Origin of the sequence: Succinivibrio dextrinosolvens DSM 3072 (genome assembly GCF_900167015.1) — a bacterium.
Taxonomy (GTDB): Bacteria; Pseudomonadota; Gammaproteobacteria; order Enterobacterales; family Succinivibrionaceae; genus Succinivibrio; species Succinivibrio dextrinosolvens.
The window spans coordinates 1-57,671 of sequence record NZ_FUXX01000007.1 but is presented as its reverse complement, the minus strand read 5'-3'; the positions used below and the strand labels follow the sequence as shown (position 1 = coordinate 57,671).

At 37.6% G+C, this 57,671-nt stretch carries 55 protein-coding genes (1 of these 55 running past the window's edge); 21 read left to right on the top strand and 34 right to left on the bottom strand.

Going from position 1 to position 57,671, the window contains the following annotated elements; genetic code table 11:
- Both uvrA and B5D46_RS03355 read left to right on the top strand, forming a co-directional pair.
- Positions 1 to 2,759: the 3' portion of an excinuclease ABC subunit UvrA gene (uvrA, locus tag B5D46_RS03360; RefSeq protein ID WP_078928223.1), read on the top strand. It extends 85 nt beyond the left edge of the window; 2,759 of the gene's 2,844 nt are visible here — the last part of the coding sequence; its start codon lies beyond the left edge, outside the window; it ends in the stop codon at positions 2,757 to 2,759.
- Between the two features lie 8 nt (positions 2,760 to 2,767).
- Positions 2,768 to 3,148 (top strand): DUF2750 domain-containing protein, encoded by a 381-nt coding sequence (locus B5D46_RS03355; RefSeq protein WP_078928222.1) that lies wholly within the window; start codon positions 2,768 to 2,770, stop codon positions 3,146 to 3,148.
- Positions 3,149 to 3,183: 35 nt separating this feature from the next.
- Here B5D46_RS03355 and yjgA read toward each other — a convergent pair whose 3' ends face one another.
- From yjgA to B5D46_RS03325, 6 genes are read right to left on the bottom strand one after another with little or no spacing between them, the layout of a single operon-like run.
- Positions 3,184 to 3,747: a ribosome biogenesis factor YjgA gene (gene yjgA / locus B5D46_RS03350; RefSeq protein ID WP_031490884.1), complete on the bottom strand. Its 564-nt coding sequence runs from the start codon at positions 3,745 to 3,747 to the stop codon at positions 3,184 to 3,186.
- A 3-nt stretch (positions 3,748 to 3,750) separates the two neighbouring features.
- A complete protein-coding gene (locus B5D46_RS03345) occupies positions 3,751 to 3,999 on the bottom strand; it encodes an STAS domain-containing protein (RefSeq protein WP_031490883.1) in 249 nt (82 codons plus the stop codon).
- Between the two features lie 23 nt (positions 4,000 to 4,022).
- On the bottom strand, positions 4,023 to 4,634 hold the full coding sequence (locus B5D46_RS03340; RefSeq protein ID WP_078928221.1) for an MlaC/ttg2D family ABC transporter substrate-binding protein: 612 nt from the start codon (positions 4,632 to 4,634) through the stop codon (positions 4,023 to 4,025).
- A gap of 12 nt (positions 4,635 to 4,646) precedes the next feature.
- Positions 4,647 to 5,174 carry an outer membrane lipid asymmetry maintenance protein MlaD gene (mlaD, locus tag B5D46_RS03335; protein WP_031490881.1) on the bottom strand — a complete coding sequence of 176 codons (528 nt, stop codon included), beginning with the start codon at positions 5,172 to 5,174 and terminating at the stop codon, positions 4,647 to 4,649.
- Between the two features lie 16 nt (positions 5,175 to 5,190).
- Positions 5,191 to 5,964 carry a lipid asymmetry maintenance ABC transporter permease subunit MlaE gene (mlaE, locus tag B5D46_RS03330; RefSeq protein ID WP_078928220.1) on the bottom strand — a complete coding sequence of 258 codons (774 nt, stop codon included), beginning with the start codon at positions 5,962 to 5,964 and terminating at the stop codon, positions 5,191 to 5,193.
- On the bottom strand, positions 5,964 to 6,770 hold the full coding sequence (locus B5D46_RS03325; protein WP_031490879.1) for an ATP-binding cassette domain-containing protein: 807 nt from the start codon (positions 6,768 to 6,770) through the stop codon (positions 5,964 to 5,966). Before B5D46_RS03325 ends, mlaE begins: the two co-directional genes overlap by 1 nt.
- A 344-nt stretch (positions 6,771 to 7,114) precedes the next feature.
- Between B5D46_RS03325 and B5D46_RS03320 the strand changes: the two genes are divergently transcribed.
- The 8 genes from B5D46_RS03320 to rapZ all read left to right on the top strand — a co-directional run bounded on the left by B5D46_RS03320 (position 7,115) and on the right by rapZ (position 13,088).
- Complete coding sequence (locus tag B5D46_RS03320) at positions 7,115 to 7,678, top strand: KdsC family phosphatase (protein WP_031490878.1); 564 nt, start codon at positions 7,115 to 7,117, stop codon at positions 7,676 to 7,678.
- Positions 7,665 to 8,243, top strand: a complete 579-nt coding sequence (gene lptC, locus B5D46_RS03315; RefSeq protein WP_078928219.1) for an LPS export ABC transporter periplasmic protein LptC — start codon at positions 7,665 to 7,667, stop codon at positions 8,241 to 8,243. The genes B5D46_RS03320 and lptC overlap by 14 nt, the downstream gene beginning before the upstream one ends.
- A complete protein-coding gene (gene lptA / locus B5D46_RS03310; protein ID WP_078928218.1) occupies positions 8,209 to 8,727 on the top strand; it encodes a lipopolysaccharide transport periplasmic protein LptA in 519 nt (172 codons plus the stop codon). The genes lptC and lptA overlap by 35 nt, the downstream gene beginning before the upstream one ends.
- Before the next feature lie 18 nt (positions 8,728 to 8,745).
- Positions 8,746 to 9,471, top strand: coding sequence for an LPS export ABC transporter ATP-binding protein (gene lptB / locus B5D46_RS03305; RefSeq protein WP_078928217.1), 726 nt, complete (start codon positions 8,746 to 8,748; stop codon positions 9,469 to 9,471).
- Positions 9,472 to 9,489: 18 nt separating this feature from the next.
- Positions 9,490 to 11,088: an RNA polymerase factor sigma-54 gene (locus B5D46_RS03300; RefSeq protein WP_234973814.1), complete on the top strand. Its 1,599-nt coding sequence runs from the start codon at positions 9,490 to 9,492 to the stop codon at positions 11,086 to 11,088.
- Positions 11,089 to 11,323: 235 nt separating this feature from the next.
- Entirely contained in the window at positions 11,324 to 11,608 is a 285-nt protein-coding gene (gene hpf, locus B5D46_RS03295; RefSeq protein WP_031490866.1) for a ribosome hibernation-promoting factor, HPF/YfiA family, read from the top strand.
- A 64-nt stretch (positions 11,609 to 11,672) separates the two neighbouring features.
- Complete coding sequence (locus B5D46_RS03290) at positions 11,673 to 12,185, top strand: PTS sugar transporter subunit IIA (protein ID WP_159443009.1); 513 nt, start codon at positions 11,673 to 11,675, stop codon at positions 12,183 to 12,185.
- Between the two features lie 24 nt (positions 12,186 to 12,209).
- Complete coding sequence (gene rapZ, locus B5D46_RS03285; RefSeq protein ID WP_078928215.1) at positions 12,210 to 13,088, top strand: RNase adapter RapZ; 879 nt, start codon at positions 12,210 to 12,212, stop codon at positions 13,086 to 13,088.
- Between the two features lie 33 nt (positions 13,089 to 13,121).
- Here the strand turns inward: rapZ and rpoH are convergent, their stop codons facing one another.
- A complete protein-coding gene (rpoH, locus tag B5D46_RS03280) occupies positions 13,122 to 13,994 on the bottom strand; it encodes an RNA polymerase sigma factor RpoH (RefSeq protein WP_078928243.1) in 873 nt (290 codons plus the stop codon).
- Positions 13,995 to 14,114: 120 nt separating this feature from the next.
- The gene (gene ftsY, locus B5D46_RS03275; protein ID WP_078928214.1) at positions 14,115 to 15,425 is read right to left on the bottom strand and encodes a signal recognition particle-docking protein FtsY; all 1,311 of its coding nucleotides are present in this window, start codon (positions 15,423 to 15,425) and stop codon (positions 14,115 to 14,117) included.
- Positions 15,426 to 15,554: 129 nt separating this feature from the next.
- Between ftsY and rsmD the strand changes: the two genes are divergently transcribed.
- Positions 15,555 to 16,121 carry a 16S rRNA (guanine(966)-N(2))-methyltransferase RsmD gene (rsmD, locus tag B5D46_RS03270; RefSeq protein ID WP_078928213.1) on the top strand — a complete coding sequence of 189 codons (567 nt, stop codon included), beginning with the start codon at positions 15,555 to 15,557 and terminating at the stop codon, positions 16,119 to 16,121.
- A 48-nt stretch (positions 16,122 to 16,169) separates the two neighbouring features.
- Here the strand turns inward: rsmD and B5D46_RS03265 are convergent, their stop codons facing one another.
- From B5D46_RS03265 to earP, 18 genes are all read right to left on the bottom strand, one after another.
- Positions 16,170 to 17,567 carry an L-serine ammonia-lyase gene (locus B5D46_RS03265; RefSeq protein ID WP_078928212.1) on the bottom strand — a complete coding sequence of 466 codons (1,398 nt, stop codon included), beginning with the start codon at positions 17,565 to 17,567 and terminating at the stop codon, positions 16,170 to 16,172.
- A gap of 68 nt (positions 17,568 to 17,635) precedes the next feature.
- Positions 17,636 to 18,907: an aromatic amino acid transport family protein gene (locus B5D46_RS03260; RefSeq protein WP_078928211.1), complete on the bottom strand. Its 1,272-nt coding sequence runs from the start codon at positions 18,905 to 18,907 to the stop codon at positions 17,636 to 17,638.
- Between the two features lie 355 nt (positions 18,908 to 19,262).
- Positions 19,263 to 19,691 (bottom strand): F0F1 ATP synthase subunit epsilon, encoded by a 429-nt coding sequence (locus B5D46_RS03255; RefSeq protein ID WP_078928210.1) that lies wholly within the window; start codon positions 19,689 to 19,691, stop codon positions 19,263 to 19,265.
- Positions 19,692 to 19,705: 14 nt separating this feature from the next.
- The gene (atpD, locus tag B5D46_RS03250; RefSeq protein WP_031490857.1) at positions 19,706 to 21,121 is read right to left on the bottom strand and encodes a F0F1 ATP synthase subunit beta; all 1,416 of its coding nucleotides are present in this window, start codon (positions 21,119 to 21,121) and stop codon (positions 19,706 to 19,708) included.
- A 19-nt stretch (positions 21,122 to 21,140) separates the two neighbouring features.
- Complete coding sequence (gene atpG / locus B5D46_RS03245; protein WP_031490856.1) at positions 21,141 to 22,004, bottom strand: F0F1 ATP synthase subunit gamma; 864 nt, start codon at positions 22,002 to 22,004, stop codon at positions 21,141 to 21,143.
- 10 nt (positions 22,005 to 22,014) lie between these two features.
- Positions 22,015 to 23,556 (bottom strand): F0F1 ATP synthase subunit alpha, encoded by a 1,542-nt coding sequence (gene atpA, locus B5D46_RS03240; RefSeq protein ID WP_078928209.1) that lies wholly within the window; start codon positions 23,554 to 23,556, stop codon positions 22,015 to 22,017.
- A gap of 15 nt (positions 23,557 to 23,571) precedes the next feature.
- Positions 23,572 to 24,108 carry a F0F1 ATP synthase subunit delta gene (locus tag B5D46_RS03235; RefSeq protein WP_078928208.1) on the bottom strand — a complete coding sequence of 179 codons (537 nt, stop codon included), beginning with the start codon at positions 24,106 to 24,108 and terminating at the stop codon, positions 23,572 to 23,574.
- 17 nt (positions 24,109 to 24,125) lie between these two features.
- The gene (locus tag B5D46_RS03230; protein ID WP_031490853.1) at positions 24,126 to 24,596 is read right to left on the bottom strand and encodes a F0F1 ATP synthase subunit B; all 471 of its coding nucleotides are present in this window, start codon (positions 24,594 to 24,596) and stop codon (positions 24,126 to 24,128) included.
- Between the two features lie 31 nt (positions 24,597 to 24,627).
- Positions 24,628 to 24,861, bottom strand: coding sequence for a F0F1 ATP synthase subunit C (gene atpE / locus B5D46_RS03225; protein ID WP_031490852.1), 234 nt, complete (start codon positions 24,859 to 24,861; stop codon positions 24,628 to 24,630).
- A 29-nt stretch (positions 24,862 to 24,890) separates the two neighbouring features.
- On the bottom strand, positions 24,891 to 25,844 hold the full coding sequence (gene atpB / locus B5D46_RS03220; RefSeq protein ID WP_078928207.1) for a F0F1 ATP synthase subunit A: 954 nt from the start codon (positions 25,842 to 25,844) through the stop codon (positions 24,891 to 24,893).
- Between the two features lie 561 nt (positions 25,845 to 26,405).
- Positions 26,406 to 28,106 carry a ParB/RepB/Spo0J family partition protein gene (locus tag B5D46_RS03210; RefSeq protein ID WP_078928205.1) on the bottom strand — a complete coding sequence of 567 codons (1,701 nt, stop codon included), beginning with the start codon at positions 28,104 to 28,106 and terminating at the stop codon, positions 26,406 to 26,408.
- Positions 28,107 to 28,118: 12 nt separating this feature from the next.
- Positions 28,119 to 28,883, bottom strand: a complete 765-nt coding sequence (locus B5D46_RS03205; protein WP_078928204.1) for a ParA family protein — start codon at positions 28,881 to 28,883, stop codon at positions 28,119 to 28,121.
- A gap of 10 nt (positions 28,884 to 28,893) precedes the next feature.
- The gene (rsmG, locus tag B5D46_RS03200) at positions 28,894 to 29,556 is read right to left on the bottom strand and encodes a 16S rRNA (guanine(527)-N(7))-methyltransferase RsmG (RefSeq protein WP_078928203.1); all 663 of its coding nucleotides are present in this window, start codon (positions 29,554 to 29,556) and stop codon (positions 28,894 to 28,896) included.
- A 10-nt stretch (positions 29,557 to 29,566) separates the two neighbouring features.
- Entirely contained in the window at positions 29,567 to 31,453 is a 1,887-nt protein-coding gene (gene mnmG / locus B5D46_RS03195) for a tRNA uridine-5-carboxymethylaminomethyl(34) synthesis enzyme MnmG (protein ID WP_078928202.1), read from the bottom strand.
- A gap of 626 nt (positions 31,454 to 32,079) precedes the next feature.
- Positions 32,080 to 32,382, bottom strand: coding sequence for a DUF3781 domain-containing protein (locus B5D46_RS03190; protein WP_234973812.1), 303 nt, complete (start codon positions 32,380 to 32,382; stop codon positions 32,080 to 32,082).
- Positions 32,383 to 32,831: 449 nt separating this feature from the next.
- Positions 32,832 to 33,461: a GNAT family N-acetyltransferase gene (locus B5D46_RS03185; RefSeq protein WP_078928200.1), complete on the bottom strand. Its 630-nt coding sequence runs from the start codon at positions 33,459 to 33,461 to the stop codon at positions 32,832 to 32,834.
- Between the two features lie 308 nt (positions 33,462 to 33,769).
- Complete coding sequence (gene efp / locus B5D46_RS03180) at positions 33,770 to 34,333, bottom strand: elongation factor P (RefSeq protein WP_031490844.1); 564 nt, start codon at positions 34,331 to 34,333, stop codon at positions 33,770 to 33,772.
- A gap of 310 nt (positions 34,334 to 34,643) precedes the next feature.
- Positions 34,644 to 35,687, bottom strand: coding sequence for an elongation factor P maturation arginine rhamnosyltransferase EarP (gene earP, locus B5D46_RS03175; protein ID WP_159443008.1), 1,044 nt, complete (start codon positions 35,685 to 35,687; stop codon positions 34,644 to 34,646).
- Between the two features lie 239 nt (positions 35,688 to 35,926).
- Between earP and B5D46_RS03170 the strand changes: the two genes are divergently transcribed.
- From B5D46_RS03170 to B5D46_RS03150, 6 genes are all read left to right on the top strand, one after another.
- Positions 35,927 to 38,191 carry an anaerobic ribonucleoside triphosphate reductase gene (locus tag B5D46_RS03170; protein WP_078928198.1) on the top strand — a complete coding sequence of 755 codons (2,265 nt, stop codon included), beginning with the start codon at positions 35,927 to 35,929 and terminating at the stop codon, positions 38,189 to 38,191.
- Positions 38,192 to 38,254: 63 nt separating this feature from the next.
- The gene (gene nrdD, locus B5D46_RS12025) at positions 38,255 to 38,413 is read left to right on the top strand and encodes an anaerobic ribonucleoside-triphosphate reductase (protein WP_074838306.1); all 159 of its coding nucleotides are present in this window, start codon (positions 38,255 to 38,257) and stop codon (positions 38,411 to 38,413) included.
- An 85-nt stretch (positions 38,414 to 38,498) separates the two neighbouring features.
- The gene (gene nrdG / locus B5D46_RS03165) at positions 38,499 to 39,029 is read left to right on the top strand and encodes an anaerobic ribonucleoside-triphosphate reductase activating protein (protein ID WP_051639108.1); all 531 of its coding nucleotides are present in this window, start codon (positions 38,499 to 38,501) and stop codon (positions 39,027 to 39,029) included.
- Between the two features lie 6 nt (positions 39,030 to 39,035).
- Complete coding sequence (locus tag B5D46_RS03160; RefSeq protein WP_031490840.1) at positions 39,036 to 40,241, top strand: paraquat-inducible protein A; 1,206 nt, start codon at positions 39,036 to 39,038, stop codon at positions 40,239 to 40,241.
- A gap of 2 nt (positions 40,242 to 40,243) precedes the next feature.
- Positions 40,244 to 41,803, top strand: coding sequence for a PqiB family protein (locus B5D46_RS03155; RefSeq protein ID WP_078928197.1), 1,560 nt, complete (start codon positions 40,244 to 40,246; stop codon positions 41,801 to 41,803).
- A gap of 4 nt (positions 41,804 to 41,807) precedes the next feature.
- Positions 41,808 to 42,329 carry a PqiC family protein gene (locus B5D46_RS03150; RefSeq protein ID WP_078928196.1) on the top strand — a complete coding sequence of 174 codons (522 nt, stop codon included), beginning with the start codon at positions 41,808 to 41,810 and terminating at the stop codon, positions 42,327 to 42,329.
- Between the two features lie 49 nt (positions 42,330 to 42,378).
- On the opposite strand, the gene mnmE is transcribed toward B5D46_RS03150, so the two are convergent.
- The 5 genes from mnmE to rpmH are packed head-to-tail and all read right to left on the bottom strand — an operon-like array spanning position 42,379 to position 46,109.
- Positions 42,379 to 43,752, bottom strand: a complete 1,374-nt coding sequence (gene mnmE, locus B5D46_RS03145; protein ID WP_078928195.1) for a tRNA uridine-5-carboxymethylaminomethyl(34) synthesis GTPase MnmE — start codon at positions 43,750 to 43,752, stop codon at positions 42,379 to 42,381.
- An 8-nt stretch (positions 43,753 to 43,760) separates the two neighbouring features.
- Complete coding sequence (gene yidC, locus B5D46_RS03140; RefSeq protein WP_078928194.1) at positions 43,761 to 45,386, bottom strand: membrane protein insertase YidC; 1,626 nt, start codon at positions 45,384 to 45,386, stop codon at positions 43,761 to 43,763.
- Positions 45,387 to 45,407: 21 nt separating this feature from the next.
- Entirely contained in the window at positions 45,408 to 45,650 is a 243-nt protein-coding gene (yidD, locus tag B5D46_RS03135) for a membrane protein insertion efficiency factor YidD (RefSeq protein WP_074838318.1), read from the bottom strand.
- On the bottom strand, positions 45,617 to 45,973 hold the full coding sequence (gene rnpA, locus B5D46_RS03130) for a ribonuclease P protein component (protein ID WP_078928193.1): 357 nt from the start codon (positions 45,971 to 45,973) through the stop codon (positions 45,617 to 45,619). Before rnpA ends, yidD begins: the two co-directional genes overlap by 34 nt.
- The gene (gene rpmH, locus B5D46_RS03125; RefSeq protein WP_031490834.1) at positions 45,966 to 46,109 is read right to left on the bottom strand and encodes a 50S ribosomal protein L34; all 144 of its coding nucleotides are present in this window, start codon (positions 46,107 to 46,109) and stop codon (positions 45,966 to 45,968) included. Before rpmH ends, rnpA begins: the two co-directional genes overlap by 8 nt.
- A gap of 209 nt (positions 46,110 to 46,318) precedes the next feature.
- Here rpmH and B5D46_RS03120 point away from each other — a divergent pair, with 209 nt between their 5' ends.
- Genes B5D46_RS03120 through B5D46_RS03105 form a run of 4 tightly spaced genes read left to right on the top strand, consistent with a single transcriptional unit; the run spans position 46,319 to position 52,564 of the window.
- Positions 46,319 to 47,785 (top strand): chromosomal replication initiator protein DnaA, encoded by a 1,467-nt coding sequence (locus tag B5D46_RS03120; protein WP_078928192.1) that lies wholly within the window; start codon positions 46,319 to 46,321, stop codon positions 47,783 to 47,785.
- A 16-nt stretch (positions 47,786 to 47,801) separates the two neighbouring features.
- Positions 47,802 to 48,932 (top strand): DNA polymerase III subunit beta, encoded by a 1,131-nt coding sequence (dnaN, locus tag B5D46_RS03115; protein ID WP_031490832.1) that lies wholly within the window; start codon positions 47,802 to 47,804, stop codon positions 48,930 to 48,932.
- Between the two features lie 45 nt (positions 48,933 to 48,977).
- Positions 48,978 to 50,063 carry a DNA replication/repair protein RecF gene (recF, locus tag B5D46_RS03110; protein WP_078928191.1) on the top strand — a complete coding sequence of 362 codons (1,086 nt, stop codon included), beginning with the start codon at positions 48,978 to 48,980 and terminating at the stop codon, positions 50,061 to 50,063.
- Positions 50,064 to 50,071: 8 nt separating this feature from the next.
- Positions 50,072 to 52,564 (top strand): DNA gyrase subunit B, encoded by a 2,493-nt coding sequence (locus B5D46_RS03105; protein ID WP_078928190.1) that lies wholly within the window; start codon positions 50,072 to 50,074, stop codon positions 52,562 to 52,564.
- 1,587 nt (positions 52,565 to 54,151) lie between these two features.
- Here the strand turns inward: B5D46_RS03105 and glyS are convergent.
- The 3 genes from glyS to B5D46_RS12110 form a co-directional block, all read right to left on the bottom strand.
- Entirely contained in the window at positions 54,152 to 56,218 is a 2,067-nt protein-coding gene (glyS, locus tag B5D46_RS03100; protein ID WP_078928189.1) for a glycine--tRNA ligase subunit beta, read from the bottom strand.
- Between the two features lie 13 nt (positions 56,219 to 56,231).
- Positions 56,232 to 57,158, bottom strand: coding sequence for a glycine--tRNA ligase subunit alpha (gene glyQ, locus B5D46_RS03095; RefSeq protein WP_031490828.1), 927 nt, complete (start codon positions 57,156 to 57,158; stop codon positions 56,232 to 56,234).
- 268 nt (positions 57,159 to 57,426) lie between these two features.
- The coding region (locus B5D46_RS12110) for a hypothetical protein (RefSeq protein WP_159443007.1) at positions 57,427 to 57,671 on the bottom strand (245 nt) is incomplete at its 5' end.

Below are 57,671 nucleotides of genomic sequence, written 5' to 3'. Positions count from 1 at the left end.
TCACAGGAAGATCCGGTTCAGGAAAATCATCTCTGGCCTTCGATACTCTGTATGCAGAGGGTCAGCGCCGATATGTTGAATCTCTTTCAGCATACGCACGTCAGTTCCTGTCATTAATGGACAAACCTGATGTGGATTCTATTGAAGGATTATCCCCTGCAATTTCAATTGAGCAGAAAGCAACCTCTCACAATCCAAGATCAACAGTTGGAACCATTACCGAAATCCATGACTATCTAAGACTTATATGGGCACGTATAGGTGAGGCAAGATGTCCTGAACACGGAACTGTTCTAAAGGCACAGACCATTAGCCAGATGGTAGATGCTGTTATGGAACAGCCTGAAGGAACAAAGATTATGATCCTCTCTCCTGTGGTTCGCGGAAGAAAGGGTGAGTACAAACAGCTTTTTGCTGATCTGGCAAAAGACGGATTCATTCGCGCCCGTGTTGACGGTGAAATCTGCGATCTTTCAGATCCGCCAGATCTGGCCTTAAGAGAAAAGCACGATATTGATATCGTTGTGGATAGAATCAAGGTTAAGCCAGATTTAAAACAACGTCTTGCAGATTCATTTGAAACCGCGCTCAAGTATTCAGATGGAATTGCTGTTGTCTGTCCAATGGACGAACACAAGAAAGAGGACGAGATTCTATTTTCATCACACTACTCATGCCCTATCTGCGGATACTCAATTCCTGAACTGGAACCAAGAGATTTCTCATTTAACAATCCTCACGGATACTGTCCTAAGTGTGAAGGTCTTGGTGCAATGATGGTTCTGGATATAGATAAAATTGTTCCAGATAAAACAAAATCCATATATGAGGGAGCAATCCTTGGATGGGATAGAAGAAATCCATTCTATTTCAAGGAGCTTGAAGCCGTAGCTGATTATTATGATATTGATCTGCAGAAGCCTTTTAGTGAGCTTACAAAGAAAGAAGTAGACATTATCATGTATGGCTCAGGAACAACTGCTATTCCAATGAAGCTTGTCTACTCTGGCGGCAAGAAATCACAAACCAGTATTGAGCCTTTCGAAGGTGTTATTACAAATTACGAAAGAAGATCCCGTGAAACCGAATCCGAGTATGTGAGAGTCTATATCTCAAAGCTGATGAGACCTCTTCCTTGCCCAGACTGTCACGGAGCTAGACTCAAGAAAGAATACTGCAATGTTTTTGTGAACAATAAATCTCTCCCTGAGATTAATAACTACTCTATACAGGAGTGTTATCAGTTCTTTTCAGAAATTCAGCTGACAGAACAGGAAAAAAACATCGCATCAAGAGTTTTAAAGGAAATCAAAGCAAGACTAGGCTTTCTGATTAACGTTGGACTAGGCTACCTTACCCTTTCCCGTTCAGCAGAAACTCTTTCAGGCGGTGAGGCACAGCGAATCAGACTTGCAAGTCAGATTGGAGCAGGCCTGACAGGTGTTATGTATGTACTTGATGAACCAAGTATCGGTCTGCATCAGAGGGATAATGCAAAACTTTTAAGCGCGCTGAAAAATCTTCGAGATATCGGTAATACTGTTATTGTGGTAGAACATGATGAAGACACCATGAGAGCAGCGGATCAGATTATTGATATTGGACCTGCGGCAGGAATTAATGGCGGAGAGGTTATCGCTCAGGGTACTGTTGATGATATTGAAAAGAGCGAGCAGTCTCTAACAGGAAAATACCTCTCTGGCAAAAGACGTATTGAGATTCCGAAGAAGAGAATCAAAGCAAAGAAATCCAAGATGCTGACTCTCAAGGGATGCACCGGCAATAATCTTAAGAATATTGATGTGTCCTTCCCTGTCGGATGCTTTGTGGTTGTAACCGGTGTTTCAGGCTCAGGAAAATCAACTCTGGTTAACGATACTCTTGTAAGAGTCGCAGAGAGAGAGCTCAACGGTGTTACCGCAAATGATGATCCGGCTCCATACAGAGAGATTGAAGGTCTTGAGAACTTTGACAAGATTATCTGTATCGACCAGAGTCCAATCGGTAGAACTCCGCGCTCAAATCCTGCTACCTATGTAGGACTGTTCTCCGATATACGAGAGCTTTTTGCTAAAACTCCTGAGGCAAGAGCAAGAGGTTATAACGCAGGAAGATTCTCCTTTAATGTTAAGGGCGGAAGATGTGAAGCCTGTCAGGGTGATGGAACCATCAAGGTATCAATGAACTTCATGCCTGATGTTTATGTTAAATGCGAAGAGTGCGACGGTAAGAGATATAACAGAGAAACTCTGGAGGTTCTATACAAGGGTAAGACCATCTCAGATGTTCTTGAAATGAATATAGAACAGGCACTGGAGTTTTTCGGAGCTGTACCTTCCATTGCTTCAAAATTACAAACTCTGATGGATGTCGGTCTTTCCTATATTACCTTAGGACAGGCAGCAACAACCTTCTCTGGAGGAGAGGCTCAGAGAATCAAGCTTTCAAAGGAACTTTCAAAGAAAGCAACAGGAAAGACTCTTTATATTCTTGATGAGCCAACCACAGGCCTTCATTTTGAAGATGTTAAGCTACTGTTAGAGGTTCTGACCAGATTGAGAGATCAGGGTAATACTGTAATTGTTATTGAACATAACCTTGACGTAATCAAATCTGCAGATTATCTTATCGACTTAGGACCTGAAGGTGGAAGAAACGGCGGAAATATAATCGTCTGTGGAACACCTGAAGAAGTATGTGAATGCAAGGAATCATTCACAGGTCAATTTTTAAAACCAATACTTGAGAGAGGCTATTAGGAGACTATATGGCACAACTTACAGAAAAAGAATATGAGGCTATCCAAGCTCTAAATGCTGAATACAGACAGGCAATGTTTATGAGAGTTGCCAAGGAAGCCGACGGTTTCTATATTCTTGCAGATAACGATGGTCCATTGATCCTAGAGGATACCGAGGAAGACGACGAGCATAATCTGTACAGCATCCTTCCAGTATGGTCACACGAGGAACTGGCTGCAGGATATGCAAAAAACAACGGTATGGATAGCTTCAAGCCACAGTTTGTAACAAGAAAGGTTTGGAATGAGAAGTGGGTTCCAGCATTCAAGGATCAGCCAAACGTACTGATTGGATTCATGCCGATTTCAGATAAGGATTTTTCTGTAGAATCACCTATGGAAATCTAACGTCCTACCATAAGGCAAAGACGTCAGATTCTGGATTATTTGATTAGTTCGTCTGGGATCTGAACCTTTGCCTTTGCAAGTTCAGTCTTTACATACTTGAATAAAGCTCTTGAGTTAGGTTTTGCAACTTCCTCTGATTCGATTTTAGCTGCTTCTTCCTTTGCCTTTTTAACCAGATTTCTAAGCTTGTTTCTATCAATCTCTGCAGCGAGATTACATAAGGCATTAACAACCTCAATACCGCCACTAATCAGCTTTTCTCTTAGCTTCTCAAGCTTTAGAGCATTAGGATCTACCTTTGAAGATGCACCTAGCATATTAACCTGCTGCTCCAGATCAGAATCATCATATGCTCTCTGAAGTTTTGCAACATACTGAAGCTGTCTGCGTCTTTCATCTGACTTTGGCTTTAGTTTTCTGGCAATAATCAGAGCATCCTTAACATCCTGTGGAATAACCAGGGATTTAAAGCTCTGATCACCTAAATCGGCAATCTTCTCCACAAGCTTTCTGATTGCCTGAGCCTCTCTTTTATGGGCACTACGGCTCTCCTCTTCTGGAGCGGAATCGAATCCTTCAAAATGTTTCTGTTCTGCCATAAGTTAATTCTCTATTTCAAAAATCTCATTAAGTCTATAAGTTGTGATCAAATTTACTGCGGTTTTTGAAACATTAAGTAATTTAATCTTTTTATCTTCACGTGACTTGGCCCACTGCACAAGAAAAGCAGCTCCGGCCGCGTCAATCTTTTTGATATTCTGCATATCAAATACTGAATCTTTAAAAATTGACACACGCTGTTTCCATAAAAGAGGAACAGTTGCGAAAGTTAATTCAGTCAAATTATCCATTTAAAACACCAAAACAGATCTGGTTATTTATCCATAGAATTCAGTTTAGCAATTGCAGCATCTACGCCCTGAGATTTAATAATTGGTGAAATCTCTGATACCTTTGCATCAAGCATTGAAATATTCTCACCAATCAGATCAAAGGCCTTCCACTCGCCGGTCTTTGAATTCTTACGTAATTTCAAAACCAGCTCAAGATCCTGCTTGCCGCTCTCGCGGATAATCATCTTAACTGAAACCAGAGATTCACTGTCAGGAACATCCTTAACCTCTGAAGGAACAATTTCCTGATTGGTGTACTTTGACAATACAGAAACAAAGCTCTGTTTCATGTATTTCTCAAAAGCGTCTGTGAACTTCTCTCTGTCTTCCTTGGAAAGACTCTTTAAGGATGTTCCCATAACCTTGTAGGCGGCATACTTAATATCGATATAAGGAAGTAGCTGTTCCTGAATAATCTTCTCTGCAACAGAATTATCTGAAAGCTTGTCTTTGTTGGCCTTAATCTCGCTGATTGTATTAACAGCTACTTCATTAGCCAGTTTATAAGGGTTGCTCATGTCATATTTAGCCTGAGCAGTAAAACTGAACATAAGAACAAATAAGGCAGAAATTAATGCAATGATCTTTTTCATAAACAAGTCATCCTATTCTTTGGTTAATTCTGTATCTGAACTCTTAGCAGATTCATCTGCTTTTGAAGAATCCTGCGAAGAATTAAAAACAAACTTTGAAATTAAATCCTCAAGAATTACAGCAGAACCAGTATCTGCTATAGAATCACCATCCTTCAGATAGGTTGTTCCCAGATCCTCGTCATAAAAACCAGGAGTGATGGCAATATACTGCTCACCGATAATACCTGAAGTCTGAATGCTGGCTTTTGATTCACTTGAGATTTTATCAAATTTTTTCTCAATACCGATACTAACCACAGGAGTAAGTGAATCGTTATCAAGATTAATTGCTGTTACTCTGCCGATTGCCACACCTCCGATTCGGACAGGTGCTCTTAATCTAAGAGAACCGATATTCTCAAATTTGGCATAAACAGTATAAAGTTCTGCTTTGGAATTTAATACCAGACCAGCAACCTGCAGTGCAAGAACACAGGCAGCGATAATGCCTAACAGCATAAAAATGCCAACCATGATTTCTGTTTTTAAATACTTCATTGTTATATATTCCCTATTAGAACATTAAGGCTGTAAGTATGAAATCCAGACCTAAAACCGCTAAAGATGACTGAACAACAGTTGCTGTTGTTGCTCTACTGATACCCTCTGAAGTTGGGCGGCAGTCATAACCGTTGAAAAGAGCAATCCAGGTACATACAAAACCGAATACAGCAGCTTTGATAACCATCGGCCCCAAATCTTCAATAACATCAACACTGGCCTGCATACCTGACCAGAAAATACCGTCATCAATACCAAGCCAGTCAACACCGACAAGCTTTCCACCGTAAATACCGATTAGACAGAACAGCAGTGAAAGGATTGGCATACTGATAAGACCGGCCCAGAATCTAGGAGCAATGATTCGTCTTAAAGGATCAACTGCCATCATTTCCATTGCAGAAAGCTGCTCGGATGCCTTTAGCTGACCTATTTCAGCTGTCAGAGCAGAACCTGCTCGACCTGCATATAAAAGGGCTGTAACCACAGGACCAAGCTCTCTTATTATAGATAGGGCCACAAGAGTACCAAGTGAACCTGTAGCCATGAAATCCTTTAGAATATTGAATCCCTGCAGACCTAAAACCATTCCGATAAACAGACCTGAAACCAGAATAATAATGATTGACTGCACACCAACAAAATAAATCTGGTTTATCAGTAAAGGAAACGATTTTTTAAGATTTGGTATCGCAAATATTGAATGAATAAATATAACAGTCGATCTTCCAAGTGAGGAGATCTTCTTTAATGCATATCTTCCTAAAATACCTAGCAAATCTGTCATTACAGCTCCTCGATATAGTTCTGAGAGCCTTTTAGTTTAAATGCATAAGGACCATCAAAATCGCCCTGAATAAACTGAATAACTCTTGGATCATTACTATTTACAATTTCCTGAGGAGTTCCACTTCCTAAAACAGTCCCCTCTGAAAGAATATATACGTAGTGAGCTACTTCCAGAATCTCTTTAACATCATGGGTAACAACAACAGATGTTTTTCCAAGTGACTTGTTGATATCGGCAATAAGCTTAACCAGAACACCCTTGGTAATAGGATCCTGACCGACGAAAGGCTCATCGTACATAATTAAATCAGGATCAAGAGCAATTGAACGGGCTAGGGCTGCTCGACGGGCCATGCCTCCAGAAAGCTCTGAAGGATAAAGGTTGGCAGCTGCTCTCATTCCGACGGCTTCAAGATTCATCAGCACAACGTCATGGATCAGTTCTTCGGGAAGTTTGGTATGTTCCCTGATAGGAAAAGCCACATTATCAAAAACATTCATATCAGAGAAAAGAGCTCCACTCTGAAAAAGCATGCTCATTCTTTTTCTGAGTTCGTAAAGCTCCTGTCTTCTGAGTGAATGAACATTGATTCCATCAAATTCGATGGTACCTTCATCAGGAGTAAGCTGTGCACCTATCAGTCTTAAAATAGTAGTCTTACCTGTTCCTGAAGGACCAAGTACCGCTGTAATTTTTCCTTTAGGAATATTAAGTGACAGATTCTTATAAATCTGCTTACTAGCATAAGAAAAGGATACGTTGTTTACTTTTATCAGACTATCTTCGTCTAGAATTTCACTCATAAACACATTAAATAAATTAATCTAACTAATTCATCTGAAAATTATCGGCTGGAGTTTAACCTAAGTTATAACACTGTTATAGAAAACCAAACGAATCATTTCAACTAGATTCATTGTACCAAATAATTTAATGACATAATTTCAGTATAAGCCAAATTGTGTATGTATATAGAACAACAATCTGATCTTTGTTAATCGCAAAATCACATTAATAGTTGTTATAATTACGCATGTTTTTTACTAGTCTTTATAATTTCAATTAAACTAAAATTAGTACAAGAGAAAATGTACTGGTTTTGATGTTATCTGGATTTAAATAATCCAAAAGAAAATACCGGAATTTTATGTTGAAAGTTAATACCTGCTACGGCAGAATTGATGCAGAATTCATGACCCGTCTATCATCAGTGAAACTGATGGCTTTTGATGTCGATGGCACAATTACTGATGGTGGCATTATTTATGACAGTACCGATCTTGAGCTCAAAAGATTCAATACCAAGGATGGTTTTGGAATTGCAGCTTTAGTAAAGGAAGGAATCGAGTGTGCTGTAATCACAGGAAGAACAGCTCATCTTACACAGAGAAGAATGAACGATCTGCATGTTCAGCATGTAATTCAGGGAGAGAAATCAAAGAATGTTGCTCTGACTGAATTATGTGAAAAACTCAATATATCTCTTGATGAGGCTGTATGTATCGGTGATGATCTGAACGATATGCCAATGTTCAGAGTTGCAGGACTGAGTGTATGTCCTCATGATGCCCACCCTTTCATAAAAAAACAGGCTGACTACATTACAACCTGCAATGCAGGATATGGTGCTGTAAGAGAACTTTGTGATCTGATTTTAATCTCAAAGGGTATCTTAAACCCTGACGGTGGCTTTGCTGATGAGCGTTACTAAAAAATCGATTCTGATTGCAATACTGTTTGCAGTTATTTCATCGACCATATACTTTTATTCCTTAACTTTAAAAAAAGAAGAAGTTAAGGATATGTCTGGTATGCCTACCTTTATTGCAACCGATACAAACGGAACACTGTTTGATAAGAGCGGAAAGGTAAGCAGAACCATGCTCGCCTCCAGAACAGAGTTTTACGAGCCAAGAAATCTGTTAATTTTTGATGATCCTCTGATTACAGCATATAATCACAAGGAATCAGGAAAGACCAACATCTGGCATTTAAAGGGTCAGAAAGGCAGAATGGTTACCAATGATCATGCAGTTGTAAACGGCGATGTTGTGATTTATCCGGGCTTTAAGGATGCAATCATCGACAAGGCAACTGCAGACAATCTTGTTTACAACTTTACAACAGAAGAAGTAACATCAAAGGATCTGGTCACTATTTACGGACATGTCTTTAAGACAGAAGGAACTCATTTTAAATTTAATTTATCTAATAATGTGATGAATTATAAGGGAAAACCACATGCTACATATTATCCAAAGAGCAAGAAAGATTAATTTTCTGGTACTGATGATGGCCCTTGCATCACAAAGTGCGTTCGCATTAAAAGACGATGTTGAACAGCCTTTGAACATTGTTTCAAAAGAACAGATTGCAGATTTTGAATCCAACAAGGCAATTTTTATAAAGGATGTTGTTGCTACTCAGGGAAGTATGGAACTCCACGCAGACAAGGCTGAGCTGTCAAGAAACAGCAGCGGTGAACTGCAGGAAGTAAAAGCCTACGGAAGACCAGCAACCTTCAAGCAGAAACAGGATGACGGAAAGATTATTCACTCTCAGTCATCAATTATTCAGTATCTTCCAGAAAAGAATCTTCTGGTTTTAATTGGAAGAGCAACAATCTGGCAGGATAACTCCCATGTTGACGGAGAAAGAATCGAGTACAATACCGTCACAAAACAGCTAAAGGCATCCAATGAGAACAGCCAGGGAGGAAGAGTACAGAGTACATTCCTGCCACAGGAACTGAAGAAATAATACTGACTGGAAATAAGAATGAGCATATTACAGGCATTACATTTAAAGAAAACCTATAAGAAAAGAACCGTTGTATCAGACGTCAGTCTTGATGTTGAAAGCGGCTCAATCGTTGGTCTTCTTGGACCTAACGGTGCAGGTAAAACCACTTCCTTCTACATGATTGTTGGTATTGTTTCATCAGAAGGCGGAAACATCATTCTGGACGGAAAGGATATTACCGCCCTTCCAATGCATGCCAGAGCAAGAGCTGGTTTAGGCTACCTTCCTCAGGAAAATTCTATTTTCAGAAAACTTACTGTATATCAGAACCTTATGGGTGTTATGGAGCTTGTTCCTAACATGACCAAGGCTCAGCGAGAGGAAAAAGTCTACGAGCTTATGGAAGAATTCAACATTACAAGATTAAGAGATAATTCCGGTATGTCTCTATCAGGCGGAGAAAGACGCCGTGTTGAAATCGCAAGAGCACTTGCAGCTGATCCTAAATTCATTCTGCTGGATGAGCCTTTTGCCGGAGTTGATCCTATTTCTGTTAACGATATTAAAGAGATTATCCTTCATTTGAGAAATAGAGGGATCGGTATCTTAATTACAGATCATAATGTCCGTGAAACTTTGGATGTTTGTGAAAAATCATATATAGTTAATGCAGGACAGATTATCGCGCAGGGTAGCGCAGACGAAGTTCTAAGCAATACAAAAGTAAAGGATGTATATCTAGGAAAAGACTTCTCAATGTAAAAAAGACATAAGGGATTTATGGCTGGTATAAGAAACGCGCTGCAATTAAGAACAGCTCAAACTCAGACACTTTCAATGACGCCTCAGCTGCAACAGGCAATCAAGCTGCTGCAGCTATCGTCTATTGAGCTTGAGCAGGAAATTCAGCAGGTTCTTGAAGAAAATCCCTTTTTAGAGAAGGTCTCACAGGATTCAAACGATGAATCCCTAGAAGCTATTGAGGAAAGAGAGAATTCAGACTCAGACAGCTTTGATCCATTTGACAACGATTCTTCTGCAAAAAATATTTCTGACTCCATGATTGATAACGACAATTATGGAAACGAGAACTACGATCCATTCAATGAGTCTGCAGGCACCCACCTTGAGGAAAACCATACAACCTCTGATCTTGATTCCTCATCAAACGATGTTTCAGAATCCCAGAATAAAGAAGAAGACATTATCCGTAATGACGATTACATAAACAAGAGCATAAAAGGTCTTGCAATCGAAAATAACGATATCTACGAGGGCGAAACCACAGAAACACTTCATGATCATCTTATGTTCCAGCTTGAAATGTCTCCTCTTGATGGAACCGATAAACTTATTGCAATGAATATTATCGATGCCGTCAATGATTCAGGATATATCACCGAGTCATTAGAGGATATTCTGCTTTCAGTACAGAAAGACGATCCTGAAGCCACTATTGAAGATGTTAAAGCTATTCTGAAACTTGTTCAGCACTATGATCCACTCGGAGTTGCCTCAAGAGATGCAGCTGAGTGCATGCTTATTCAGCTTAATGAACTGGACAGTTCTACCCCATACAGAGATCTTGCAATCAAGGTGATTTCAGAATATTCAGACCTGCTGTCCAACAGAGATTTCAGAAGTCTGTGCCAGAAAATGTCTATCAAGGAAAATGTCCTTAAGGAAATCATTGAAGTACTTAAGAAACTGAATCCAAGACCAGGAAATTTTGCACCATCAAAGAAAACAGACTTTGTAATTCCAGATGTAATCGTAGTTAAAAAATCTGATGGCAGCTACACTGCAGAACTAAACAACTCTGCAAATACTCTTATCAGAATCAACGAAGCCTACAGTCAGCTCTCAAAACAGGCAAGAACTGTTCAGGAAAAGGAATTCTTCAAATCACATCTTCAGGAAGCAAACTGGTTTATATCAAGTCTTGAGAAGAGAAATGAAACTCTTCTGAAAGTTTCACGGTGTATAGTTGAACATCAGACAGAATTCATGGATAAAGGACCATCAGCTATGAAGCCAATGGTCTTAAATGATGTTGCAACTGAAATTGAGATGCATGAGTCCACCATTTCAAGAATTACAACAGAAAAATACATCTATACTCCAAAGGGAACCTTTGAGCTAAAATACTTCTTCTCCTCATCTGTAGGAACCGACGATGGCGGTGCTGCCTCAGCTACTGCCGTAAAATCATTTATCAAAGACCTTATTGCCGGCGAAAATCCTCGCAAGCCACTGTCTGACAGCAAACTTTCAGAGATGCTATTAGAGAAAGGAATGAATGTTGCCAGAAGAACTGTAGCAAAATACAGAGAAGCATTAGGAATAGAGTCTTCATCCCAAAGAAAGAAGCTGATTTAATTAATCTAAGCTCTTTTCATTTTCCATACGATTAATAAACACAAAAAAATTTGCAATTAATTTAAAAAAATTGAATAACTTCACGAAATAATATATTGAAAATAAAAAAGTATTTTTTTTGTGACCTTTCGTCTTTAAATCATCTGAAAATAATCCTAAGATTGAAGTGTGGTTACATTTCAGTACTGCATTTTAGTTTTACCCGGCACTAAGATCGGGTTAAGGAAGTGTTAATATGCAAATTAATATCCATGGTGTTGGCATTACAGTTACAGATTCATTAAAAGACTATGTGAATGACAAATTCAAACGTCTTGAGAGAAAAGGAGATCTAATCACTTCAATTTCAGTAACTCTAACTGTTGAAAAATTAGCCCACATTGCAAAGGCTGACCTGGCCGTAGTTGGTAATAATCTACATGCAGAAGCTGAAGCAGAAAGTATGTATCCTGCAATTGATGCATTAATTGATAAAGTTGATGGACAATTGGTAAAATACAAAGAGAAAATGAAGTCATAACAAGTGATTATTTAATATAATGCCCTGTATTGACAGGGCTTTTTCGTCTTTGAGGGTAGTTATTTTGATAAAATTCATTGAAACACAGGTAATACCCAAGTCTTTAATTTTATCCCCCCTTTTCTGCTATAGTAAAAAGAGACTTTTCGAAGAAATAGCAGACTGTGCAGGTTATGTCCTTCAGAAGCCGGCAAAAGAAATTATTGAAGCATTAAATAAAAGAGAAACATACGGTACAACCGTTTTTTATCCTGGAATTGCAATTCCTCATGCAGTCATAGACTCGGAACATGAAACATTTGCCATTCTTTCCATTCTGGATAAACCTATCACCTTTAACTCTATTGATTCAGATGAACAGCTGATTGATATTGCTTTATGTTTATTTATCTCCAAATATGATGATTCTGCTAAGATAGAATCCTTACTGAAGAATATCACCATTGTTCTATCTAACAACGACTTACTGAACTCACTGAGACTGGTTAAGAACGAGCCATCAAAACTGGCCATACTTTTAAACAAGATTGATTTTATTCTTGATAAGCCATCTCAGGATAATACACAGACAAATTAGGATTAAATTCAATAGGATAGATTTATGCATAATCAAGTAGATCTAGTTGTAATATCAGGAAGATCAGGCTCAGGAAAAACAGTTGCTTTACACGCACTTGAAGATCTTGGATTCTACTGCGTAGATAACCTCCCAGTTGAACTTCTATACAACATGATTGACCTGGCCAAGAAATCATACCCTAAGATAGCGATTTCTATTGATGTCAGAAACCTTCCAGACTCAGGCCATGAAGATATGCTGAATGATATCTATCTTAGAGTAAACAATGATCCAGACATTGACAGCACAATCATCTTCATTGATGCCGACGATCAGGTCCTAATCAAAAGATACTCAGAAACAAGACGACTTCATCCCCTATCTCAAAAGAATTTAACTCTTAATGAAGCTATCCAGAAGGAAACAGAAATTCTTAAGATCATTTCTTCAGTTGCAGACTTAAGAATTGATACCACAAACCTCTCCATTCATGATCTGTGCAAGAATGTTATCTCCAGCATTAACGGAAAGCCATTCAAAGAGGTTGTACTAATATTTGAATCCTTCGGATATAAGGATGGTATTACAAAGGAAGCTGATTTTGTTTTTGACGCAAGATTCCTCCCTAATCCATACTGGGATAAGAGTATAAGAAACTACTGCGGATTAGAGGAACCAATAAGACAGTTCTTCTCCAAGTATCCTGAAGTTGAAAACTATATAAACAAGCTGGATGATCTTCTGCTTGATATCATGCCTGCAATAGAGGTCGGAGACAGAAGCTACCTGACGGTTGCAGTCGGATGTACAGGTGGTTTTCACAGATCAGTATTTATAGCACAGACACTAGCTGACAGATTTAAGGAAAGAGGCACCAACGTAAAGGTTCGCCATCGTACCTTAATGAAGATGAAGAAATAGTTAAAAAGAAAAGACTTAAGTGTTAACTGAAGCTTATCTTGTAATAAGCTTGGTTCCTGAATCCTGACCATGCAGGATCATTTCCTTGATCTTCTTTAAGGATGAGTTTTCAATCTGTCTTACGCGCTCAACAGATACCTTAAGCTCTGAAGATAGCTCCTGAAGAGTAGCCTTCTGTTCATCAAGCCATCTTCTTTTTATGATATATTTTGATCTTTCATCTAGAGAGTTTAAGGCATTACCAAGCTGTTCAAGCTCAAAGCTCTTGTAGTCTCTATTCTCAAAGTTCTTAGCAAAGTTAGAATTCTCATCTTCAAGGTAGGCTGCAGGAGCAAGCATAGGAAGAGAAGCGACACTTTCAGATGAATCTTCTACAGACATATCATAGCCGATATCCTGTCCAGCAAGTCTTGATTCCATCTCTGCAACATCACTTTCAGATACACCAAGAGTCTGGGCAACAGACTCTCTTTCACTCTGAGAGAACCAGCCTAAATGCTTTTTATTCTGTCTTAACTTAAAGAAGAGTTTTCTCTGTGCCTTGGTTGTTGCAACCTTAACCACACGCCAGTTTTTGATTACATAATCGTGGATTTCAGATTTGATCCAGTGTACAGCAAAGGCAGCAAGTCTGGCACCGGCATCAGGATCGAAGTGCTTAACCGCCTTCATAAGACCAATGTTGCCTTCCTGAATAAGGTCAGCTAAAGGCAGGCCATAACCAGAATAACCTCTGGCAATGCTTACTACCAGTCTGAGGTGTGAAAGCACCAGCTTTCTTGCAGCTTCAAGATCACCATAATCTCTTAATCTTATGGCAAGAGCTCTCTCATCCTCTATTTCAAGCATAGGAACCTGATTGATGGCTTTAACATAGCCTTCAATATTGCCAACAGGGGCAAGCATTCCTAGTGATTGATTCTCTTTATCTGACAACTTAATCTCTTCGTAACTGTAACTTACAAACGGTCAACAATTATAAGCTTATCAAGACGGCTTAATTACATTATTAGAGAAATAATTTCATTAGCTGAACAGAGCATCAACGAAATGATCTACATCGAATACTCTTAAATCTTCCTTACTCTCACCTATACCAACATATCTTACTGGTACCTTAAACTTGTCTGCAAGAGCAAAAATAACACCGCCCTTTGCTGTACCATCAAGCTTGGTCAGAGCAAGACCAGAAACATTTACAGCCTCACCGAAAATCTTCATCTGAGAAACTGCGTTCTGTCCGGTAGTAGAATCAAGAACCAGCATAACCTCATTAGGAACATTCTCGTCAATCTTCTTCATAACTCTGACAATCTTCTTAAGCTCTTCCATCAGATTGTCCTTATTCTGAAGTCTTCCTGCGGTATCACAGATAAGCACATCAGTATTGTGAGCCTTTGCAGAAGTTAAAGCATCATAGATAACAGATGCACTGTCAGAACCAGTTGGCTGAGAAACCACAGGAGTATTGGTACGAGTGCCCCACTCCTTTAACTGCTCAACAGCTGCTGCTCTGAATGTATCACCAGCAGCCAACATTACAGATTTGCCCTGCTCTTTATACTTTAGAGCAAGCTTACCGATGGTTGTAGTCTTACCAGCTCCGTTTACACCAACCATCAGAATAACAAATGGCAGATCATTGGTTCTTTTAACATCCAAAGGAATAGCACAAGGTTTTAAGATATCCTTAAGAATATTCTTCAGGTTGTTCTTTAATGCACTTGCATCTTTCAGTTCACGAAGCTTTGACTCTTCTCTTAGCTTTTCGATGATTCTGTTGGTAGTCTCAACACCAAGATCAGCGGTTAGTAATGCAGTCTCAAGTTCCTCGTACAGGTCCTCATCAATCTTCTTACCAGAAACAAGAGCACCGATACCTAAAGCCAGATTCTCTCTGGTACGCTTCAATCTTTCAAAGAAAGATCTCTTTACCTTGGTCTCTTCAGTTTTCTCTGAAGCATTTTCTGTCTCATCTGAACGCTGCATATCTGTTTCAGTTTTATTATCAGCTTTCTCATCTGAGACTTCAGAGATTGTCTCTGCTTTCTTTTCACCAGTCTCTTCAGATACAGTCTGTACAGCTTCCTCTTTTACAGCTTCAGTAGTATGTAATTGTTTCTGTGCTGACTCTGTGTTTTCAGAAGCCTCTGACTCTATCTCTGGCTGTTCATTAGAAATCTCAGCCTTTACAGGCTCTTCTTTACTGATTGCAGCATCAGCTGATTCCTTTACTTCTTCAGATGAAGTCTCAATCTGCTCTACTTTTTCTGAAATAATCTCTTCGTTCTGATTCTCGTCTTTATTCTTTTTAGAGAAAAATGAAAAAAGGCCCATTATTGTCCTCAATTTATCTATTTAAATTTACAAACTCATGCAATTATATGCTAATTTTTTCGATATTTCATTTTATTGGGTACTGTGTCAGAATCTGTTTCTGTTACAATTCCTAAAAAAGGAAGAAATATGTCCAGTTACGAAAACGAAATAAAGATTATTGGCGGCTTATATAAAGGCAAAATATTACCTGTTAAGTCTGCAGAAGGTTTAAGACCAACACCTGCCAGAGTAAGAGAAACAATCTTCTCATGGCTTGGCAGCAATATTGAAAACGCAAATGTCCTTGATCTGTTTGCAGGCTCTGGAGCATTAGGTTTTGAATCATTATCAAGAGGAGCTAAAAAGGTTACTCTTGTAGAAATGAATCCACAGACAGCTGATTCTCTTAAGAGCGTTGCTCAGAGCTTTAATTCAGACAATATAGAAGTTATTAAGGCTAACGCTATAAACTATCTTGAAAATGCATCACAGAAGTTTGATGTCATATTTATTGATCCGCCTTATAAGCTTGATATTTACGAGCAGACTCTAAATCTTATCCTTAAAAGAAATCTTATTGATGAGAATTCAGTAATCTATGTAGAGATGAGAAAAGGTTCTAACCAGATCGTTCCTGGACTGGAATGCATCAGAGAACAGACCGCAGGTCAGGCTAAATACACTCTGATGAAGAAAAGCAGTCTGCTGTTCTAATCCTAATATTCCATTTCATCCAATGAGGATGAAATGGAAATACCTTTCTTAACACTCAACTACACTAACAGCTAGTCCACCGGCACTTGTTTCCTTGAACTTGATGTTCATGTTTCTTCCGATTTCATTCATAGCCATAATTGCAGCATCTAAAGATACCTTATGCTGGGTGTTCTTTTCTGCTGTAGCAAGAAGCACAGCGTTATAAGCCTTGATAGCACCCATTGCATTTCTTTCAATACAAGGGATCTGAACATAGCCACCAACTGGATCACAGGTTAGACCAAGATGATGCTCAAGGGCAATTTCCGCAGCATTCTCTACTACACTGGCATCATAACCTCTTGCATGAGCAAGCATAGCAGCAGCCATGGAGGAAGCTACTCCGATTTCGCCCTGACATCCAACTTCAGCGCCTGCAATACCGGCATTGTGCTTACATAACATACCTACTGCAGCAGAAGCAAGTAAACCTTCACGCAGAGCTCTGTCACCAAGACTCATATCATTACGCATCGCATACAGAAGTGCAGGAATAACACCTGCTGCACCGCATGTAGGAGCGGTTACAATTACACCACCAGAGGCATTTTCTTCAGAAACAGCAAAGGCATAAGAGTTAATCTTGCCCATCAGTCTGTCTGCCTCAAAGTTATTGGTCTTATACTGCTCCAGAATAGCCTGTGCCTTTCTCCAAACACCAAGATGTCCAGGAAGTTTGCCAACGTTATTAAGACCTCTCTTTACAGAGTCGTACATAACGTCCATAAGCTCATCCAGCTTTTCACAGATCTGAGGACGGGTAAGACCAGTTATGGACATCTCATTCTCTAGAATAAGCTCATGCATGGTAAGACCTGTTTCCTGAAGTCTCATATGAAGCTCTTTCATAGTTCCGTATGGATGAACAGGCTTGCCTCTTTCCTCTTCCTTCCAGCCTTTCCACTGAATAAAGCCACCGCCAACAGAATAGTATTCAACCTCAAAAAGGTTATTTCTGTTTGCATCAAGCAGAGTAATCAGCATGGTGTTGTTGTAAGGAGAATCATGTTTTACAGGACCGAACTTTATACAGTCCAGACCTACAGTAATTGATTTGTTTTTTAGCTTAATTTCGTATTTCTTTTCAGGATTCTTCTTAATATCCTGCAGCACGGAGCCTGGACATTTCTCAGGAATATTACCGATTATACCGGCAAGAACAGCAGAATCAGTGCCGTGACCAACACCGGTTGCAGACAGGGAGCCAAGTAAGGTTACCTCAATCTCAGCTGCTTTTGAAATCAAATCATCAGGCAGTGCTGAAATCTTATTGTAAAAATCGTTTCCTGCTTTCATTGGTCCAATTGTATGTGAACTAGATGGACCAGGACCTACCTTGAAAAAATCAAAAATAGCAGTTTCTACCGGAGGTCTGTTACGAAGTATTTCTTTTAATTCTGACATAATTTTTATTCTTATATATCAACAAATAGGCCCAGATAAATACTACCCAGGCCTACATAATTTACTTATTAAATAAAGCTTAATAATAATGAAGCAATAGTTACGATACCCATTACAGTAATGAAGACATTAGAGAATTTACCCTGATACTTCTTCATTGCAGGAACCTTAGCAATCGCATACATAGGCATTAAGAACAGGATGATTGCAATGATAGGACCGCCAAGTGACTCAATCAGACTTAGGATACTTGGGTTAACAGTTGCAACAAACCATAGGGTTACCAGGAAGAAAATGGTGATAGCACGGTTTCTGCGCTTGCTTACCATCTTAGCACCTGGGGTTAGCTTTACAATGATGCCGTTTAAACCTTCTCTTGCGCCCATGTAGTGACCGAAGAATGAGGTAGAGATAGCCAGAAAAGCTACGAATGGACCAAAGTAAGCAATTACAGGAGCATCAAACTTATTAGCAAGATATGACAGAATGCTGATATTCTGAGCTCTTGCCATGCTTAAATCCTGTGGTGATAGTGATAATACACATGAGAATACGAACAGCATAACGAACAGAACAAGAATACCGCTGGTGTACTTTAAGGTACGGCTTGCATACTTTTCAGCCTTTTCGCCATAACGCTCTTTCTGTGATACAGCAAATGTTGAGATTGCAGGTGAGTGGTTGAATGCAAATACTAGAACAGGAATGGTAATCCATAGAGTAGATGCAAAGCTGCCAAAATCAGGAACATAGCTGAACTGAGATAAATCCCACTTTGGAATCAGATATAAAGACATTGCAAACAGAATGCAGCATAGTGGGTATACAAGCTTCTCGTTAAACAGAAGTACCAGTTTCTCACCGCAGATGATGATAGCAATGTATGAGAATACACAGATGCCTGCAAGAATTACTCTTGGAGGTGCACTCATGTGTAACTGATTTACGATAAAGCTGTCTACAGTATTGGTAATACTTACACCGTAAATCAGAAGAATTGGGTAGATAGCGAAGAAATATAAAGCGGTAATAATCATACCTGCAGATTTACCGAAGAATTCCTCAGTAACATTGGTAATATCGCCATCTTTTAATGATGATGCCAAAACTAGTCTGGCAAGACCTCTGTGAGCGAAGTATGTCATAGGGCCAACAATTAGAGTAATAACAACTAATGGCCATAATCCAGACATACCAGCTGTAATTGGCAGGAACAGAATTCCAGCGCCGACAGCAGTTCCGAATAAGTTCAGCATCCACATGATGTCGAACTTGTGCCATTTTTCTCTAGTGCTGCTGGTTGCAACCTGAGAAGAAGCAGAAGTATTAGTTATTTCCATATTTATTAAATTCCTTATGTTTTATAGAAAAACCTAGGTTCTGGTTTTTCAAATCTGAAAATACCTTGTCCGAACATTCATCGGTAACAAAGTATGCCCATTTTAAGTGCATAAACATTTTCAGTCACCACTTTTTCAAATAAAACATGAGTCAATTAAAACTAAATACAAATTGTTTGTGTATTACATCAAGAATCTCAAAATAACACTTTACAAAGTCTAGATTTTATGCGGGTTTAGAAGAATATTTCCCGTTTCTGCAAAAATTGCGAAAACAGTATTTTATAACTCAGAAGAGAATTAAAAAACCCTCTTAAAAAATAGAGGGTTTTTGAAAGGTGTGATTTAATTCAAATTATCGACGACGATTCTTTGCAATTTCGACAACCTTGATTCTAGCCATAGCATCTGCCAGCTTAGATAACGCATGAGCATAGTCAGCATCACCTGAACCATGACGGTTAATTTCATCCTTGGCAGCCTTGATAGCTTCCTGTGCCTTGGATTCATCAATATCGTCAGCGCGCAGAGCTGTATCAGCCAGAATTGTTACATTGTCAGGCTGAACTTCCAAAATACCACCAGCCAGATAAATCTGATCTTCCTTGCCGTTGATGTCGACAAGAGAAACCATACCTGTCTTGATGGTGGTTAATAAAGGAGTATGACCGTATCTGACGCCAAGCTCACCTTCAGAACCTGTAACACGTATAGACTGTACAAGTCCTGAATACAATGAACTAACGCCACTAATTACGTTCAGATGGAATGATATTGAATCCATTTTCCACCCCTCTATTATAAGTTCTTAGCTTTTTCTATAGCTTCGTCAATAGTACCAACCATATAGAAAGCCTGCTCAGGTAAATTATCATATTCACCATCGATAATTCCCTTGAATCCACGGATAGTTTCCTTCAATGGAACATATTTACCTGGAGAACCTGTAAATACCTCAGCAACGCTGAATGGCTGAGATAAGAAACGTTCAACCTTACGAGCTCTAGCAACAACAAGCTTATCTTCTTCAGAAAGCTCATCCATACCTAGAATTGCGATAATGTCCTTCAGTTCCTTATATCTCTGCAGAACAGACTGAACGCCACGAGCTACCTCATAGTGGTCCTTACCAACAACATATGGATCCAGCTGACGAGATGTAGAAGCCAGAGGATCAACTGCAGGGTAAATACCTAATGATGCAATCTGACGTGACAGAACGATGGTTGCGTCCAAGTGAGCGAATGTAGTTGCTGGGCTAGGATCGGTCAAGTCATCAGCAGGAACGTAAACAGCCTGAACTGATGTAATAGAACCTTTCTTAGTTGAAGCAATACGCTCCTGTAATACACCCATTTCCTCAGCCAGTGTAGGCTGGTAACCCACAGCTGAAGGCATACGGCCTAACAGAGCAGATACCTCTGTACCAGCCAGTGTATAACGATAGATGTTATCGATGAACAGAAGCACATCCAGACCTTCGTCACGGAACTTCTCAGCAACAGTCAGACCTGTCAGAGCAACACGTAGACGGTTCCCTGGAGGCTCGTTCATCTGACCGTAAATCATTGATACCTTATCGATAACCTTTGATTCCTGCATTTCGTGGTAGAAGTCGTTACCCTCACGAGTACGCTCACCAACACCGGTAAATACAGATAGACCTGAGTGAGCCTTAGCAATGTTATTGATAAGCTCCATCATGTTAACTGTCTTACCCACACCGGCACCACCGAACAGACCAACTTTACCACCCTTAGCAAATGGGCAGATAAGGTCCATAACCTTAATACCGGTTTCTAGAATTTCTGTAGTTGATGACTGCTCAGCATAGGTAGGAGCTGGACGGTGAATTTCCCAATCCTCTTTCTGTCCGATAGGACCTCTCTCATCTACAGGCTGACCTAAAACGTTCATAATACGTCCTAGGGTCTCACGACCAACTGGAACCTTAACACCGGCACCAGTATTTACAGCCTCAATTCCTCTGCTCAAACCGTCAGAAGAACCCATGGCAATGCAGCGTACCACACCACCGCCAATCTGCTGTTGAACCTCAAGAACTAGGTCTGAACGATGCTTACCATCGCCCTTAACCTCCAGAGCGTCATAAAGCTCTGGAATATGACCTTCCTGGAATTCAACGTCAACAACAGCGCCAATGATCTGTACGATTGTACCTTTCTCACCAGCACGACTTGAAGTTTCAGCCATTTTTAATTCCTCTTAATTTTTAAACCGCTGATGCACCAGATACGATGTCATTTAGCTCCATCGTAATACCTGCCTGTCTTGCCTTGTTATACTCAAGCTGTAAATCACTTACCAGAGTCTCTGCATTATCAGTTGCAGCTTTCATTGCAACCATACGTGCAGCCTGTTCTGAAGCAAGATTCTCTAAAACAGCCTGATAAACCATCTGCATTACATAACGGTCAAGTACGACCTTTAAAATTGCCTCTGGTTCTGGCTCATACAAATAATCCCAGTGATGCTTCTTAACTTCCTGATCTTTTGATGGAACAAGAGGAAGAAGCTGTTCACATTCAGGGATCTGAACCATAGTATTCTTAAAGACATTATTTGCTATATAAATGGCATCTATTTCGCCATTCAGATAAGCATCAGTCATAACCTTGATAGCACCAACAAGCTTTTCTGGCTGAGGATCATCACCAAATCCAGAATGTGAAGCGAGTACTTCAAAGCCGTCTCTATTAAAATAGCCACTGGCCTTTGAGCCTAGTAATGCAAGCTTAACGTTAATATTCTGCTCCTTGAATTCATTCATCTTCTGAAGAACCTTACGGAACAGGTTAATGTTAAGACCGCCACACAGACCACGGTCAGTTGAGACGATAATAAAGCCCACATTCTTAACTGTTCTTGATTCCATGAATGGATGATGGAACTCAGAATGTGAGGCTGCAATATGACCAATAATGTCGTAAAGACCTTTTGAATAAGGGCGAGACTGGCTCATTTTTTCCTGAGCCTTACGCATCTTAGAGGCGGCTACCATCTGCATAGCACTAGTAATCTTCTGTGTATTCTGCACAGAAGCTATCTTAGTACGTATTTCCTTTGCACCTGCCATTTAAGAGCTCCTAGAAAGTCTGTGTTGATTTAAAGTCTTTGATTAAATCAGATAGCTTGTTAGCAACATCATCTGAATAATCAGGCTTTGCATCAATATCCTTAATCAATGAATCATATTTTGAATGAGCAAACTCGAGAAGAGCCTTTTCAAAGCTTAGAACCTTTGAAAGATCAACATCCTCTAAGAATCCTCTTTCAGCAGCAAAAATTACAAGTGCCTGCTCTGCAACAGTTAGTGGAGCATACTGATTCTGCTTCATTAACTCGGTAACCTTTTGACCATGATCCAGCTGCTTACGTGTTGCATCATCAAGGTCTGATGAGAACTGAGCGAAAGCTGCAAGTTCACGGTACTGAGCCAGAGCGGTACGGATACCACCAGATAACTTCTTCATAATCTTGGTCTGAGCAGCACCACCCACACGTGACACTGAAATACCAGGATCTACAGCAGGTCTGATACCAGAGTTAAATAAGCTGGTAGTCAAGAAGATCTGACCGTCTGTAATAGAAATTACGTTGGTAGGAATGAATGCTGAAACGTCACCAGCCTGTGTTTCAATAATTGGCAGTGCGGTTAGAGAACCGGTCTTTCCAACAATCTTACCACCTGACATCTTCTCCAGATACTCAGCGTTAACACGTGATGCACGCTCTAACAGACGTGAGTGTAAGTAGAAAACGTCACCTGGGAAAGCTTCACGCCCTGGAGGACGACGTAGCAGCAGTGAAATCTGACGATAAGCTACAGCGTGCTTTGATAGGTCGTCATAGATAATCAGAGCATCTTCGCCGTTATCCATGAAGAACTCACCCATTGCACAACCGGCATATGGAGCAATATACTGCAGAGCTGCAGTATCAGAAGCTGATGCAACTACAACGATAGTGTTTGATAGAGCACCTTCTTCGTCAAGCTTTCTAACTACTGAAGCGATAGTAGAAGCTTTCTGTCCAATAGCAACATAAATACAACGAACGCCATATTTAACCTGATTGATAATAGTATCAATCGCTAAGGCAGTTTTACCTGTCTGACGGTCTCCAATGATAAGCTCACGCTGACCACGTCCGATTGGAACCATTGAGTCAACGGCTTTATAACCTGTCTGAATAGGCTGAGAAACACTCTGACGTGCAATAACACCTGGAGCAATTTTTTCTACAGGATAGTAGGTATTGCAGTTAATTGGTCCCTTACCATCAATTGGAGCACCTAAAGAGTTAACAACTCTTCCAAGCAATTCATTTCCAACAGGAACTTCAAGAATACGACCGGTACTATGTACAGTCATGCCTTCTGAAAGTTCACCGTATGGTCCTAAAACAATAGCACCAACAGAATCACGCTCTAAGTTCAAGGCCAAACCGTATAAGTCGCCACCAAACTCAAGCATTTCGCCCTGCATAACGTTGGACAGGCCATGAATTCTTACGATACCGTCGTTAACAGAAACGATAGTACCCTCATCACGAGCTTCTGTCACAACTTTAAATTGCTGGATCCTTTGTTTGATTAAATCAGCAATTTCAGTTGAATTAAGTTGCATTATTTATCCTCTTTCTTATCTGAGGGTTGAAGACAGGTTCTTTAAACTTGTCCTTACACTAGCATCGATAACTTTGTCGCCAACCTTTAGAACGGCACCACCGATAAGGTTCTTATCGATAATCTGCTCTACGGTTACGGTACAGTCGTATTTCTTTGCCAGTTTATCCTTTATCAGTTTTATTTCGCTTTCAGCAAAAGCTCTTGCGGATATAAGCTGAGCGGAAATACACTTATCGTGTTTCTGTCTCAATCTTACGAATTCATCATAGATATCAGGAAGAACTTCAAAACGATTGTTTTCACCAATAATCTTTACGAAATTCTCACCATGTTCATCAATGAGATTTGCAGGCTTTAACAGCGAAATAAGACTGTCGGCCGCAGCAGATGAATTTGCAGCAAGTTTCAAATGATCTCTAAAATAATCATTTTTATAAGCTTCAGACAAAGCCTGAAGCATACACTGCCACTCATCCAGTTTTTTCTCATCAACAGCGAAAGAAAAAGCAGCTTCAGCATAAGGTCTTGCAACAGTCAAATTTTCAGCCATTACATTACCTCTTCATCCTAAAGCGAATCAGCTATCTTCTTTAACATTGCTTCATCTGATTTAGCATCAATCTTTTCATTGATGATCTTCTCAGCACCTGCAATAGCCAAAGAAATAACTTCAGATCTTAAATCTTCGCGAGCTTTATTCTTCTCTGATTCAATCTCACTCTGAGCTAAATCAAGAATCTTTTTACGCTCTTCCTGGGCCTCTTCTGAAGCCTTGTCGATAATCTGAGATCTGGTCTTATTTGCTTCTTCAATAATTCTCTGAGCTTCTGCTTTAGCAGAACGAACAGTTTCCGCTGCATCTTCTTTAGCTAGCTCTAAGCTTTTCTTAGCTTTTTCAGCAGCAGTCAAACCGTCAGCAATTTCTTTCTGTCTCTTCTCAATTGCATTAAGGAGAGGTGGCCATACATATTTCATGCACAGCACAGCGAAGATAAGAAACGCTACCGCCTGACCTACGAAAGTTGCATTAATTTCCAATCTAGATACCTCTAAATTTGGTTAGTCTTAATTAGCCTGCAACAGCAAACATTAAGTACATACCTAAACCAACACCAATCATAGGGATAGCATCAACCAGACCCATAACGATGAAGAACTGAGTACGTAATAGTGGTAATAAATCAGGCTGTCTTGCTGAACCCTCCAAGAACTTACCACCTAAGATACCAATACCGATAGCAGCACCGATAGCAGCTAAGCCCATCATTAGACCTGCAGCAAGGTAAATTAAAGACGCATCCATGTTATATCTCCTGTTTTTTTTAAATAAAATTAATCTTCTTCACTGGCCATTGATAGATAAACAATAGTCAAGACCATGAAAATAAAAGCCTGTAAAGTAACAATTAAAATATGGAATAGAGCCCAAGGTACATTTAGTACCCACTGGATATACCAAAGTGGTAATAGAGCAATCAGGATGAAAATCATTTCACCCGCATACATATTTCCGAAAAGTCGAAGACCTAATGAAATTGGCTTTGACAGTAAGGAAACACCTTCCAACAAGAAATTAACTGGAATGAATGCCCAGTGATGAAATGGGTGTAGAGTTAAACTCTTTAGGAAGCCGGTTACACCAATATTCTTGAATGAGAAAGCAAAAATCAGAAGAAAAACGCAAACTGCCATAGACAGTGTTACATTAACATCTGCGGATGGGACTACTCTGAAGTAAGGAATTCCAAGCTTCTTTGCTAATTCAGGAATAAGATCGATTGGTAGAAGGTCCATCAGATTCATAAAGAAAATCCACATGAACACGGTTAGGGATAGAGGAGCTATAAGTTTGCTCTTCCGTTTAAAGATACTTGTTACAGTACTCTGAACGAATTCAAAAATCATCTCAAGAAAACACTGAAGTTTACTTGGAACACCAGTAGTAGTCTTTTTAGATGCGTATTTGAATAAAATCAAAAATAGAAAACCTAATATTACAGTCAATCCTAACGAATCAAGATTAAGAGTATAAGGATTTACTATCTTTGACTCTGCTGATGCATGATGCTCAGCATAACAAACTCCAGATCCTAAATCTGTCAACTTGCACTTTTCAGTTCCAACCTGAGTCAGACAATTTTCCTGTTCTCCTCCATTTGTCATACACTGCTGAAAGGCAGACTGATCGGTCGCCTTAACACTGTCTACAACGGAAAAATCGCGCAGATCAACCTGAAGAAAGTGAAGATGATGAGATATATATCCTTGAGAATTACTCTCTGACATAAAACACATCCTACATTTATTTGTAATTAAGAACTAATTTAATGACTTAGCTCGATAACCAACGTAAAAAAATACGACTATTTACTTTTTTTGTCAAAAGCAAAAATTCATATTTTGTATGTAGTTATTAGCGTAAATTATCATTTAGCCCTCTCTTAAAATAAATGATCAAACGCAAAATAACCATATAACTGAAAGTTAAAATTATCATTTTGTTATTTAAATCAAATATTTTAAAACTAAGGGTTAAAAGAAATATAAGAACGGCAAACTTCAAGAGAAAGGCATATATAAGCTCATACACAACAAAACCAGGAGATAAGAGCTTATTGGAAGAATTTCTGTTTGCCAGGTAAAAATAAATGAATATTATTATAGAGAAAACGGCAAAGCCGTCTAAAACAGAAGCAATATTAATTAGATAATTTTTATCGAAAAAATATGAGTAAACTGTACAAAATAATGCACACAGAAAAAAATTTATAACATATATTTTTATAATTTTTTTATCTATGTGCATCATCAAAACCTAATCACTAATTTTCAGAAGTTGTATTATTTTCACTTTTCTTCTGATTGTTCAGCCATCAGATCTTCAATATTTACATCTTCAGAGATTACTTCTTCAGTTCCCTCTTCTGGTGCAGGTTCTGACGCAGCTAATTCTTCTACAGAAACGTCTTCAGAGATAACCTCTTCAGGAGCAACTTCCTCTGAGACAACTTCTTCAGGATTTACTTCATCAGCAGCAATCTCTTCTGATACAACCTCTTCAGGATTTACCTCATCAGCAGCGATCTCTTCTGATACAACCTCTTCAGGATTTACCTCATCAGCAGCAATCTCTTCTGATACAACCTCTTCAGGATTTACCTCATCAGCAGCAATCTCTTCTGATACAGCTTCTTCAGGAGCTACTTCATCTGCAGCAATCTCTTCAGATACAGCATCTTCAGCTGCTATATCGTCTACAGCAGCATCTTCTGGCACAGCTTCCTCAGCTGCTACATCTTCAGTAGCAACATCTTCTGAAACTGCTTCCTCAGCAGTAGCTTCTTCAGGAGCGATTTCTTCTGAAACTGATTCTTTAGGAGCAGTTTCATCAGCAACAACTTCTTCAGATACAGGTTCTTCAACAGCTGATTCGTCACCGGCTACATCTTCAGATAAAGCTTCCTCTGCAGGTACTTCTTCAGAAACGATTTCTTCTGAAGTAATCTCCTCTGATGGAATATCATTTGAAGAAATATCTTCTGCAGCAGATTCTTCAGCAGAAATATCTTCCTCGACATTATCCTCAAGAGTTGGTGTTACGTTCAGATCTTTAACATCAGCATCAATTGATAGCTTGTTTAAAAGAGATTCAAGCTGTTCAACAGATGAATAGGCAAGAGTAAGTTTTCCTTTAGAATCACTGGTTGCCTTGAATTTAGCCTTAATACCAGATAAGTTCTGACGAATTATCTTTTCCCATTCGCCGAATTTCTCGCTGGTGAAAACAACCTTCTTGTTCTTTGTTTCATCAAAGCCGTTAACTTTAATGTTCTTAACAAGTTCTTCAGTCTGTCTTACATTTAAAGACTTTTTGATGACGTAAAGAGCTGCTTTTAACTGTAAATCTAAATCTTCAATTGATAAAAGAACCTTTGCATGACCAAGATCGATCTGATTGGCCACAACCATTTTCTTAACATCTTCCTGAAGATTATTAAGTCTGATTATATTAGTAACAGTACTTCTTGATTTTCCAAGAGTTTTAGCTAATTCTTCCTGACTGATCTGACACTCTTCAAGCATCTGCTTAAATGCTTCAGCCATTTCCAGAGGATTTAAGTCTTCTCTCTGGATATTTTCGATAAGTGCTAAAGCATAGCCGTTTGAATCAAGATCATCTCTTACTAGACAAGGGATCTCTGTCAGTGAAGCTAATTGGCAAGCTCTGAATCTTCTTTCACCACAGATGATTTCGTATATATCTTCAGATTTCTTAACAATTAGAGGTTCTAATAATCCATGTTCTTTAATTGAGTCAGCTAACTCGTTTAAAGAATCCTCATCAAAAATTTTTCTTGGCTGATATATAGACGCTTTTAACTTATCAATTGAGATATTAACAACTGAATTATTAGAAACAGCCTCTGCAGATTCAGCAGGAGATGATTCCTGAGCTTTTTCCTCTGCAACCTCAATCTTCTGTCTTTCTTTTTTTATTTTTTGGGATTCACCTAATAGTGAACCTAGTCCACGTCCTAAGCCTGCCATATGAGTCCCCTTTTATTTTGTTTTTTCGATTACTTCTGCAGCTAATGCTAAATAAGCCTTAGAGCCGACTGAAGATTTATCATAGTACATTGCTGGCTTACCATAACTTGGAGCCTCAGCAAGTCTTACATTTCTTGGAATAATAGTTTCGTACACCAAATCACCGAAATTCTTTTTTAACTCATCAGATACATCAGTAGATAATCTGTTTCGGTTATCAAACATGGTACGAAGAATTCCTTCGATCTTTAGCTTTGGATTTACAGCAGTGGCTAACTGATCGACTGTTTCAATCAATAAGGTCAGACCTTCAAGTGCGAAATACTCACACTGAAGAGGAACCAGAATAGAATCTGATGCACAAAGTGCATTAACAGTCAGAATATTTAAAGAAGGAGGACAATCAATAAGAATTAAATCATAAGATGATTTGATTGGCTCAAGAGCCTTTTTCAGGAAATTCTCTCTACCGAATTTATCAAGAAGATTAACTTCGGCAGCTGTTAAATCTTCGTTAGCTGGAATCAGATGAAAATCACCTTCAGTTTCCTTTACTATCGCCTCTTTAACATCCAAACCATCAATTAGAACGTTTGTTATAGATTTCTCTAATCCGAACTTGGATACACCTGATGCCATAGTGGCATTACCCTGAGGATCACAGTCTATAACCAGGACTTTTTTTTGCATTGCTGCCAAAGATGCAGCTAAATTCACGCACGTAGTGGTCTTGCCCACACCACCTTTCTGATTAGCAATAGCAATAACTTTAGTCAATTTATAGTCCTTATGCTTTATGTAGCTTCAATATAACAGCTTTTCTATTAGCATCCAATGAAGGTACTTTCAAATCAATTATACTTTCTATTTGAGCATTTTTAGGAAGATCATTCAATTCATTATCTTCCAAATTTGCTTTCATACAGATAAAAACACCAGACTCTGCAATCAAGTTCTCACACCATTCAACAATTTTGCATAATGGCGCAAAAGCTCTACTTAAAATACATTCGAATTTATCTTCAGGAACAATGTTTTCACAACGGTCATTTATTATTGTTACGTTTTTAAGACCCAGTGTTGTCATTGCTGTTCTAACAAAAGAAAGCTTCTTTGCAATAGAGTCAATCAGTGTAAATTTTTTCTCAGGGTTTAGTATAGCAAGTACTAAACCAGGAAACCCTGCACCTGTTCCCACATCTGCAATATTATTTTTTTCCTTGATTAAAGGAGAAATAACAGCACTATCCAGAATATGGAGAACAACAATCTTTTCAGGCTCTCTAATAGCTGTCAGATTCAGAGCTGTATTCCATTTACACAGCAAAACAACTAAGGTTGCTAATTTTTCAAGTTGTTCTTCAGTATATTCAACATCAGTTTTTGACATTAAATTTCTGATCTGTCCAAGGATTTCAGCCTGATTAACAGTACTATCTTTTCTTCCCATAGATTAACCTTTAATTTTTACCTAATAAATCCATCTTCTTAAGATGAACTAATAGGATTGAAATAGCTGCAGGTGTTACACCAGAAATTCTTGATGCCATACCAATAGTTTCTGGCTTGTATTCATTAAGCTTCTGAGCAACCTCATTAGATAATGCTTTAATATTCTTATAATCAAAATCCAATGGTAGCAGAGTCTGCTCATTTGTTTTCTTCTTCTTGATATCGTCAAGTTCTCTCTGAAGATATCCCTGATATTTTACTTGAATTTCAACCTGTTCTATAGACTGCTCTGTTGTAGCAATAGGCTCAAGACCGGTTGTCTTGATTAAAGCATCAAACTTAACCTCAGGTCTTCTCAGGATTTCTTCAAGACTCTGTTCCTGAGACATAGGATTATTAAGAATCTTGTTAATATTCTGTCCCATCTCAGAAGAAGGTTTAACAGAGATTTCTCTTAATCTTGCCTTCTCTTTTTCGATCTGGTTCTGTTTCTCTTCGAATCTTTTCCATCTCTCATCAGAGATAATACCTAATTCTCTTGCCTTTGGAGTCAATCTCAGATCAGCATTATCCTCACGAAGAATCAGTCTGTACTCGGCACGAGATGTAAACATTCTGTATGGCTCTTTAGTACCTAAAGTACATAGATCATCCATAAGAACACCAACATAAGCCTCATTTCTACGAGGGAACCATGCAGGCTGTCCCTTTACATAAAGTCCGGCATTGATACCAGCAAGAAGTCCCTGAGCTGCAGCTTCTTCATAACCGGTTGTACCATTTACCTGTCCTGCCAGGAATAAACCAGGTACTTTCTTAGACTGCATTGAAACAGATAACTCTCTAGGATCATAGAAATCATATTCAATTGCATAACCTGGTCTTGCAATGATTGCATTCTCCAGACCTTCAATAGATCTGATGAAATTCTCCTGAACATCAAATGGAAGTGATGTTGAAATTCCATTTGGATATACAAGAGGAGATGTTAATCCTTCTGGCTCAATAAATACCTGATGAGAATCTCTATCTGGATATCTAACAATCTTATCTTCAATAGAAGGACAGTAACGAGGTCCAATTGAATGAATAACACCAGAATAAAGAGGACTTCTGTCTAGTCCGCCTCTAATAATCTCATGAGTACGCTCATTGGTCTTTGTAATGTAGCAAGGAACCTGAGTTGGATGAAGTTTTTCCTCATTCATAAATGAGAAAGCAGGCTGAGGATACTCAGGATCCTGTTTTGTCATCTTTGAGTAATCAATTGAGCTTGCAACAATACGGGCAGGAGTACCGGTTTTTAGTCTTCCAACCTTTAGACCTAAATCCTTTAGATTTTCAGCAAGACCGATTGAAGCAGGATCACCAGCTCTACCACCGGTGTAATGATTTAAACCAATATGAATTAAACCGTTTAGGAAGGTTCCTGCACAGATAACTACAGCTTTACAGTAGAATTCAATTCCTGCTGCAGTTTTAACACCGCTAATAGTCTGATCTTTATAGATAATTTCAGTAGCTGGCTGCTGGAATATGGTTAAGTTGTCATAATTCCATAAAGTCTTTCTCATCACTTCCTTATATAGGTGACGATCAGTCTGAGCTCTGGTTGCTCTAACAGCTGGACCTTTAGATGAATTTAAAGTTCTAAACTGAATACCTGCCTGATCAATAGCTGTAGGGCAAACACCACCCATAGCATCTATTTCTTTAATAAGATGACCTTTACCGATACCACCAAAAGCAGGATTACAGGACATCTCACCAACTGTTTCCAGATTGTGAGTTAAAAGTAATGTTTTACAGTTCATTCTGGCACTTGCTGCTGCAGCTTCAATACCAGCATGTCCTGCACCAATTACTATGACATCAAAATTTCTAAAACTATTCATCATCAAACCTATAGGATCGGATCTATTTATATGATCAATTTTTTAATTTTTCCTACAGAAAACAAGCTTCGAAAATAGTAATAAGATCTTATTAATTTATTTATATATATATATTTATTTTTATTATTATTTAGCTTTGATTATCTGTGGATTATTAATTTTTTATTTAAAAATCAAATAATTATTTGTAATAAACTTTGTTTAAAAAGCTGTGGTTTTTAGTTGGTTTATTGTGGAAAAAGCCGTAGTTATTAACAGCCTAAAAATTATACAGATTTATCAACCTATTTTTCAAAAGATTTTCAAATAGTTTTCAAAAAGTTTTCCACAATTTTTTAACAGGTGATATTTTACAAAATTAGTTATAAAAAATGAGATTTTCATCTATATTTTTTTTGCATTAATAATGTAAGAGAAAGTTCTAACTAATTAGAAAGATAGTTAACTTCTTATAAATCATCACTTTTATCTATTAATCCTTTAAATAATCTTCATTGAATTAATTAGCAAATAAAGATGTTTTTTTTAGAAATCTTCATATTTCTCAACATGAAGAGGTCTGATTATGCTGGAGCATACATAAGATATGCTGATTTGAATTGTGTTTCTGGCTAATTAAGGTGTATTTACTTCTTTGCTATATGAGCTGTAATAATGGTAATACTGTATGAGTTTACTGTAATTACTATTCCATCCTTTCTACAGTACCAGTTCTTTCCCTGTTTTGTAATATTACATTCTTTTGAAGTTATTATCTGTCTGCAGTACTCAACAACATCACATTCTGAAAAATTAAGATTTCTCTTAATTCTTTCCTCTCCCATTTTCGTTGTATGAAGTTTTGAAAGACTTTTTATTAATTCTTCTGGATTATTCATTTTTTCCAAATTTTCTTTTTGATTTTTATGTGAATAAACAATACGTTCCATAATCATAATAACTTTATATTAATTATCTATATATATGTTATTTTTATTATTTTTATGAAGGAAAAATCTGTGGGAAGTGTATATTTTTATTTTAAATCAAATAGTTATAAAGAAAAAACTATGTTTATAAGATGGTGGTAATCGTGGGAAAATCTGTGGGAAAGTGCCTACTTTTCAACAGACTATTTTTTATATGTATTTATCAACTGTTTTTTCAGAAGTTTTTCATCAAATTTTCAAATAGTTTTCCACAGACTTATTAACAACTTGTTGAATATATTGAACATATATTTTTTTCTGTTTTTTGTGGAAATTGACACCTACATATAGGTGTTTTTTTATATAAAAGATCTTAACAATCTGTTTTGAGAAGCTAAAAATTAAAATCTCACTTACATATGTTATGGAAAACTCTGTAAGTGAGATTCAATTAAGCTATATCTAGAAAACTAAAACAGTTGTCCTGGAAGCTTCATTTTTACTTTTGATGGAAATGAGCTGTCAAATCTTTCAACATCAGCATCTTCAACGTAATATCCCTGTGGTGTCTGATATATACCTGTTATTCCATTAAGATAACCTAGTATCAGCTCCTTACATAAAAAGAATGATGAGTCTGCATCCTCAGGAAGATCATGGTATCTTATGGAGAATTCTCGGGCGTATTTGAAGCCGCATTTTCCATAAAATTCAATATCTCCTTCAAAAAGAACTGCACCATAACCTAGTTCGGCTGCTTTTTTAAGAGAGTAATCCAGAAGCTGTAGACCATATCCATTTCTCCTTAAATGAGGGGCTATACAGATTGGTCCCATTGTCAGAACCGGTATATCACGACCATCGTCAGCATTGATTACGGTTTTTATGAACATGTTCTGTCCAATCAGCTGTCCGTTCATTTCCATTACTAAATCAAGCTCCTTCACAAAAGAGGTATCCTGTCTTAGAACATGGATTACGTAATGCTCACTGCATCCAGGACGATATACGTTCCAGAAAGATTCTCTAATCAGATTCTCAACCTTTCTGTGGTCTGCTGCTGTTTCTAAACGTATCTGACAGTAGTTATTTCTATTCATTATTTAAACTCCCGAAAATTGTTAACTGCAATTGCCTTATGGCGGGAGGTTACCGATTGTACGCAAACCTCCCGGCTAGCCTACAATCTCCAGTGAAGTTAAATTAAACAAAAATACACTCCATGATTAGGTTGGTTTGAACTAATTCTACAACCAAAAAACGTTGAATATTTATTTATACAGCAATTATTTATTTTGTAATAAGAATAAGGTGTATGTGAATTTAAAAATAAAGATGGGATTTTTGTAAAGACAATAAAAAAGCCCATCGTGTAGATGGGCCTTGTGAAGATATGTTTAAATTAAAATTAAACACGCTTCTTGAACTCGTTGGTACGAGTATCGATTTCGATCTTGTCGCCGATGTTTACGAAATCTGGAACTGAGATTTCATAACCAGTTACAGCTAGACGAGCTGGCTTAACAACCTTACCTGAGGTATCGCCCTTAACTGCTGGCTCGGTGTACTCAACTTCACGAACGATGGTGATAGGTAACTCAACAGAGATAGCCTTACCATTGTAGAAAGTAACCTGGCAGATATCTTCCATACCGTCAACTAGGTAGTTTAGAACATCACCCATGTTGTCTTTCTCAATCTCGTACTGATTGAATTCTTCATCCATGAATACGTATAGTGGATCACCGTAGTATGAGTAGGTGCACTCTTTACGCTCTAGAACAACGTCATCTAAACGGTCGTCAGCACGGAAAACAGTTTCGGTACCACCGTTTGATAACAGGTTCTTTAACTTCATTTTTACAACTGCAGCGTTACGGCCTGATTTGCTGTACTCAGTCTTCTGAACAACCATAGGATTGCCATTTAACATGATTACGTTGCCAGTGCGGATTTCTTGAGCTAATTTCATTATTAAACCCTTTGAATAATTAAATTTAAATCTATAGGCAAGGACATTAATCCAGCCATTAACAATAAAAAATATTGTTCATGATGTCTTATGCGGTCCCTGCCATTCTATTAAACTGATTTAAACAATTTAAACGCTAACTTAGTGTGAACTACACAGAGCATCTTCTGAATGTCACTCTATTATACAAGAGTGAAAATATAACGTGACATTCTAACAGATTTAAAGGCATGTTTACTATCTTTAGACAACTTTTTTCTCTATTAATTGGTTTTAAATTGTATTTTGTTTTTATCTTTTTTCATTTTTTCTAAAAATCAGTCTTAGTTTTTAGAAATTCGATTAAATTGTCGGTTAGAGATCCTAAAGATATAAGGTGTGAGGACCATTCCTCTGAAAGTCTTTTCCAGCTGTCGTAGAAATCCAAAAGATCGATATTGTTTAAATAGTCAGAGAAACCGTTGTAGCTGAGAGTTATTTTTCTTAGTCTCTCAACATCATCCTTATTTGTACATACCTCGTTCATTCTGTCGAAAAGGGCATCTATTTTTACTTTGTGGGCATTCTCTTCCTGAGGATATATATGCCATAGGAATGGATTTCCGGTAAGCATTGCTCTAACAATTGAATCTTCTCCTCTTACAAGATTTATGTACGAATCAATCAAATAAGAGTCGTATTCGTCCTGACTTACCATAGGAAGAACATTGACTGTAATTTCATTAAGCTTAAACTGATCTCCGGTTTTAAGATTTAATTTAAACAGGTTATTAAAGTTATTTAATCCTTTTCCTTCAAATATGTTGAGAATTAAATTCTTTTTGCTTAATGAATTAACTACTGTTTTAACTTTCTCATTCTCATAGCTGAATAAAGTAATACTCTTTGATTCTTCAGATTTTTTTTTCTTTATTTTATTCAGGAAAGACTCCTCTATTACAACTCCTCCAGTTTTCTTGGTAAAACCTGGAAAGAAGAAGTAACTTTCTATTCCGTCTGAATATGAAGGCAGTTTATGGCAATCTTCAGCGAATGGTTCAGCTGTAAGATACTCAAGATTTACGACAATGGATTTTTTGGTTTTGATTTTTTTTATTAGTTCTTCAGGAAGCCTTACTGAGAAGGCCTGAATTACTACTTCTGAAGGTGTGTAACTACTTATGTTATCAGACCATGATAAAAGGCTTAAAAATCGATTGGAATTATCTTCTGAATTTGTGATTTTGTTCAATATATTGACATTATTACAAAAGAGACGAACCTCAAAATTTTTTTTTGAAAAATCTCTACAGAGTCTCAAACAAACTCCAGCATCACCAAAATTATCGATAACGTCACAGAAAACATCAATCAACTTCATTCACCTAACATAATAATTTGTAGAACATTTTTTCTTGTCAAGATAGCTGAATTTAATTTTAGACAAAATTTTGTCAAGAGGCGAGAGAGAATTTTTTTGCCTTGAATTAGGGGGGCTGATTGTACATAATATAGACAATGTTTGAATAACTAACTTGTTGAATTATATATATTTAAATTCTAAATATATAATTTTTAAGAAAAAAAATATTCTTTAGAAGTACGGACTTAAGTATGATCAGATTTATTGTAAAAAGAGATGGTAGAAAGGTTTCTTTTAACGAAGATAAGATATCCAACGCAATTAGAAAATCTTTGATTTCAGCTCATCCAGACGATAAATCTACATCTGCTTATGAAGAAGAACTCGTACAGAAGTTTACACGTCAGGTTGTAAACGAGATTGAGAAGCAGAATCTAGAAGCCCCTTCAGTAGAAAATACTCAGGATATTATTGAAAAGGTTCTGATTAAAGAAGGTATGGCTGCAGAGGCCAAGAACTTCATTCTGTATCGTCAGAACAGAACCAAGGTCAGAACTTATAACAATGACCTGACAAAGATCTATAGAGATCTTACCTCTAAGAGCACTGCTGACATGGATCTTAAGAGAGAGAATGCAAATATTGATGCAAACGCTCCTATGGGTCTGATGTTAAGATTCGGTTCTGAAGGTGCTAAAGACTATGTTCGCAGATATGTTTTACGTCCAGAGCATTCAATTGCTCATTCTCGTGGCGATATTCATATCCATGATTTAGATTTCTACATGCTAACCATCAACTGCTGTCAGATCAGTCTGAAAGGTTTATTCGAGCGTGGTTTCAGCACAGGACATGGTTTCCTTCGTGAGCCTCAGTCAATTCAGTCTGCTGCTGCATTATGCTGTATTGCTATTCAGTCAAATCAGAATGATCAGCATGGTGGTCAGTCTATTCCTTTATTTGAGTACGACCTTGCTCCATACGTTGCAGTTTCATACTCAAAGCATCTATGTAAGGTTTTATGTGTTTGCTTAAGAAATGATGATATAGATGTAAAGGAATTAAAGGATCTGTGCAAAGAGCTTTATGCTAAGCACAAAACCTGCCTGTCAGATGAAGTTTCTTCAATCATCAGAGGTAAGGTTAAAGAGCTTCTTTCAAAGTATGAATCATCAAATATCGATTCTGATGTAGATTATGTTATGAGCGAGGCTCTAAAGCTTACTGAGAGAGAAACTTACCAGGCAATGGAAGCTCTTATTCATAACCTTAACTCTATGCAGTCTAGAGCTGGTGCTCAGGTTCCATTCTCATCTATTAACTATGGTACAGGAACAACTCCTGAACAGAGAATGCTGATGAAGAATGTTCTGATGGCAACAGATGCCGGTTTAGGTGGCGGTGAGACTCCAATCTTCCCTGTACAGATTTTTAAGGTAAAGGATGGAATCAATACCAAGCCAGGTGATCCTAACTTCGATTTATTTGAATTAGCATGTAAGGTATCTGCAAAGAGACTGTTCCCTAACTTCTCTTTCCTTGATGCTCCATACAACATGCAGTATTACAAGGAAGGTCATCCTGAGACAGAACTTGCTGTAATGGGATGCAGAACTCGTGTTTTCGGAAACTATTATGATAAGACTAAGGAAATCATTCCTGGTCGTGGAAATCTGTCATTCACTACTGTAAATCTACCTCGTCTGGCTATTGAAGCTCATGGATCAATCAGCAAATTCTTTGATTCACTAGACAAAATGGTATATATGGTCTTCGATCAGCTGATGGATAGATTCAATATCATTGCTAAAAAGCAGGTTCTAAACTATCCTTTCTTAATGGGACAGGGTGTTTGGATTGACTCTGAAAAATTAAATCCAGAAGATACAATTGAGGATGTAATTAAAAACGGTTCTCTTTCTGTAGGATTTATTGGTTTAGCTGAGTGTCTTGTTGCTCTTATCGGTAAGCATCATGGAGAAAGTAAGGAAGCTTACGATTTAGGTTACAAGATTATTAAACATATGAGAGAGTTAACAGACAAGAAGATGGTTGAATCCGGTCTGAATTTCTCATTGTTCTCAACCCCAGCAGAAGGTCTGTCAGGACGTTTTGTAAAATTGGATAGAAAGCTATATGGAAGCATTCCTGGAGTAACTGATAGAGATTATTATACTAACAGCTTCCATGTTCCTGTTTACTACGAAATATCTGCAGCAGAAAAGATTAAAACTGAAGGTCCATTCCATGAGTTATGTAACGCAGGTTCTATTTCCTACGTTGAAATGGATGGTGATTTAACCAAGAACGTTAAAGCTTTCGAAGACGTAATTCTGTATATGAAGGAATGCGGTGTAAATTATGGTTCTATTAACCATCCTGTTGACCGCTGCCCAGTATGTAATTACGTAGGTGTTATCGGAGATACATGCCCAAGATGCGGTCGAAAGGACGGCGAGGGCGTAAGCATCGAAAGATTACGTAAGCTAGGTGTTGGATGCATCTGCACTGGTTAACAGTTTTATTAACCAATTGAAAAATCTACAGCAATTTTATTATTATTTGAGAGGACGTGAACAATGCAAACTAGACTACATGCTCGTAATGGTATTGTTGGTGAAGGTGTTAAATTCGAGAGAATTAGACGCGTAACCGGCTATTTGGTTGGAACACTAGATCGCTTCAATGATGGCAAAAAGGCTGAAGAAAGAGATCGTGTAAAACACATGCACGTTTAACTATTTATCTTTTAGTTCTTGTACGCCTTAAGTCTAATCATGAGATTGGATGATAAGGCGTTTTTTCATTAAGAATACATGTAAAATGTCCGACTCAGATTTATCAATACTTGATACAACAACTTTAAGAATTGCTGGTGCTGTTAATGAATCTATCGTTGACGGTCCTGGTATTCGTTATGTTATTTTTACTCAAGGTTGCCCTTTCCGCTGCAAAGGATGCCATAATCCTCAGGCTCAGCCTCTTGATGGAGGAATGGATGTTAAACTAAGAGTCTTATATGACGAGTTTATTAATAATCCATTGATAAAAGGTGTTACCTTTTCAGGTGGAGAACCATTTATACAGGCTGGTACTCTCAGTATTCTCGCTAAAATCCTAAGAGCCAAGGGCTATTCTCTGTGGTCTTATTCTGGCTTTGTATATGAGAAACTGGTTGTTGATCCAATTTACAGAAAACTTTTAGAACAGCTGGATGTTTTAGTTGATGGTCCATTTATTTTGGCTCAGAAATCTATGGATATTGATTTCAGAGGTTCAACCAATCAGAGAATTATCAACGTTCAGGAATCATTAAAGCAGAATAAAGTTGTTTTAATGGAAGGATTTGTTTAGTTTTCTATGAGTAAAACTGTTGTCTGCGGTTCATGCGATTTAGTAGTTAATGTTGATTCTAGAAAAGGCAAATTTGAGAATATCTGCCCCAGATGCGGCAGAAGATTAAACGAAAGAAATCCTGCTGACAGAACCAACATTGCTATCATTTCCTTTTCCGCTATTCAGTTTCTTTTCATAAGTATCTTTGTTCCATTTATGTCTATTTCTGCAATGGGTATAAATTCTGGAATGTCTTTATATTCAATTATTTATATTCTTGGACATAAGTGGGGATTATTGCTGTATTCGTTTCTTTTTTTTACTTTCTTCTCTCCTGTTATTGTTCTTGTTTCCTCTCTTTTAATCTGCGGTTTTAAATTCAAGCCTGGAATTTTATGGTCAAAGATTTATCAGTTCTGCCACAGCATGTGTATGGTTGATGTCTTTGTTCTTGGTATATGTGTAAGTCTGATTAAGCTTACAAGTCTTGTTGATGTGGATTTCTATCTGGGGTTCTATACAACCTTTGTCTTTTCTGTTCTGCTGCTGTGGTGCTGTATTAAGTTTAAACCATCAATGTTATGGAATCTTGTTAAGGAACAGGAAGAAGTAAAACTGAAACTTGGTAAAACAGCAATAATACAGAATGTTAAAAAGTGTACTGAGTGCGGATATTATTTTCACTCTGAATCTGAGATAGATATCTGTCCACGCTGTCACAGCAAGGTTGAATTCAGAAAGAATTCATGTTTTTCAAAGTGTCTTGCCCTTCTCCTTGCAGCTGTTATCCTTTATCTGCCTTCAAACCTTTACCCTGTAATGTATACAGAATTCTTAGGCTCAACAACAGGATCTAATATTATTGAAGGTGTTATTGCCATGTGGGAGATGAAATCCTATTTCGTTTCGCTTGTTATTCTTCTGGCATCAATCTTTATTCCTGCATTCAAAATATTTTCGATAGCTTTCATTCTGTACGTAACAAGGTATTCAAAAATAAGAATTAAGAAAAGAGTTAGCAGACTGTTCCGCTTTGTTATGTTTATAGGAAGATGGTCTTTAATTGACGTTTATGTTGTAATTATTATGTCTTCAGTGGTGAGAATTACAGGATTTTTAAGTATTTATCCTGGATTTGCTATTATATGTTTCTGTGCCGTTGTTTTAATTACGGTATTTTCTGCTGATGAATTTGATGAAAGATTAATTTGGGATTCTGAGATTATTTAATTATGGAAAACAAAGAGAACGCAATTTCAAGAAAAAGAAGATTTTCTCTGTACTGGATTGTTCCTATTATTGCTACCATAGTTACTATCAGTCTTATCTGGTCTAACACCTTCAACAAAGGTGAACTGATAAAGTTGTATACCGATGAAGCCTCAGGAATTGAATCAGGAAAGACTCTTGTAAAATTCAGATCCGTAACAGTCGGAACAGTCGAAAATATCAGTTTAAGTGAAGATTTTAAAAAGACCGTTATATATGCTCGAATAAAGCCAGATTTTACCGAACTTTTAAATTCAGACAGTGTTTTCTGGATTGTTAAACCAAGAATCAATTCAACAAATATTTCTGGCCTTGATACTATTCTGTCCGGTTCCTATATAACACTTCATAAAGGTTCCAGTGAAGAACTATCCAAAGAGTTTACCTGTCTTGATGAAACACCATACGGATTTGATGAACAGGGAATCATTATCAGACTTGAGAATGCATCTGAAAGAATAATTAATCCTGGTACTGCTATTAACTATGACGGTTTTAAGATTGGTGTCATAGTTAATTCAGATTACGATATGGATAAGAAACATACCGTGTATACAGCGAAAATTCTTAAAAAGTTTGCTTCACTGGTATCGGATCAGTCTGTATTCTGGGTAGATTCTGGTCTTGATATGAATCTTGGTGCCAATGGTCTGCAGTTCAGTGTTCCTAGTATCGATAACTTTATCAGTGGTTCAATTGACGTAAAACAGTTTAATTCAAAAAAAGGAAATCCTCTGAAGGATAACGCAGAATACACTCTTTACAAGAATCAGAGAGCCGCCAAGTTCGCCAATCTAATCGATTCTGATTCAAAATATGTTCTGATGCTTGATGACTCTTCACCTCTGGCTGAGGGCAGTCAGGTTATGTTCCGAGGTGTCAAAATCGGAGAGGTTGTGAAGCTTCCTTGGTTTGATAACAAGGCAGATCTCTTTGATCTTAACAATAAGATTCCTGCTCTTCTAATCATGGATGAATCTGGAGCTTATGACAGAACTCAGCAGCTTTTCAATTCATTGCTATCTAAAAACAGGCTGTGTGCAAGACTGGATTCTATGAGTATTCTTTCATCTTCAAGCGTCGTTAATCTGATGATTGGTCCTAAGATTAAATGCAGATCCAGCATCAAGAAGTTCAGAGATTTAAGCGTTATTCCAATTATTGCTTCAACAGATTTTAAAGAGAGTATCAACAATTTCTCCAAGAAACTCAATGAAGTTGAGATTGATAAGCTTTCAGCTAATCTTAACAAGACCGTTGAGGACTTTGATGAGACACTTAAATCTGTCAGAAAGATTACTGAATCTATTAACAGAAATGATTCTGTAAGTCACCTGACAAATACCTTATCAAGCTATGATTCTCATTCAGAACTATACAAATCTCTTATTAACATGGCTGATAAGCTTAATAAGACCTTGGATGAACTGAATCCAACTGTTAAGAAGGTTGGACAGAAGAGTAACTCTCTTGTGTTCTCAAGTGACTCTAAGGATATTGAACCATCAGTTTCAGGAAAATAGTATTATGAAAAAACTTACTGCATGCGTTGTTTCCTGTTTATTCCTGTTAGGTTGTACCTCTCAGGAGATTTCCTATGATAGATACTCTCTGGTGGAAGATGTTTCATCTCAGAGTTTCAACTCTCAGTATGATATAGCCGTAGACCTATTCAGCACGCTCGAGGACGGCGGTATTGTTCTTAAGACTACTGATGTTACCCTGAGAGCTGCAAATCATCACAGATGGGCTTCTGATTTAAAATCACAGATTGCTGTGATACTGAATAAACATCTTAGTGAGTATCAGGTTAGAAATGATTTAGATATTGATATCAGTGTAAGCAAATTCTATGGAGCAGTTGATGGTAATGTCTATATAGACTTATTTGCTGACGTTAAGCTTGATGACAGACAGTATTTCCATCATGGCTATTCCTTCACCTCTAAACAGGAAGAAGACGGTTATGCTTCTTTAGTTAAGGAATTAAAGAGAGGAATAAATTCAATCGGAAATAAGTTTGCTCAGGATTTGAGTTTAAAAGAATAGAGTTAAGAATAGAGATTAACTTCCAGACCTAAAAATCTGGAAGTTTTTTTTATTTTCCAATACAGAAAGTACTGAAAATCTTTCCTAGGATATCATCAGAGGTAACGGTACCTGTAATTTCTCCTAAGTAATCCTGTGCTTGACGGATTTCCTGTGCACATAAAACAAGATCACCTGTAGCAACAATATCCTTTGCCTTTACGATATACTCGTAAGCTTTCTCCAGTGCTGCTATATGACGTCTACGTGCAATAAAGACACCTTCTATAGGCATGATACCTAGAGCATCAACCAGGACCTTCTTCAGATCATCCAGTCCTGTTTCTGTTTTGGTAGAAGTTCTAACCTGTTTTAGGCTGCAGAATGGTTCTGATGACAGCAGGTTGCTTACCTCAGAACAAAGTTCCTTATCTGCTTTTGAAACAATAACCATTATTCTGTTGGTATTTGATTCAAATTCTTTTACCTTTGTGTATGTTTCCATTACATCGACAGGTGACTTTGAACCATCAATCATGAATAGGACCAGATCAGCCTTCTTTAGCTCATCAATTGCCTTCTGAATACCAATGGCTTCAATTTCGTCTGATGGTTTATCTCTGATACCGGCTGTATCGGTAATGGTAACCGGTACACCTTCTATTTCAACCTGAGCTGTCAGAACATCTCTGGTTGTTCCAGGAATATTGGTAACAATTGCCTTATCTGCTCCTGCCAGAGCATTCAAAAGACTTGATTTACCAGCATTAGGAGAACCTGCAAGAACTATCTTCGCTCCTTCATTGAGCTTTACACCCTGATTGGCTATCTTGATAGTTTTTGCTGCTAGAGCTTCAATATCATCAAGTTCTCTATCAGTTTTACCTGATTCGTAGAAGTCTTCATGCTCCTCAGGAAAATCCAGACAGGCTTCGATTCTTACTCTGAAATTAGTAATTCTGTCAGTTAACTCATTAACATTCTTAGAAAAACTACCTTCTAGAGAAGATAGTGCTGCTTTTGCTGCACTCTCTGAACCTGCAGAAATAAGATCCTCAACTGCTTCTGCTGCTGTAAGGTCCATTTTGTTGTTCAGAAATGCACGTCTTGTAAATTCACCTGGTTCTGCCTGTCTTATCCCGTCGATACTTAGAATTCCGTTCAGAACACGCTTAGGTGAAACATTTCCACCGTGTCCTTGAAACTCAACGATATCTTCACCTGTATATGAATTAGGGGCAGCAAAATAAATAACAACACCTTCATCGAGGACTTCGTTGTTCATTTTAAATTGCTTGAAATAGACTTGGCGAGGTTTAGGAGTGATTCCGGTAAGTGTTTTTGCGACTTCTAGGGCCTTGGAACCTGAGACCCTAATAATGGCAATGCCACCCCTACCAGGAGGAGTGGCAATTGCTGCAATAGTATCTTCGATTGTTGCCATAAATAATACTATTTAGAAGCAGGCTGTTTCTTCATGCTTAAACCACGCTTTTCAAGTGATCTGAAGATGACGAACTGCTGCAGAATTGTGAAGCAGTTTGAAACAAGCCAATATAAAGTTAGACCTGCTGGGAATGTACAGAACATGAAGGTAAATACAAATGGCATTGCCATGAATACCTTACGCTGTACAGGATCTGTAACAGGGGTTGGTGACATCTTCTGTAAGTAGAACATTGTTACACCGTACAGAATTGGTAGTACGAAGTATGGATCCTTAACTGATAGGTCGGTAATCCATAGCATAAAGCTTGACTGACGTAGCTCGGTTGATTCCATTAGAGTCCAGTATAAAGCGATGAAAATAGGCATCTGGATTAATAATGGTAAACAGCCACCAAGAGGATTTACCTTCTCGCTCTTGTACAGCTTCATGGTTTCGGTACCAATCTTCTGTCTGTCATCCTTGTAGCGTTCTCTTAATTCCATAAGTTTTGGCTGTAGTAAACGCATCTTAGCCATAGATGTGTACTGAGCCTTTGTTAATGGGAACATTACACCACGAACGATCATGGTTAGAACGATAATTGAGAAACCCCAGTTTCCAATTATTGAGTGAATGAAAGTCAGGATCTTGAATAATGGAATTGAGATGAACCATAACCAGCCGTAATCAACGGTTAACTCTAGGTTCTTAGCAACACTTTCCATTGCATCCTGGTTCTTAGGACCAACCCAAAGCTTGCTTGATAGCTTAGCTTCGTTTCCAGCTGCAACATTTACTGAATCAGTTCTGATACCGATAATTGCGCTGGTATTGTTATCTGCATGATTTGAGTAGATTACGTTGTTTACGTTGTTCTCACCGCCAATCCATGCTGATACGAAATAGTGCTGAATCATAGCAACCCAACCTTCTTTTGTGGTTACGTTGTATGACTTGTCATCGATGATATCGCTAAGAGTCTTTTTCTCGTAACGGCTTTCATCAGATGAGTATGCTGTTCCTCTGTATGCACTTGCAACCATACCGAAACCAGAATTGTTCTGCAGGTATGAATCATCAGCAGTCTGCTTTAACTGACCGTACATACATAGGTTTAAATCTTTCTCTGACTTGTTGTTAACAAGGTAGCTTACATTTACTACGTAAGAATTTCTGTCGATTGAGAAGCTCTTGGTGTAGGTAACGCCATCCTTCTCAAAAGTGATGTCAGCGGTAACATTGTTCTGACCATCTTCGATTCTGTATTCAGTCTTTTCTGCTTTGAACTCTGGTCTCTCTCTGTTATCGATGCCATCTCTACCTGCTAGACCACTCTGAGCCTGATATTTGAACTGAGGTGTGGTCATCAGTAACTGGAATGGATCTTCCTTATCTTGTTCCTGCTTAATCTTTAATAACTTAGCATCAACAATGTCACCACCCTTAAGGTTGATGGTTAACTCTAAATTATCACTAACAACTTTAATTAAGTTGCCTAAAGCACTCTCTGAACTGATTTCTTGTGACTGTAAATTAGCTGCTTGATCAGCCATTTTCTGTGCATTGGCTTTGTCAGCATTCCAGTCCCAGAACAAGAACATGGCAGCACAAAGTAAAAGTATGAATAACAGATTTCTTTGTTGTTCCATTTTGGAAAAATCCTAAAAGATTTATTTATTTTTTCTTGGTACAGGGTCAAGTCCACCTGGATTTAAAGGATGGCATTTAGAGATCCTTTTGATTCCAAGGTAGATTCCTTTTAAAACACCCCATTCTCTTATGGCTTCAAGAGTGTATTGAGAACAGCTAGGGTAAAAACGGCAATGCTGCCCTAACAAAGGACTGATGAAGATTTGATAGAAGCGAATCAGAGCTATCGCTATTTTTCCAAACGGTGAGATATTTGTAGCCATAATCGTCTAAAAATTGCACTCAGTTCAGAATTGCTGATGTCTTCTATTTTTGGTCTAGCTAATACAACCAGATCAATATTAGGAAGAGAATGCTGTGTTAATCTAAAAGTTTCTCTGGCGATTCGCTTTACACGATTTCTCCAGACGGCCCTTTTTAACACTTTTTTTGGTATGACTAAACCCAGTCTAGCACAATCTTCCTCATTTTTTCTTGCAAGAACAAGTACTCCTGGGACACTTGCGCGGACTGGATTTTTGAAAACCTTATCGTATTCCTCGGTGGTTAGAATTCTAACTGACCGAGGAAATGTATTATTAGCCATTAACAGTAGTTAAACGCTTACGACCTTTTGCACGACGACGTGATAAAACTTTACGACCGTCAGCAGTACGCATACGAACACGGAAACCGTGGGTCTTTTTACGCTTAGCAACATTTGGCTGGAAAGTACGCTTCATTTGTAACTCCAACGACGGGACAACCGCCTTAACAACATAAGGTGAATATTAATTTACATTAATCACCACTAACACAAAGTACGGTATTTTACATTGTAAATGTGCTTAAGGTCAACACGAATATGTGGTAAAATTATTCGCCATTATTAATTGAATGATATTTTTGATTAATTGAAAGTAATTATTATTATAAGAAGATAGGTTTTTTTATGGATTTGGTTCAAATCTGGCATGACGCTATTCAAAATTTAAAACAGTCTATTAATGATCCTCAGAAACAGGCTATTTACGGATTAATTGAATTCCAGTCATCTATTCAAATTATTGGTTCGGATTTATGTTTCATCTGTAACAATGATTTTATGATGAAACTGATGTCTGAATTTTCTCCTTCTTTATATATGGAGATCTCAAGATTACTTGGAAACAATAGTCTTGGTCTAAAGCTTCTTTTAGCAAGTGAACTTCAGAATTCACAGAATAACAATCAGGTACAGCCAGCAAATTTTGGCTTTCAGAATGAACCAAATACTCAGGTAAACAACAGTTTTAATCCTAATCCAAATCCGATTAATCAGCAGCCTTCTAATGTGGTTCCTGTTCAGAATGCTCCTGCTCATAACATGGTCAGAGCTGATAACATTAATCCAGAGAAGACCTTTGAAAACTACGTTACAGATCCTGAAAATTCACTTGTTTATGCAATTGCTCAGAAGATTGCTCAGAATCCAGGTTCTGAATCATACAATCCTTTCTATGTATATGGTGGTTCAGGTCTAGGTAAGACTCACCTGCTATGGGCTATTGCAAACAGAATCAGAGCAACCAAGCCAGAGATTTCTGTTGTGTATATTCGTGCTGAGGAATTCATCAGAAAGTTTGTTGAGTCAATGTCTAAAACAGGCTTTGTTGATCAGCAGGTTAAATTCCAGGATTCGTTTACACAGCATGATGTTTTCATCATGGATGATATTCAGTCATTGACCAAAGGTGAGAAATCTAGAGATACATTCTTTGAGATTATTGCTAACTATCTGGATAAACCAGGCAGCCAGCTTATCCTTGCATCTGACGTTGCTCCAGGCAATTTAAAGAATTTCCATCCTCGTCTGGTTTCAAGATTCGGTTCAGGTGTATGTAGAGAGATTTATCCACCTTCTGCAGAAACCCGTGCTGCAATTACTTTAAGAAAATGTAAGGAACTGGATATTCAGCTTGATCACGATGTTGTTGATTATATTGCTAATAACATCAGATCCAGTGTTCGAGAGATTGAAGGTGCTATCAAGACTCTGAAGCAGCATATTGAAATTACTGGCAAGCAGATTTCCTGTGATGATGCAGTTAAGCTGCTTTCTAATCTGGTTAATATTGACAGACAGGTAACCAGTATTGATGCAATTAAGGATCGTGTTGCCAAGGAATATGGTGTTACCGTTTCTTCTATGGAATCAGCTGAGAGAAAGAAAGCTACATCTCTAGCACGTTCTATGGCAATGACACTTGCAAATGATCTTATTCCGAATTTATCATTAAATGACATTGGAAGAGCCTTCAACAAGGATCATTCCTCTGTTCATGAAGCAATCAAACGTACTCGTGAAAAAATAGGTGACGATAGAGAGGAACAGTCTGCAATTTATCAGAGACTGATTCTGTCACTGAAGAAAGAGTAATTGTGGAGTTTATCAGATGAAATTCAGAGTCCTACTATCTAACTTAAAGAAACAGCTTGATGAGGTTGCTGGTATTGCAGGAACAGCCCCTAATAAAGAGGATATTACTCAGAACATTCTTATTAATGTATCTGAGAATATGCTTAATCTGAAAGCCACAAATTACAATATTGAGCTTAAAACCATTATTCCTCTGGATGATGTTGAGTCTGATGGTGAAATTACAGTTAACGCAAACAAGTTACGTGATACTTTAAGTAATCTTGATATCAACAGTGTTGTTTCTATTACTCTTGACGAAGATAAGAACGTTCTTGTTATTTCAGATGGAAATACTTCATTTGAGATTCGTACTCGTTCTTCAATTGATTTCCCTTCATTTGAACTTGAAGATATTGAACAGGAAATCAGCATTAAACAGTGTTTACTGAAATCTATCATTGACTCATCTGTATTCTGCGTTTCTAATGAAGATTTCCGTGATTATCTGAAAGGTATCCGTTTTGAGCTGAATGGTTCAAAACTTGAAATCTTTACCTCTGATGGTCATAGAATGGCAATTCTTGAAACTCAGCTTGCAAATCAGACATCATCTGGTTCATTCGGCGCAATCATTACCAAGAAGTGTGCTGCTCAGCTTTCAAAGATTTTAAATGATTCAGGTGAATCCGAAGTTGTTCTGAAGTTTACAAAGAATGCTGTTAGAACTTCATGCAATAACTTCTCTCTTGCATCTAAGCTGATTAACTGCGGTTATCCTAATGTAAGAACTGTTATTCCTAAGTCTATTGATACAACAATCTCTATTCCACGTGTGACTTTCAATAAGCTGATCCAGCAGGTTTCAGTTCTTTCATCTAAGCGTGTGAACGGTGTTTCCTTCAGCTTTGGTAATGGCAAGGTTGATTTAAGATCTGAGAACTCAGAACATGAGGTTGCAACTGCTTCTCTTGTTCTTCCTGATGCTCAGACACCAATCGAAATTTCTCTGAATGGTCAGTATGTTCGTGATGTTCTTAATGTAATCAAGACAGATAATGTTTTATTCTGTTTTAGCCAGCCTATGCTGAATGTTCTGATTAAATCTGATTCATCAGACAATAACGAGCTTAATGCAAGCTATATCATCAGTAAGGTTGTTGTTTAGTTTTAATGTGTTGCGAAGAATATCCTTTCTTCGCAATTATTCTTTATGCATATCACCAGGCTTATCGTACAGAACTGTCGCAATATTTCTTATCTTGATATAAAACCATCAAGTAATTTTAATCTTATATATGGACCTAATGGTTCTGGTAAAACCTCTCTTTTAGAATCTATTTCCTATCTTGGTCTTGGGCGTTCTTTCAGAACAACAAAGTATGTTTCTCTTATAAAAAGAGGAACAGAATCAATTACAATTTCAGCCAAGGTTAAAAGTGATAAGTCTGAATTTGAGGATACTCTTGGCATCTCTAGATTTAAATCCAGAAACAAGGGCTTGCAGGTTTCTGTAAACTCTGAACGTTCGTCCAGACTTCTGGACCTTGTGGATAGAATAAGCGTTCAGGTTATTCATCCTCAGGGAATTGATCTGATTCTGGGAAGCCCTGAGTTAAGACGCAGCTATATTGACTGGGGAATTTACTATATGTACCCTGAGTTCAAAATGCTATGGATGAATTACAAGAAGCTTCTGTCTCAGCGTAATTTTCTTCTTAAGAAAAATGCATCTGTAGAAGAGATTCAGCTATGGGATGATGCCCTTTCAAATATCAGCGAAAATATCACTTCTATTCGTGAAGAATATCTTCAGAAACTCTATCCTATTCTGCGTGAAAAACTGCAGCAGTTTTTGCCTGATTTTGAGTTCGATTTTAACTTTCAAAAAGGTTGGGAAAATGGCTTGCAGTTGCGCTCTGCGCTAGATTTAAATCTTGAAAAAGACCGTGTTTTGGGGTATACTTTTTATGGTTGTCACCGTGCGGATTTAAGGGTCAAATGCAACGGTTTTTTAGCATCTGATACCTTATCTAGAGGACAGTTAAAATTACTTGTCTGTGCAATGAGATTATCGCAGAGCCATTTGCTTAGACAGCAAAGTGGAAAAAACTGTATTTTCTTAATTGATGATCTCAATTCTGAGCTAGATCCACACTCTAGACATCTTTTGTTAGATGATTTAATAGATTGTAAGTGTCAGGTCTTTTTAACCAATATCTCAGAACAGATTGATATTCCTGATCGTATTGATTGTAAATATATCAACATCTCTACATCTATTACACCAGATTCATAGAGGACCAAATGTCAGAAGAAAAAAACAATGATTATGATACTTCCAGTATTAAAGTTTTACATGGCCTAGAAGCAGTTCGTAAACGTCCTGGAATGTATATCGGTGATACTGATGATGGATCAGGTCTACACCATATGGTTTTTGAGGCAGTTGATAACTCTATTGATGAAGCTTTAGCCGGTTTCTGTGACCATATTGAAGTAACTATTCATGAGGATGGTTCTGTTTCATGTACTGATAATGGTCGTGGTATTCCTGTTGCTATGCACCCAGAAGAGAAGGTTTCTGCAGCAGAAGTTGTAATGACCGTTCTTCATGCTGGTGGTAAATTCGACTCAAATTCTTACAAAGTATCAGGCGGTCTGCATGGTGTAGGTATTTCTGTTGTTAATGCCTTATCAGACCGTTTAGAACTAACTATCAGACGTGAAGATCACATCTGGCAGCAGGTTTATTTAAACGGTGGTCATCCTGAGGCTCCTCTTCACCAGATTGGTGATAGTGATGAACACGGTACAATGGTTCGTTTCTGGCCTTCTCCAGAGATTTTTAATAACAATATTACTTTTGAATACGCTATCTTAGCCAAGAGACTTCGTGAGCTATCATTCCTTAACTCTGGCATTAAGATTACCTTATCTGACTTAAGAGAGACTCCTGTAAAGCAGGAAGTCTTCTATCATGAGAAAGATGAAGGTATCAGCGCATTCATCAACTACCTGAATAAGGGTAAGAAGCCTATTCAGGAAGAAATCATTCATTTCACCAATGAGAATGATGATAATAAGATTTCTAATATCAGCGTTGAAATTGCAATGCAGTGGACCGATGCATACACAGAGAATATCTACTGCTTTACAAACAACGTTCCACAGAAAGACGGTGGTCAGCATTTAGCTGGCTTTAAGCGTGCTATTACCAATACATTCACCAAGTATCTGGCTGAGCATGCTACCATCGATAGCAAGATGAAGAATGTTACAGCTTCTTCTGAGGATATCAGAGAAGGTTTAACTGCTGTTATCTCTGTTAAGATGCCAGATCCTAAGTTCTCATCTCAGACCAAGGATAAACTTGTATCTTCAGAAGCTGGTACAGCAGTAAATAACTGTATTAACAATCATTTACTTGACATTCTAATCTTCAACAAGAAGATCTTCTCAGATAACATCTGTAATAAGATTTTATCTGCTGCAGTTACCCGTGAAGCAGTTAGAAAGGTTCGTGATATGTCACGTACCGACAGATCAGGTATCAGCAGCAAGTCTGTTGATAAGCTTGTTCCTTGCCGTGAAAAGAATCCTGCTTTATCTGAAATCTTCCTGGTAGAGGGTGATTCTGCAGGTGGTTCAGCAAAGAACGGAAGAGATTCTAAATTCCAGGCCGTTCTACCTTTAAGAGGTAAGATTCTTAACGTTGAAAAGGCTCGCCTTGATAAGGTTTTAGAGTCAGAACAGATTTCAAATCTTGTTATTTCATTCGGCTGTGGTATTGGCGAGAATTACGATATTTCAAAGCTGAAGTATCATAACATTATTATTATGACCGATGCCGACGTGGACGGTGCTCATATTCGTATTCTTCTTTTAACATTCTTCTACCATTTCTTCCCAGGAATCATTGAGAATGGCTATGTTTATGTTGCAGAGCCTCCTCTATATAAGTATGAGAAGAAATCCTCCAAGAAGGACCCTGTTTACGTAATTACAGAAGAAGATGCTGCATTCTTTGAGGTTTCTCTAGCTGTTGAGATGGGACAGTTATTCCCATCACGCGGTGCTGCTGCAATTCCTCCTGTATCTCTGGAAGCATTATTTAAGAAGTACATTGCTGTTGTTGCTTCTGCTAAGAAGGCATGTAAACAGGAAGCTGATTATAACTATGAAGCAATTATCAACATGCTTTATTACGATGTAATCAAGGATAATATGTTTGCTTCTGAGGCTGACGTTAAAACCTGGGTTGAAGGCTTTATTAAGGTATTACCTTCAAATCCTTCAGAGGGTATGTACTATAAGTACAGAATCGAACACGATGAGCTTAACAACAAGTTCTATCCAGTAGTTATTAAGCATGTTTTCGGTACTGATGAAGAGTGCACTATTAACGAGAAGTTCCTAACTAAGATCAGATACGACAAGATTAAAGCATTACATGCTCAGGCATCAAATCTGATTGAAGAGGATGGATACCTATATATTCCTTCAAATCCAGCTGAAAGCAAGGAAGTTAAAGTTAAGAATTTAACAGAGGTTTATGACATTCTGAAGAAGAAAGCTAAAGATAGTGTTAACATCCAGCGTTACAAAGGTCTAGGTGAAATGAGTGCAGCTCAGCTTTCTGAAACCGCTATGAATCCTGATACCAGAAGCATCAAGCGTGTTCACTTAAGTGATGCAATGGAAGCTAATAAGCTATTTGCTGACCTGATGGGTGATGATGTACCAGTAAGAAGAGAGTACATCGAAATTCACAGTGACGAAGCTGTGTTAGATGTTTAATCTTCAATCTTTTAAATATTACCTTAAACCTGGCTTTTGCCAGGTTTTTTATTATCTATTCTTCAATATAATTATCCGAAGGCTATCTCCGCAGATAACCTAATATTATGATTTATAAAATATTTCTTATATAGGTTATCTCTAATATCTATAGATATTCATGTTCCACGTGGAACTTATCAAATATTCTTTAAACTCTATATAGACTTTTTTCCCACATATTTAAATATCGTAGATTACGAATTCATACCCTATGTTGAGCATAGAGATTCAGTAATAAGCGAATAGAACATAATTAATATAATATAGAATTAATACTATGTTTTTTATATAAGCATGAATACATTCTATATGTTCCACGTGGAACAATTATGAACTATGTCTATGATTGATGTAATCAGAAATTACTTTGATATTGAAAAGTGATGATCATAAAAAAATCTAATAACAATATATTGATGTAATTAAAAAATTTTTTCTGTGAATATTATTTTTTTAACTAGTAATAAATAGTAAATTTCTATTTACTAATAACTGGAATCTAAGTCAAAATCAAATATTGTTATTCATATTTAATATGTTTTAGTTAAAGTTCCACGTGGAACATATATTTAAATTTGTGTTTCCATGAATAATAATTTGTAAATAAATTGAATATAGAAATAAAGAGGAAATTATATAAATCTTCACCCCTGTTTTATGTTCCACGTGGAACATAAACTTCGACTATTCATAATTTATATCCTAATTTATTAAAATATTTTGTAATATCATTACGATTTATTTAATTGTTCCAAGCAAATCTTATTAATTCATTTAGAAAGATAGATAATTGTTCATAAATCAGTGCCCTCTAGTGTTCCACGTGGAACAATTACTTGATAATTAATTCTGTTAATTTATTAATATTTCGCAGAGAAATTCCTTATGAGCTTATTTGCTCTATTTTCTATCAGATAAATTTGAAATTCATAATGTTTTATCAATTAGTATTTTCATTTTTAATGTAATCATTGTTCCATGTGGAACAACATTAATTTCTTGAAGACGATATATCCATTATCCTCTATATAATTTTGTGTATATTTATAATAATCAATTAATTTTATGAGATATTAACTCTCCACTTAGTTGATTATTCTTTATTATTAATATTAATATCAATATTAATATGTTCCACGTGGAACATTAATTACAATTAGAAATCTACTAAATCTGATTATTTTGATATCGATATTTGTTATATAAACGTTAGGGTGATTCTGACAAATTACAATTCTTAGGTTCTTCTTTAACTATTTATAAAATGAATGAAATAAATTTACTTGTTCCTCTGCTTAGTTTCGAATATGTTCCATGTGGAACATAATAATTTGGAACTAATAGTTCCATGTGGAAAATTAAGTGTAAATTATTAGTATCTGATTAATTGTTCCACGTGGAACATAAAAATGACGTTTAAATATAATGAATATGTTCCATGTGGAACATCGTGATTAATATGAAATGAGTATAGATTGTTCCATGTGGAACATAAAAAAGAAGGGGCTCTAAAAATAGAGCCCCAGGTCATAATTAGAAAACTAATTAGTATAGTACTGAAATATCAGCAGTTTTAGCAATAATCTCATGAAGATTGTTTAGTAAAGCCAATCTGTTATTCTTAATCTTAGAATCTTCAGCATTAACCATTACATTCTCGAAGAAATTATCAACTGGATCCTTCAGCTCTGATAGAGCAGATAGAGCCTCAGTATAATTACTCTCTGAATATAACTTAGAAACCTTAACTTCAACAGTCTTTAATACATTGAATAGCTTGATTTCTGCATCTTCTTTCAGAAGAGATTCATTGATATTCTTATCAAAGTTATCTGCCTTGCTTAGAATGTTGTTAATTCTCTTGTATGCAGAAGCCAGGTTCTCAGCTTCAGGTAGTGACTTAAACTGCTTAACAGCCTTAACTCTGTTATCAAAGTCCAGAATATCCTCTGGATTGGTTGATAGAACTGCTAAGAAGATTGATGCCTCAATGCCCTGATCCTGGTAGTAAGCCTTAAGTCTGTTATAAACGAAGTTAATAACATTCTCTTTGGTTTCCTTTGACTTTAGCTTAGCTTCAAGAATAGAGCATGCTTTTTCGATTAGCTTGTAGAAGTTGATTGAAATGTTGTTTTCAATCATGATTCTAATTAGGCCAATAGCTGCTCTTCTTAAGCCAAATGGGTCCTTATCGCCCTTTGGTAGCATATTGATACCAAAGATACCAACCAGGGTAATAATCTTCTCTGCTAAGCTTACAGAAATCTGTACAGGCTTGGTAGGAATAATGTCACCAGCAAATCTTGGTAAGTACTGCTCGAAGATAGCGTCTGAAACGTCCTTGTCTTCGTTATCCAGCTCAGCATAATGCATACCCATAATACCCTGAGTATCAGTGAACTCGGTAACCATAGTGGTTGCTAAATCGCACTTAGCTAGGTGAGCTGCACGAGCTGCTTTGCTTGCATCAGCATTGATTTCGTTAGCAATGTATTTAGCCAGCTCTTCAACACAGTCTGATCTGAATGCAAGAGTACCAATATCCTTCTGATAAACAATGTTTTCAAGCTTCTTGAAGTATGACTCAAGGCTGTTCTTTCTGTCTGTCTGGAAGAAGAACTCTGCATCAGAAAGTCTTGGTCTAACTACTCTTTCATTACCTGAAATCAGAGAGGTTGGATCATCTGGATTGATGTTTGATGCGAATGCAAATGAAGGAAGAAGCTTGTTATCCTTATCGTAGATAGGGAAGTACTTCTGGTCACCCTTCATGGTATAAACAAGAGCCTCAGCAGGAACCTTAAGGAATCTCTCCTCGAAAGAAGCCTTGAAGATATGTGGTTCTTCAACGATTGAGGTAACTTCTTCAACTAGTGAATCATCAAGGTCAGCCTTACCGTTAACAGAGTTAGCGATATCAGTAACCTGCTTGATGATAGAAGCCTTTCTCTCATCATAATCAGCAACTACATGACCTTCGGTTCTTAGCTGCTCTACATAGGTATCTGCAGACTTGATTACTACCTTCTGTGATCCAAGGAAACGGTGACCGTTGATTTCTTTTGATGATTCAACACCTAGGATTGAACCTGGGATTAGAGTATCACCGAAAAGCATACATAAGGTATGTACAGGACGAACGAACTCTTCCTTCTTATCACCCCAGTGCATTAAACGTGGAATTGGAAGTGACTTCAGAGCAGTCTTGAATAAATCAGGAACGATATCAGCTGTGTTAGCACCCTTCTTGGTGGTCTTGATGTATAACCACTCACCTTTAGGGGTAGTTAATCTCTCTGCATCTTCAATCTTGATACCATTAGCTGAAGCCCAGCCTAAAGCAGCTTTTGTAGGATTGCCGTTAGCATCGAATGCAGCCTTAACTGCAGGTCCCTTGATTTCAATTTCCTGGTCCTTCTGCTTCTCTTCAAGAGCAGAAATGAATAGAGCCAGTCTTCTTGGGGTTGCATACCACTTTGAAGATTCGAAATGTAGATTCTGATCTTTTAACTGCTTTACAAATGAATCATGTAAAGACTGAGCAAGGGTACGTAAAGATTTTGGAGGTAGTTCCTCAGTTCCCAGCTCTAAAAGTAAATTATTGGTTGTCATGATATGTTAAATCCTAGTTATCCTTGTTTTCAGTCTTTTTGCACATTGGGAAACCTAGCTCTTCTCTAGATTTGTAATATGCTTCTGCAACAGATTTAGATAGAGTTCTGATTCTCAGGATAAATCTCTGACGCTCAGTTACTGAAATAGCATGTCTTGCATCTAACAGATTGAAACAATGAGCTGCCTTTAGAATTCTTTCATATGCTGGTAGAGGAAGTGGCTTCTCCAGATTTAGAAGATAGCTACTCTCTTTTTCCATCTGATCAAACATGCTGAATAAGAAATCAGTATCAGCGTGTTCAAAGTTGTAAGTAGACTGCTCTACTTCGTTCTGATGGAATACGTCACCGTAGGTAACATCACCGTTTGCAGTATGTGCCCAGATTAAGTCATAAACAGTCTTTTTCTTCTGGATGTACATAGCAAGACGCTCTAGACCATAGGTAAGCTCACCCGTAACAGGGAAACACTCTAGACCGCCAACCTGCTGGAAGTAGGTAAACTGTGAAACTTCCATACCGTTCAGCCAGATTTCCCAGCCAAGACCCCAGGCACCAAGAGTTGGGTTTTCCCAGTTGTCTTCAACGAAACGAATATCATTCTCGGTTGGATCAAAACCAAGTTCCTTTAGTGAGCCAAGATATAACTCCTGAATATTATCTGGAGATGGCTTAAGAATAACCTGGAACTGATAGTAGTGCTGAAGTCTGTTAGGGTTTTCACCGTAACGACCATCGGTTGGTCTTCTTGATGGCTGAACATATGCACATGAGATTGGCTCAGGACCAAGTGATCTTAAGAAAGTCATTGGGTGTGAAGTACCAGCACCGACTTCAAGATCGAATGGCTCTGCAATCATGCAGCCATGTCGCATCCAGTAATCTTGTAGGGTAAGAATTAAACCTTGGAATGTTTGAAGGTCATATTTGTTAGACATTTTTTTAACCTTGCGACGAATACAAAATAGATAAAGATCTATTCAAATAAAAAAAATAAAAAAAAGTTGGTACATTTTACCATTAAACCGCATCAGTTTGCGCCTTTATTGAGGAAAAATACCTATAAAAAGAAAGAAAAATGCAAAAAAGTTACAAAACATGAAAGAAAAAGCAAAGATAAATTAACTCGAGTTTCCCAGATAAAAAATTTAAGTAAATCCAGATCCACTCTAGGATTGATGCTCTTTAAAAACTTGTATTGATTTATTATCTTGCTAGAGGCAATGGAATTACCTGCTTAAGGAAGTTACAGATCCCGTTAAACCATGAGCCTAACAGATCATTTATGATCTGCTCTGCTTTAACAAGACAACCTTTCTTTAGCAGGCTTGCTTCTTCTAAAATCTTTGGAATATAAATGAAGCATCTCATTAGAGAATCTATTGCTGCCTGATAAGGTATATCCTGTATCTGTTCTTTTGTAAATCTGAATAGAGCACCTAATGAACGTT

Excerpts from the sequence above, each read along its gene's own strand:
- mlaD (WP_031490881.1), bottom strand. The coding sequence starts at position 5,174 with ATGAAGTATTTAAAAACAGAAATCATGGTTGGCATTTTTATGCTGTTA.
- B5D46_RS03170 (WP_078928198.1), top strand. The coding sequence starts at position 35,927 with ATGATCAGATTTATTGTAAAAAGAGATGGTAGAAAGGTTTCTTTTAAC.
- lptC (WP_078928219.1), top strand. The coding sequence starts at position 7,665 with ATGAGCGTTACTAAAAAATCGATTCTGATTGCAATACTGTTTGCAGTT.
- rsmD (WP_078928213.1), top strand. The coding sequence starts at position 15,555 with ATGTCCAGTTACGAAAACGAAATAAAGATTATTGGCGGCTTATATAAA.
- B5D46_RS03325 (WP_031490879.1), bottom strand. The coding sequence starts at position 6,770 with ATGAGTGAAATTCTAGACGAAGATAGTCTGATAAAAGTAAACAACGTA.
- B5D46_RS03105 (WP_078928190.1), top strand. The coding sequence starts at position 50,072 with ATGTCAGAAGAAAAAAACAATGATTATGATACTTCCAGTATTAAAGTT.
- B5D46_RS03265 (WP_078928212.1), bottom strand. The coding sequence starts at position 17,567 with ATGTCAGAATTAAAAGAAATACTTCGTAACAGACCTCCGGTAGAAACT.
- yjgA (WP_031490884.1), bottom strand. The coding sequence starts at position 3,747 with ATGGCAGAACAGAAACATTTTGAAGGATTCGATTCCGCTCCAGAAGAG.
- dnaN (WP_031490832.1), top strand. The coding sequence starts at position 47,802 with ATGAAATTCAGAGTCCTACTATCTAACTTAAAGAAACAGCTTGATGAG.
- rapZ (WP_078928215.1), top strand. The coding sequence starts at position 12,210 with ATGCATAATCAAGTAGATCTAGTTGTAATATCAGGAAGATCAGGCTCA.
- B5D46_RS03355 (WP_078928222.1), top strand. The coding sequence starts at position 2,768 with ATGGCACAACTTACAGAAAAAGAATATGAGGCTATCCAAGCTCTAAAT.
- rpoH (WP_078928243.1), bottom strand. The coding sequence starts at position 13,994 with ATGCTTGCCCCTGTTGGCAATATTGAAGGCTATGTTAAAGCCATCAAT.
- hpf (WP_031490866.1), top strand. The coding sequence starts at position 11,324 with ATGCAAATTAATATCCATGGTGTTGGCATTACAGTTACAGATTCATTA.
- B5D46_RS03190 (WP_234973812.1), bottom strand. The coding sequence starts at position 32,382 with ATGGAACGTATTGTTTATTCACATAAAAATCAAAAAGAAAATTTGGAA.
- atpA (WP_078928209.1), bottom strand. The coding sequence starts at position 23,556 with ATGCAACTTAATTCAACTGAAATTGCTGATTTAATCAAACAAAGGATC.
- B5D46_RS03340 (WP_078928221.1), bottom strand. The coding sequence starts at position 4,634 with ATGAAAAAGATCATTGCATTAATTTCTGCCTTATTTGTTCTTATGTTC.
- B5D46_RS03120 (WP_078928192.1), top strand. The coding sequence starts at position 46,319 with ATGGATTTGGTTCAAATCTGGCATGACGCTATTCAAAATTTAAAACAG.
- B5D46_RS03320 (WP_031490878.1), top strand. The coding sequence starts at position 7,115 with ATGTTGAAAGTTAATACCTGCTACGGCAGAATTGATGCAGAATTCATG.
- atpD (WP_031490857.1), bottom strand. The coding sequence starts at position 21,121 with ATGGCTGAAACTTCAAGTCGTGCTGGTGAGAAAGGTACAATCGTACAG.
- ftsY (WP_078928214.1), bottom strand. The coding sequence starts at position 15,425 with ATGGGCCTTTTTTCATTTTTCTCTAAAAAGAATAAAGACGAGAATCAG.
- glyQ (WP_031490828.1), bottom strand. The coding sequence starts at position 57,158 with ATGTCTAACAAATATGACCTTCAAACATTCCAAGGTTTAATTCTTACC.
- B5D46_RS03160 (WP_031490840.1), top strand. The coding sequence starts at position 39,036 with ATGAGTAAAACTGTTGTCTGCGGTTCATGCGATTTAGTAGTTAATGTT.
- mnmE (WP_078928195.1), bottom strand. The coding sequence starts at position 43,752 with ATGGCAACAATCGAAGATACTATTGCAGCAATTGCCACTCCTCCTGGT.
- B5D46_RS03255 (WP_078928210.1), bottom strand. The coding sequence starts at position 19,691 with ATGGATTCAATATCATTCCATCTGAACGTAATTAGTGGCGTTAGTTCA.
- mlaE (WP_078928220.1), bottom strand. The coding sequence starts at position 5,964 with ATGACAGATTTGCTAGGTATTTTAGGAAGATATGCATTAAAGAAGATC.
- glyS (WP_078928189.1), bottom strand. The coding sequence starts at position 56,218 with ATGACAACCAATAATTTACTTTTAGAGCTGGGAACTGAGGAACTACCT.
- atpE (WP_031490852.1), bottom strand. The coding sequence starts at position 24,861 with ATGGATGCGTCTTTAATTTACCTTGCTGCAGGTCTAATGATGGGCTTA.
- nrdG (WP_051639108.1), top strand. The coding sequence starts at position 38,499 with ATGTCCGACTCAGATTTATCAATACTTGATACAACAACTTTAAGAATT.
- B5D46_RS03185 (WP_078928200.1), bottom strand. The coding sequence starts at position 33,461 with ATGAATAGAAATAACTACTGTCAGATACGTTTAGAAACAGCAGCAGAC.
- mnmG (WP_078928202.1), bottom strand. The coding sequence starts at position 31,453 with ATGAATAGTTTTAGAAATTTTGATGTCATAGTAATTGGTGCAGGACAT.
- lptA (WP_078928218.1), top strand. The coding sequence starts at position 8,209 with ATGCTACATATTATCCAAAGAGCAAGAAAGATTAATTTTCTGGTACTG.
- recF (WP_078928191.1), top strand. The coding sequence starts at position 48,978 with ATGCATATCACCAGGCTTATCGTACAGAACTGTCGCAATATTTCTTAT.
- atpG (WP_031490856.1), bottom strand. The coding sequence starts at position 22,004 with ATGGCAGGTGCAAAGGAAATACGTACTAAGATAGCTTCTGTGCAGAAT.
- yidD (WP_074838318.1), bottom strand. The coding sequence starts at position 45,650 with ATGGCTACAAATATCTCACCGTTTGGAAAAATAGCGATAGCTCTGATT.
- B5D46_RS03300 (WP_234973814.1), top strand. The coding sequence starts at position 9,490 with ATGGCTGGTATAAGAAACGCGCTGCAATTAAGAACAGCTCAAACTCAG.
- atpB (WP_078928207.1), bottom strand. The coding sequence starts at position 25,844 with ATGTCAGAGAGTAATTCTCAAGGATATATATCTCATCATCTTCACTTT.
- lptB (WP_078928217.1), top strand. The coding sequence starts at position 8,746 with ATGAGCATATTACAGGCATTACATTTAAAGAAAACCTATAAGAAAAGA.
- B5D46_RS03235 (WP_078928208.1), bottom strand. The coding sequence starts at position 24,108 with ATGGCTGAAAATTTGACTGTTGCAAGACCTTATGCTGAAGCTGCTTTT.
- efp (WP_031490844.1), bottom strand. The coding sequence starts at position 34,333 with ATGAAATTAGCTCAAGAAATCCGCACTGGCAACGTAATCATGTTAAAT.
- nrdD (WP_074838306.1), top strand. The coding sequence starts at position 38,255 with ATGCAAACTAGACTACATGCTCGTAATGGTATTGTTGGTGAAGGTGTT.
- B5D46_RS03260 (WP_078928211.1), bottom strand. The coding sequence starts at position 18,907 with ATGGAAATAACTAATACTTCTGCTTCTTCTCAGGTTGCAACCAGCAGC.
- rpmH (WP_031490834.1), bottom strand. The coding sequence starts at position 46,109 with ATGAAGCGTACTTTCCAGCCAAATGTTGCTAAGCGTAAAAAGACCCAC.
- rnpA (WP_078928193.1), bottom strand. The coding sequence starts at position 45,973 with ATGGCTAATAATACATTTCCTCGGTCAGTTAGAATTCTAACCACCGAG.
- rsmG (WP_078928203.1), bottom strand. The coding sequence starts at position 29,556 with ATGGGAAGAAAAGATAGTACTGTTAATCAGGCTGAAATCCTTGGACAG.
- B5D46_RS03210 (WP_078928205.1), bottom strand. The coding sequence starts at position 28,106 with ATGGCAGGCTTAGGACGTGGACTAGGTTCACTATTAGGTGAATCCCAA.
- B5D46_RS03150 (WP_078928196.1), top strand. The coding sequence starts at position 41,808 with ATGAAAAAACTTACTGCATGCGTTGTTTCCTGTTTATTCCTGTTAGGT.
- B5D46_RS03155 (WP_078928197.1), top strand. The coding sequence starts at position 40,244 with ATGGAAAACAAAGAGAACGCAATTTCAAGAAAAAGAAGATTTTCTCTG.
- B5D46_RS03345 (WP_031490883.1), bottom strand. The coding sequence starts at position 3,999 with ATGGATAATTTGACTGAATTAACTTTCGCAACTGTTCCTCTTTTATGG.
- yidC (WP_078928194.1), bottom strand. The coding sequence starts at position 45,386 with ATGGAACAACAAAGAAATCTGTTATTCATACTTTTACTTTGTGCTGCC.